Origin of the sequence: Arthrobacter sp. RT-1, from assembly GCF_003367205.1 — a bacterium.
In the GTDB taxonomy this organism is placed as follows: domain Bacteria; phylum Actinomycetota; class Actinomycetes; order Actinomycetales; family Micrococcaceae; genus Arthrobacter.
In genome coordinates, this window is record NZ_QRGQ01000016.1 from 1 (window position 1) to 56,744 (window position 56,744).

The 56,744-nt window shown below is 66.2% G+C and carries 57 protein-coding genes and 1 tRNA gene (1 of these 58 running past the window's edge); 46 read left to right on the forward strand and 12 right to left on the reverse strand.

Features of this window, described 5'->3' with window-relative positions:
* Positions 1-628: HNH endonuclease signature motif containing protein (locus tag DXK94_RS21700; protein ID WP_258868557.1), on the forward strand; the 628-nt coding region annotated here is incomplete at its 5' end.
* A gap of 102 nt (positions 629-730) precedes the next feature.
* Here the strand turns inward: DXK94_RS21700 and DXK94_RS14070 are convergent.
* The 4 genes from DXK94_RS14070 to DXK94_RS14085 form a co-directional block, all read right to left on the reverse strand.
* Positions 731-806: transfer RNA gene (locus DXK94_RS14070), tRNA-Arg, on the reverse strand.
* Between the two features lie 112 nt (positions 807-918).
* A complete protein-coding gene (locus tag DXK94_RS14075) occupies positions 919-2,463 on the reverse strand; it encodes a ferredoxin--NADP reductase (protein ID WP_115525456.1) in 1,545 nt (514 codons plus the stop codon).
* The gene (locus tag DXK94_RS14080; protein WP_115525457.1) at positions 2,460-3,332 is read right to left on the reverse strand and encodes an FAD:protein FMN transferase; all 873 of its coding nucleotides are present in this window, start codon (positions 3,330-3,332) and stop codon (positions 2,460-2,462) included. The genes DXK94_RS14075 and DXK94_RS14080 overlap by 4 nt, the downstream gene beginning before the upstream one ends.
* A gap of 3 nt (positions 3,333-3,335) precedes the next feature.
* Positions 3,336-3,812, reverse strand: a complete 477-nt coding sequence (locus DXK94_RS14085; protein ID WP_115525458.1) for an FMN-binding protein — start codon at positions 3,810-3,812, stop codon at positions 3,336-3,338.
* 172 nt (positions 3,813-3,984) lie between these two features.
* Here DXK94_RS14085 and argS point away from each other — a divergent pair, with 172 nt between their 5' ends.
* The 10 genes from argS to DXK94_RS14135 all read left to right on the forward strand — a co-directional run bounded on the left by argS (position 3,985) and on the right by DXK94_RS14135 (position 16,749).
* Positions 3,985-5,634, forward strand: a complete 1,650-nt coding sequence (argS, locus tag DXK94_RS14090) for an arginine--tRNA ligase (RefSeq protein WP_115525459.1) — start codon at positions 3,985-3,987, stop codon at positions 5,632-5,634.
* Positions 5,635-5,639: 5 nt separating this feature from the next.
* On the forward strand, positions 5,640-7,115 hold the full coding sequence (gene lysA / locus DXK94_RS14095) for a diaminopimelate decarboxylase (protein WP_115525460.1): 1,476 nt from the start codon (positions 5,640-5,642) through the stop codon (positions 7,113-7,115).
* On the forward strand, positions 7,116-8,432 hold the full coding sequence (locus DXK94_RS14100) for a homoserine dehydrogenase (RefSeq protein ID WP_115525461.1): 1,317 nt from the start codon (positions 7,116-7,118) through the stop codon (positions 8,430-8,432). It abuts the gene before it with no gap.
* Entirely contained in the window at positions 8,433-9,539 is a 1,107-nt protein-coding gene (gene thrC / locus DXK94_RS14105; protein ID WP_079597661.1) for a threonine synthase, read from the forward strand.
* A 2-nt stretch (positions 9,540-9,541) separates the two neighbouring features.
* Positions 9,542-10,516, forward strand: a complete 975-nt coding sequence (gene thrB / locus DXK94_RS14110; protein ID WP_115525462.1) for a homoserine kinase — start codon at positions 9,542-9,544, stop codon at positions 10,514-10,516.
* A 292-nt stretch (positions 10,517-10,808) separates the two neighbouring features.
* Positions 10,809-12,947 carry a transcription termination factor Rho gene (rho, locus tag DXK94_RS14115; RefSeq protein ID WP_115525463.1) on the forward strand — a complete coding sequence of 713 codons (2,139 nt, stop codon included), beginning with the start codon at positions 10,809-10,811 and terminating at the stop codon, positions 12,945-12,947.
* 261 nt (positions 12,948-13,208) lie between these two features.
* Positions 13,209-14,282 carry a peptide chain release factor 1 gene (gene prfA / locus DXK94_RS14120; protein ID WP_079597664.1) on the forward strand — a complete coding sequence of 358 codons (1,074 nt, stop codon included), beginning with the start codon at positions 13,209-13,211 and terminating at the stop codon, positions 14,280-14,282.
* 8 nt (positions 14,283-14,290) lie between these two features.
* Positions 14,291-15,163, forward strand: coding sequence for a peptide chain release factor N(5)-glutamine methyltransferase (gene prmC, locus DXK94_RS14125; protein ID WP_115525464.1), 873 nt, complete (start codon positions 14,291-14,293; stop codon positions 15,161-15,163).
* Between the two features lie 12 nt (positions 15,164-15,175).
* A complete protein-coding gene (locus DXK94_RS14130; RefSeq protein ID WP_115525465.1) occupies positions 15,176-15,991 on the forward strand; it encodes an L-threonylcarbamoyladenylate synthase in 816 nt (271 codons plus the stop codon).
* Positions 15,991-16,749, forward strand: a complete 759-nt coding sequence (locus tag DXK94_RS14135; RefSeq protein ID WP_115525466.1) for a WecB/TagA/CpsF family glycosyltransferase — start codon at positions 15,991-15,993, stop codon at positions 16,747-16,749. Before DXK94_RS14130 ends, DXK94_RS14135 begins: the two co-directional genes overlap by 1 nt.
* Positions 16,750-16,770: 21 nt before the next feature.
* On the opposite strand, the gene DXK94_RS14140 is transcribed toward DXK94_RS14135, so the two are convergent.
* Positions 16,771-17,667: a glycosyltransferase gene (locus DXK94_RS14140; RefSeq protein ID WP_079597668.1), complete on the reverse strand. Its 897-nt coding sequence runs from the start codon at positions 17,665-17,667 to the stop codon at positions 16,771-16,773.
* A 286-nt stretch (positions 17,668-17,953) separates the two neighbouring features.
* Between DXK94_RS14140 and DXK94_RS14145 the strand changes: the two genes are divergently transcribed.
* The 14 genes from DXK94_RS14145 to DXK94_RS14210 all read left to right on the forward strand — a co-directional run bounded on the left by DXK94_RS14145 (position 17,954) and on the right by DXK94_RS14210 (position 31,493).
* A complete protein-coding gene (locus tag DXK94_RS14145; RefSeq protein ID WP_115525467.1) occupies positions 17,954-19,066 on the forward strand; it encodes an MraY family glycosyltransferase in 1,113 nt (370 codons plus the stop codon).
* A 111-nt stretch (positions 19,067-19,177) separates the two neighbouring features.
* A complete protein-coding gene (locus tag DXK94_RS14150; protein ID WP_079597670.1) occupies positions 19,178-19,660 on the forward strand; it encodes a hypothetical protein in 483 nt (160 codons plus the stop codon).
* Positions 19,653-19,991, forward strand: coding sequence for an AtpZ/AtpI family protein (locus DXK94_RS14155; RefSeq protein ID WP_079597671.1), 339 nt, complete (start codon positions 19,653-19,655; stop codon positions 19,989-19,991). The genes DXK94_RS14150 and DXK94_RS14155 overlap by 8 nt, the downstream gene beginning before the upstream one ends.
* Before the next feature lie 81 nt (positions 19,992-20,072).
* On the forward strand, positions 20,073-20,873 hold the full coding sequence (atpB, locus tag DXK94_RS14160) for a F0F1 ATP synthase subunit A (RefSeq protein WP_050054629.1): 801 nt from the start codon (positions 20,073-20,075) through the stop codon (positions 20,871-20,873).
* A gap of 106 nt (positions 20,874-20,979) precedes the next feature.
* A complete protein-coding gene (atpE, locus tag DXK94_RS14165) occupies positions 20,980-21,183 on the forward strand; it encodes an ATP synthase F0 subunit C (protein ID WP_009356484.1) in 204 nt (67 codons plus the stop codon).
* Between the two features lie 51 nt (positions 21,184-21,234).
* A complete protein-coding gene (locus tag DXK94_RS14170; RefSeq protein ID WP_079597672.1) occupies positions 21,235-21,786 on the forward strand; it encodes a F0F1 ATP synthase subunit B in 552 nt (183 codons plus the stop codon).
* Complete coding sequence (locus tag DXK94_RS14175) at positions 21,786-22,613, forward strand: F0F1 ATP synthase subunit delta (protein ID WP_079597673.1); 828 nt, start codon at positions 21,786-21,788, stop codon at positions 22,611-22,613. The genes DXK94_RS14170 and DXK94_RS14175 overlap by 1 nt, the downstream gene beginning before the upstream one ends.
* 78 nt (positions 22,614-22,691) lie before the next feature.
* Complete coding sequence (atpA, locus tag DXK94_RS14180; RefSeq protein WP_079597674.1) at positions 22,692-24,329, forward strand: F0F1 ATP synthase subunit alpha; 1,638 nt, start codon at positions 22,692-22,694, stop codon at positions 24,327-24,329.
* 73 nt (positions 24,330-24,402) lie between these two features.
* Positions 24,403-25,293 carry a F0F1 ATP synthase subunit gamma gene (locus DXK94_RS14185; RefSeq protein ID WP_079597675.1) on the forward strand — a complete coding sequence of 297 codons (891 nt, stop codon included), beginning with the start codon at positions 24,403-24,405 and terminating at the stop codon, positions 25,291-25,293.
* An 80-nt stretch (positions 25,294-25,373) separates the two neighbouring features.
* Positions 25,374-26,828 carry a F0F1 ATP synthase subunit beta gene (gene atpD, locus DXK94_RS14190; RefSeq protein ID WP_079597676.1) on the forward strand — a complete coding sequence of 485 codons (1,455 nt, stop codon included), beginning with the start codon at positions 25,374-25,376 and terminating at the stop codon, positions 26,826-26,828.
* 1 nt (position 26,829) lies between these two features.
* Positions 26,830-27,114: a F0F1 ATP synthase subunit epsilon gene (locus DXK94_RS14195; RefSeq protein ID WP_079597677.1), complete on the forward strand. Its 285-nt coding sequence runs from the start codon at positions 26,830-26,832 to the stop codon at positions 27,112-27,114.
* Between the two features lie 10 nt (positions 27,115-27,124).
* A complete protein-coding gene (locus DXK94_RS14200; protein ID WP_079597678.1) occupies positions 27,125-27,556 on the forward strand; it encodes a DUF2550 domain-containing protein in 432 nt (143 codons plus the stop codon).
* 5 nt (positions 27,557-27,561) lie between these two features.
* Positions 27,562-28,872: an esterase family protein gene (locus tag DXK94_RS14205; protein ID WP_115525468.1), complete on the forward strand. Its 1,311-nt coding sequence runs from the start codon at positions 27,562-27,564 to the stop codon at positions 28,870-28,872.
* Positions 28,854-31,493, forward strand: a complete 2,640-nt coding sequence (locus tag DXK94_RS14210) for a bifunctional lysylphosphatidylglycerol flippase/synthetase MprF (RefSeq protein ID WP_181884839.1) — start codon at positions 28,854-28,856, stop codon at positions 31,491-31,493. The genes DXK94_RS14205 and DXK94_RS14210 overlap by 19 nt, the downstream gene beginning before the upstream one ends.
* A gap of 140 nt (positions 31,494-31,633) precedes the next feature.
* On the opposite strand, the gene DXK94_RS14215 is transcribed toward DXK94_RS14210, so the two are convergent.
* Complete coding sequence (locus DXK94_RS14215; RefSeq protein WP_011692441.1) at positions 31,634-31,837, reverse strand: cold-shock protein; 204 nt, start codon at positions 31,835-31,837, stop codon at positions 31,634-31,636.
* A gap of 298 nt (positions 31,838-32,135) precedes the next feature.
* Positions 32,136-32,831 (reverse strand): endonuclease NucS, encoded by a 696-nt coding sequence (nucS, locus tag DXK94_RS14220; protein ID WP_079597681.1) that lies wholly within the window; start codon positions 32,829-32,831, stop codon positions 32,136-32,138.
* Between the two features lie 105 nt (positions 32,832-32,936).
* Between nucS and DXK94_RS14225 the strand changes: the two genes are divergently transcribed.
* Both DXK94_RS14225 and DXK94_RS14230 read left to right on the forward strand, forming a co-directional pair.
* Positions 32,937-33,290 carry an ATP/GTP-binding protein gene (locus tag DXK94_RS14225; RefSeq protein WP_079597682.1) on the forward strand — a complete coding sequence of 118 codons (354 nt, stop codon included), beginning with the start codon at positions 32,937-32,939 and terminating at the stop codon, positions 33,288-33,290.
* A gap of 44 nt (positions 33,291-33,334) precedes the next feature.
* Positions 33,335-34,135 (forward strand): alpha/beta hydrolase, encoded by an 801-nt coding sequence (locus DXK94_RS14230; protein ID WP_115525470.1) that lies wholly within the window; start codon positions 33,335-33,337, stop codon positions 34,133-34,135.
* Between the two features lie 12 nt (positions 34,136-34,147).
* Here the strand turns inward: DXK94_RS14230 and DXK94_RS14235 are convergent, their stop codons facing one another.
* On the reverse strand, positions 34,148-35,467 hold the full coding sequence (locus DXK94_RS14235; RefSeq protein WP_079597684.1) for an AI-2E family transporter: 1,320 nt from the start codon (positions 35,465-35,467) through the stop codon (positions 34,148-34,150).
* Positions 35,468-35,658: 191 nt separating this feature from the next.
* Here DXK94_RS14235 and DXK94_RS14240 point away from each other — a divergent pair, with 191 nt between their 5' ends.
* The 9 genes from DXK94_RS14240 to DXK94_RS14280 all read left to right on the forward strand — a co-directional run bounded on the left by DXK94_RS14240 (position 35,659) and on the right by DXK94_RS14280 (position 45,306).
* On the forward strand, positions 35,659-37,362 hold the full coding sequence (locus DXK94_RS14240; RefSeq protein WP_181884840.1) for a hypothetical protein: 1,704 nt from the start codon (positions 35,659-35,661) through the stop codon (positions 37,360-37,362).
* 52 nt (positions 37,363-37,414) lie between these two features.
* The gene (locus DXK94_RS14245) at positions 37,415-38,410 is read left to right on the forward strand and encodes a tetratricopeptide repeat protein (RefSeq protein WP_115525472.1); all 996 of its coding nucleotides are present in this window, start codon (positions 37,415-37,417) and stop codon (positions 38,408-38,410) included.
* Positions 38,410-39,507 (forward strand): NADH:flavin oxidoreductase/NADH oxidase, encoded by a 1,098-nt coding sequence (locus tag DXK94_RS14250; protein ID WP_115525473.1) that lies wholly within the window; start codon positions 38,410-38,412, stop codon positions 39,505-39,507. Before DXK94_RS14245 ends, DXK94_RS14250 begins: the two co-directional genes overlap by 1 nt.
* A gap of 11 nt (positions 39,508-39,518) precedes the next feature.
* Positions 39,519-39,809, forward strand: a complete 291-nt coding sequence (locus DXK94_RS14255; RefSeq protein WP_258868558.1) for a DUF3253 domain-containing protein — start codon at positions 39,519-39,521, stop codon at positions 39,807-39,809.
* A 104-nt stretch (positions 39,810-39,913) separates the two neighbouring features.
* Positions 39,914-40,708, forward strand: a complete 795-nt coding sequence (locus DXK94_RS14260; protein ID WP_115525475.1) for an ABC transporter ATP-binding protein — start codon at positions 39,914-39,916, stop codon at positions 40,706-40,708.
* The gene (locus DXK94_RS14265; RefSeq protein WP_115525476.1) at positions 40,690-42,261 is read left to right on the forward strand and encodes a transporter; all 1,572 of its coding nucleotides are present in this window, start codon (positions 40,690-40,692) and stop codon (positions 42,259-42,261) included. Before DXK94_RS14260 ends, DXK94_RS14265 begins: the two co-directional genes overlap by 19 nt.
* 31 nt (positions 42,262-42,292) lie before the next feature.
* The gene (nagB, locus tag DXK94_RS14270) at positions 42,293-43,072 is read left to right on the forward strand and encodes a glucosamine-6-phosphate deaminase (protein ID WP_115525477.1); all 780 of its coding nucleotides are present in this window, start codon (positions 42,293-42,295) and stop codon (positions 43,070-43,072) included.
* Positions 43,073-43,180: 108 nt separating this feature from the next.
* Positions 43,181-43,522, forward strand: a complete 342-nt coding sequence (locus DXK94_RS14275; RefSeq protein ID WP_079597692.1) for a DUF3039 domain-containing protein — start codon at positions 43,181-43,183, stop codon at positions 43,520-43,522.
* Positions 43,522-45,306 (forward strand): DEAD/DEAH box helicase, encoded by a 1,785-nt coding sequence (locus tag DXK94_RS14280; RefSeq protein ID WP_079597693.1) that lies wholly within the window; start codon positions 43,522-43,524, stop codon positions 45,304-45,306. The genes DXK94_RS14275 and DXK94_RS14280 overlap by 1 nt, the downstream gene beginning before the upstream one ends.
* 88 nt (positions 45,307-45,394) lie before the next feature.
* Here the strand turns inward: DXK94_RS14280 and DXK94_RS14285 are convergent, their stop codons facing one another.
* On the reverse strand, positions 45,395-46,033 hold the full coding sequence (locus tag DXK94_RS14285) for an isochorismatase family protein (protein ID WP_079597694.1): 639 nt from the start codon (positions 46,031-46,033) through the stop codon (positions 45,395-45,397).
* Entirely contained in the window at positions 46,033-47,361 is a 1,329-nt protein-coding gene (locus DXK94_RS14290) for a nicotinate phosphoribosyltransferase (protein ID WP_079597754.1), read from the reverse strand. The genes DXK94_RS14285 and DXK94_RS14290 overlap by 1 nt, the downstream gene beginning before the upstream one ends.
* A 112-nt stretch (positions 47,362-47,473) precedes the next feature.
* Here DXK94_RS14290 and clpS point away from each other — a divergent pair, with 112 nt between their 5' ends.
* The 6 genes from clpS to rdgB all read left to right on the forward strand — a co-directional run bounded on the left by clpS (position 47,474) and on the right by rdgB (position 51,824).
* The gene (gene clpS / locus DXK94_RS14295; protein ID WP_079597695.1) at positions 47,474-47,857 is read left to right on the forward strand and encodes an ATP-dependent Clp protease adapter ClpS; all 384 of its coding nucleotides are present in this window, start codon (positions 47,474-47,476) and stop codon (positions 47,855-47,857) included.
* Complete coding sequence (locus DXK94_RS14300) at positions 47,850-48,416, forward strand: DUF2017 domain-containing protein (protein WP_079597696.1); 567 nt, start codon at positions 47,850-47,852, stop codon at positions 48,414-48,416. The genes clpS and DXK94_RS14300 overlap by 8 nt, the downstream gene beginning before the upstream one ends.
* Positions 48,417-48,539: 123 nt before the next feature.
* A complete protein-coding gene (murI, locus tag DXK94_RS14305) occupies positions 48,540-49,553 on the forward strand; it encodes a glutamate racemase (RefSeq protein ID WP_115525478.1) in 1,014 nt (337 codons plus the stop codon).
* On the forward strand, positions 49,550-50,347 hold the full coding sequence (locus DXK94_RS14310) for an MBL fold metallo-hydrolase (protein ID WP_079597698.1): 798 nt from the start codon (positions 49,550-49,552) through the stop codon (positions 50,345-50,347). The genes murI and DXK94_RS14310 overlap by 4 nt, the downstream gene beginning before the upstream one ends.
* A gap of 65 nt (positions 50,348-50,412) precedes the next feature.
* Positions 50,413-51,171: a ribonuclease PH gene (rph, locus tag DXK94_RS14315; RefSeq protein WP_115525479.1), complete on the forward strand. Its 759-nt coding sequence runs from the start codon at positions 50,413-50,415 to the stop codon at positions 51,169-51,171.
* Positions 51,168-51,824, forward strand: a complete 657-nt coding sequence (rdgB, locus tag DXK94_RS14320) for an RdgB/HAM1 family non-canonical purine NTP pyrophosphatase (protein ID WP_115525480.1) — start codon at positions 51,168-51,170, stop codon at positions 51,822-51,824. The genes rph and rdgB overlap by 4 nt, the downstream gene beginning before the upstream one ends.
* Positions 51,825-51,894: 70 nt before the next feature.
* Here rdgB and DXK94_RS14325 read toward each other — a convergent pair whose 3' ends face one another.
* On the reverse strand, positions 51,895-52,671 hold the full coding sequence (locus DXK94_RS14325) for a DedA family protein (RefSeq protein WP_079597756.1): 777 nt from the start codon (positions 52,669-52,671) through the stop codon (positions 51,895-51,897).
* A gap of 67 nt (positions 52,672-52,738) precedes the next feature.
* Here DXK94_RS14325 and DXK94_RS14330 point away from each other — a divergent pair, with 67 nt between their 5' ends.
* Both DXK94_RS14330 and DXK94_RS14335 read left to right on the forward strand, forming a co-directional pair.
* Positions 52,739-53,746 (forward strand): exonuclease domain-containing protein, encoded by a 1,008-nt coding sequence (locus DXK94_RS14330; RefSeq protein WP_115525481.1) that lies wholly within the window; start codon positions 52,739-52,741, stop codon positions 53,744-53,746.
* 99 nt (positions 53,747-53,845) lie between these two features.
* Entirely contained in the window at positions 53,846-54,322 is a 477-nt protein-coding gene (locus DXK94_RS14335; protein ID WP_115525482.1) for a DUF4395 domain-containing protein, read from the forward strand.
* Here the strand turns inward: DXK94_RS14335 and DXK94_RS14340 are convergent.
* A complete protein-coding gene (locus DXK94_RS14340) occupies positions 54,303-55,397 on the reverse strand; it encodes an ADP-ribosylglycohydrolase family protein (RefSeq protein WP_115525483.1) in 1,095 nt (364 codons plus the stop codon). The two genes, DXK94_RS14335 and DXK94_RS14340, sit on opposite strands and share 20 nt — an antisense overlap.
* 195 nt (positions 55,398-55,592) lie before the next feature.
* On the opposite strand from DXK94_RS14340, the gene DXK94_RS14345 reads away from it, so the two are divergent.
* Together DXK94_RS14345 and DXK94_RS14350 are read left to right on the forward strand one after the other, a co-directional pair.
* Complete coding sequence (locus tag DXK94_RS14345; protein ID WP_115525484.1) at positions 55,593-56,552, forward strand: aquaporin; 960 nt, start codon at positions 55,593-55,595, stop codon at positions 56,550-56,552.
* 56 nt (positions 56,553-56,608) lie between these two features.
* A protein-coding gene (locus tag DXK94_RS14350) for an exonuclease SbcCD subunit D (RefSeq protein ID WP_115525485.1) crosses the window boundary here: on the forward strand, positions 56,609-56,744 show its 5' portion. It continues 1,043 nt past the right edge of the window; 136 of the gene's 1,179 nt are visible here — the first part of the coding sequence; it begins with the start codon at positions 56,609-56,611; its stop codon lies off the right edge, out of view.

The following is a 56,744-nucleotide window of genomic DNA, read 5'->3' on the forward strand; positions in this document are numbered from 1 at the left end:
GGACGGAACGCCTTTGGAGATCGGCCGCACCAGCTACCGGCTCACGAAAGCCATGAAACAGGCACTCCGCCTCAGAGATGGCAGATGCACCTTCCCCGGCTGCAACAACCACACCCTGGACAACGAAGCAGACCACCTCACAGCATGGCAACACGGCGGAACCACCGGAATCAGCAACCTGGCACAGCTCTGCCCCAAGCACCACCGGCTCAAGCACAACAGCGCCTGGACCCCCACACCGGCCACCAAAAACGAGCCGCCCGGCTGGACCTCACCCACCGGCCGCACATATCACAGCGAACAACCCTACTGGCAACCACCCCAGTGGCCTGCGGGGTTGGCTGACAGTCAGTCCGAGCCTGCCGTGCTGCCCGGGGACCGTTTGTGCGAGTTGGTCGTGCTTGAGGATCTGGAGCTGCTTGAAGACCCGGGTTTGCCGGGTTGGCTTGAGCTGCCAGAGGATGTGCAGCCCCCAGGATGGTTTGATCTGCCTGAAGACTTGGCACTGCTTGATCTGCCGGACGACCGGGACGTGCCTGAAGACCCAGGGGTTCCGGACGTCTGGCTGCCACGGGACCCGGACCCCGACTGGCACCTCTCGTTGGCATTCGAGACGTGTGACGCCTAACGGGCAGAACTGAGCCCGAAGCCAGCTGGATAAGGCAATACGGTTGGGTTTAGCCAGGGGCAAAAGGAAAACACCCCGGTCAACAGACCGGGGTGCTTCACATGGTGCCCTCGATAGGATTCGAACCTACGACCTTCTGCTCCGGAGGCAGACGCTCTATCCCCTGAGCTACGAGGGCAATCCGGGGTTCCTGCCGTTGCTGGCGGGACGTCCTAGAGCTTAGCAGTAAGGTGGCCTGCAAGCGAAAATTGGCGCGTCCCCGCCGGGCCTGGAGCCATATCCGGGGGTAATTAGTAGCCGGAAAACGAGTCCACATGCACCCGCCGGGCCCCCGCTTTCCGCGCCGCACGGCGAAGCGACGCGACACTGGCGGGCGAACCGGAAACATAAACGTCCCGGGCGGCGATGTCCGGCACAAGCTGAGCCAACGTCTCCCCGTCCAGTCGTGCGCCATGTCCCGAAACGGCGGCCATTCCAGCCGGTGGCTCTGAACCGTCCGCGAGATGAACCAGGACCCGGACGCCGGAGGCCCTTAGTTCGTCCGCGTAGGCCACCTCGTCGGCGCTCCTGGCCAGAAGAAGCATTACAGCGTCGCGCTCCCGCAACTGGCCGGACGCCAGATGGGAGAGGAAGGGAGTGATGCCGATTCCGGCCGCGATGAGCAGGACAGGCTTGTTGGGGTCGCCGGGCAGGATGAAATCGCCGCCCACGGACGTGGCGGCCAGCTCGTCGCCAGGCTTCAGGGCGAGGAGCACTTTTTTTGCGGCGGACAGCGGCTCGGCGGTCCGCACACCAAACTTCACAAGGCGTTCCGTAGGCGAACCAGTCAGGCTAAACACCCGGCGTCGGCCTTTCCCGTCAGACTTCGCGTGCGGCAGGTCCAGCTCCATGTACTGGCCCGGAAGGAACCGCACGGCCCTGGCCGGCTCGAACGAGAACTCGGTGGTGCTGGGGGTCAGTTGGCGGCTGCCTGCAAACCGCAGCTTCACGCCCCCGCGCTGGCCCACCAGGAAAGCCAGGAGATTGCCCAGCAGCAGGGCTGCCTCGGGCGAGTTGGCGATAAAACCCAGGTTGTAGGGCACCGCAAACACCACCCCCACCACGGTTGCCAGCGCCAGTTGCTGCCACCGGCGCGGCGGCAATGTCAGGGGTTCCGTGAGCATGAAACCTACAAAGAAGAGCAGCGGCCGCTGGGCCAGCGCCTGGTAAATGCCCATGCCCGCCGTCATCCCCGCGCGGAGAAGCTCCACGGTGATGATGGATGTGGCAACAAGGGTAAACACCGAGGCCATCAGGAATTTCCGGGTCCGGTACAGGACCAGGAGCACGCCCGGAACCAGCAGCCACAGCATTGCCGGGGTGGCCGCCCACCACGTGGCAATGTTCAGTCCCGTAAGGCCGGCAACAAAGGCGCCGGCGGCTGCAGGATTGAAGATGTGCCGGCCGCGCCAGGCAAGCGCATATTTCGACGCCGACGCCAGCACACACGCCAGCGCCACACCGGCCACGTCCAGAGCCTGAAACGAGGGCCAGAACAGGAAATAGAGCAGCAGCCCGGTGATCAGCGAGGACTCCGAATGCGGACGCACCCGGAAAAGCGCCGCCAGTACACGGTTGGAGGCGTATGTCAGGCCAAGGCAGAGCACCAGGTGTGCCAGCATCTCGGGGATCCCGAACGTCAGCCAGCCGAGGACATCCAACAGCAGGCTGTAGGCGGCCAGGGCTGCGAGGACCAGCAGGATGAGCCGGTACATCGTGAACCGGCCAAGCATGGTGTCCAGGCGGCCTGCGACGGAGGGAGCCGGACCGGTCTTCGGCGTTTCAACAGGGCTCATGTGAACAGTGTCCCTTCAAATTCTTCCGAATAGGCGGCACTTCCATCGGAAAACACCGTCAGCCACGAGAACGGGAACGTCTCCTGGAGCTCTGACCCGGGTACGAAGAAGAGCGCCGTTGCCAGCGCGTCGGCCAGTACGGCAGTGTCCGCCATTGCCCAGGTCGCGACGGCGGTCCGGACGGGCTGTCCGGTCATCCCGTCCAGCACGTGGTGCAGTCCGTCGCCCCAGACGCGGCGGTTTGCCGCCGAAGCGCACAGCGAACGGCTTTCGAGTTGGACAATTCCGATCGCCTGCTCAGGGTTGTACGGGTGTTCCAAACCCACCTGCATCGCCCCCACGCCGTGCGCCAGAAGGTCCCCGCTTGCGTCGATGACATATGAGTCGACGCCGTCGGCCGCCAATTCAGCAGCGAGCAGGTCCACCAGCAAGCCCTTGCCGGCAGCGCCAATGTCCAGCACAACGGGAGCGTGGGCCGTGATGGCAGTTTCGGTCCAGTCCAGAACGGTGTCCCAGGCCGGCGCCGGCAAGGCGGTACCGGCAGGCCGAAGCGAATAGTCCGCGTCGTAGCCCAGGCGTTCCAGGCTGGCTCCGATCAGCGGCGTCATCGCACCACCGGACAGCCGGTACAGCGTCCGGTAGAGCTCTCCGAGCTGGTCCGCTTCCGCAGGGAAGTCATAGCGGCCAGGTTCCCGGGCCATCGCGGTCACTAAGGAATCGCTCCGGAAACGGGACCAGTCGGCGTCGAACTTTTCCACCCTGGCCAGGAGGCGTGCCCGCAGGAACGGTCCGAGCGGGAGCGGTGTTGAGATTTCCCAACGCGTGCCAATCCCGTCGAACACGAAGTCCTGCCAGTTCCCGCCCGGCACCGCCTACTGCGCCTCCGACTTGATCTGTTCCACTGCCTGGTTGAAGCCTCCGCTGGTAAGGGATGAACCGGCAACCTTGGAGACCTTGAGCTCGTCAATGCTCTTGCCCACCACCTGGGAGGCGATGCCGCCGGCAAACTCGCCCTGGAACTTGCGGGTGTTGGGGTTGGAGGGGTGCTGGGTGATCTGGACGTCCGTCACAGTGCCCGAAGCAAGAGTCAGCTGCACTCCCACCGTTTCGGTTCCGTTGGGGGAAACATAGTTCCCGTCGGCGCTGTAGGTTCCGTCCTTGTAGCTGGAGCCGCTGCCGGCCAGGGAAGACGCGGCCGCCGACGGCGTGGCCGCCGCGGTTTCCGACGTGGCGCCACCGGTGGACACGGGGACGCTTTCAGTAGCGGACGGCGCGCAGCCGGCCACGGTTCCGGCGAGGGACAGGCCGGCGATGCCGGCGTAAACACTCTTGCGGACTGACGGTCTCATAAAAAGGCTCTCATTTCGGTTAAGTGTTCGGGACGGTGCTTACGCTGGAGTCAACGCTGAAACCAGCGTATTGGTTCAACTTGTAGCTGGCTTGTGGATTCCCTGTGGAATGCCTAGGTCGCCGGACCAGTCCCAATTCTTTGCTGTCAGCGGCCCCCGGTAGTCTAGAGGGGTGACTCCCGAAGAACTCTCCCTCGCCATATCCGCCTGCCTGAAAGACGCCGTCGCCACCGGTGACATTGCCCTTTCAGCATCAGCTCTGCCTGATGAGGTACGCGTGGAGCGGCCCAAGAACCGGGACCACGGCGACTGGGCCACGAATATCGCGCTGCAGCTGGCCAAGCAGGCGGGCACCAACCCGCGCGAATTCGCAACCGTCCTGAGCACGCGCCTGAAGGCCATCGACGGCGTTGCCGGGGTGGAAATCGCCGGACCCGGCTTCCTCAACATCACCGTTGACGCCGCCGCCGCCGGTGCCCTCGCCCGGATGATCGTCGAAGCTGGCACCCAGTACGGAACCAACTCCGCGCTCGCCGGCCACACCGTGAACATGGAATTCGTCTCCGCGAACCCCACCGGGCCCCTCCACATCGGGCACACCCGCTGGGCCGCCCTTGGCGACTCCATTGCCCGCGTGCTGCGCGCCTCCGGTGCGGATGTCACGGCTGAGTACTACATCAACGACGCCGGCTCCCAGATGAACGTCTTCGCCAACTCCGTCTACTCCCGACTGCACGGCCGCCCGGTACCGGAGGGTGGCTACCCGGGCCAGTACATCGCGGACCTGGGCCACGAAGTCCTCACCGAGCACCCGGACATCCGCGAACTCACCGAAGTTGCCGCGCTCCCGGTGATCCGCTCCGCCGCCTACAAGGCACAGATGAAGGACATCAAGGCCACGCTTGCGGACTTCGGCGTCGAGTTCGACGTCTTCTTCTCCGAGCAGGAACTGCACGACGCCGGCGCGATTGAAAGTGCCGTTGCGCGCCTTCGCGAGCAGGGCCACGTGTTCGACGACGGCGGCGCCGTCTGGCTGCGGACCACGGACTTTGGGGACGACAAGGACCGCGTGATGATCCGCGCCAACGGCGAGCCCACCTATTTCGCCGCGGACGCTGCCTACTACCTGTCCAAAAAGGACCGCGGTTTCACCGAGAAGATCTACCTGCTCGGCGCCGACCACCACGGCTACATCAACCGGCTGAAGGCCATCGCCGCCTGTGCCGGGGACGATCCCGAGAAGAACATCGAAGTGCTGATCGGCCAGCTGGTGTCCGTCAACGGGGCCAAACTGTCCAAGCGCGCCGGAAACATCATTGAGCTCAAGGACCTGATCGACTGGCTGGGCAAGGACGCCGTCCGCTACTCCCTGGCCCGGTTCCCGGCCGACTCGCCGCTCACCCTTGATCCGGAGCTGCTCAAGAAGCACAGCAACGAGAACCCTGTGTTCTATGTGCAGTACGCCCATGCCCGTTCGCGCGGTGCAGCCCGCAACGCCGTGGCCGCCGGAGTGGACCGTTCTGCCTTCGACGCGTCCCAGCTGGACCACGCCACGGAGAACGAGCTGCTCTCCCACCTGGGCAGCTACCCCTCGATCGTCGCCAAGGCTGCGGAGCTGCGCGAACCGCACCGCGTGGCCCGCCACCTCGAAGTCATCGCCGGCGCCTACCACCGCTGGTATGACGCCTGCCGCATCGCGCCCATGGGCGATGAAGAGGTGACCGACGTCAACCGCACCCGGCTGTGGCTCAACGATGCCACCAGCCAGGTACTCGCCAATGGCCTCGACCTGCTTGGCGTTTCGGCGCCGGAACGGATGTGACGGCAATGTCTGTGCAGACCGGAAACACCGCATCCCCGCTGGCGCCGGAGTGGCTGGCAGTTCCTGCTGACCTGAATGCCCTGCAGGAGCCGATGTGGGCAGGAAGCGTGCAGCGCAACGGCCTCGGCGAACTCACTGTCGGCGGGCGGTCAGTGTCCGAGCTGAAGCAGCAGTTCGGCACGCCCCTGTTCGTCATGGACGAGGCCGACTTCCGCGCCCGGGCGCGCGCCTTCAAGGATTCCTTCGACGCTGCCTTCGCTGACATCTGCGGCGGCGTGGATGTCTACTACGCCGGAAAATCCTTCCTGTGCAGTGCCGTGGTGAAGTGGGTGGAGGAGGAAGGGCTCTGCCTGGACACCGCCTCCGGCGGCGAGCTGGCTGTTGCCGCCCGCGCCGGCATCGCGGGGGAGCGGGTGGCGCTGCACGGAAACAACAAGTCCGACGCCGAACTCAACCGTGCGCTCGACATGGGCCTGGGCCGGATCGTGGTGGACAGCCTGTCCGAGCTCGTCCGGGTGGGTGACATCGCCCAGTCCCGCGGTGAGCAGGCGAAGGTCATGCTGCGCCTCACCCCGGGCGTCCACGCCCACACCCACGAATTCATCGCCACCGCCCACGAGGACCAGAAATTCGGACTCTCCATGGCGGCCGACACCACCGAGCAGGCCGGCCTGTCGGCGGCCGAAGAAGCGGTGGCGGCGGCATCGGCGCATCCCGGCATCGACCTCCTGGGCCTGCACTGCCACATCGGCTCCCAGATCTTTGAACCGGACGGCTTTGCGCTGGCTGCGGAGAAGCTGCTCCGTTTCCTCGCTGCGATGCAGGAAAGGTACTCCATCGTGATGCCGGAGCTCGACCTCGGCGGCGGCTACGGGATCGCCTACACCCCGGTGGACACCCCCCGCCCTGCCGCTGACATCGCGACGGCGATGGCCGCCGTCGTGCGTTCAACCTGCGCTGAGCTGGGCATTGAGTCGCCGCGGATCTCCATTGAACCCGGACGTGCCATCGTGGGCAGCACCACCTTCACGCTGTATGAGGTGGGCACGCTGAAGACCGTGCGCGTCGACGCGCCGGCCGCTTCCGGCGGACGTGAGGACGGTAACAACGTTACGTATCCGCGCCGCTATGTTTCAGTGGACGGCGGGATGAGCGACAACGCCCGCCCGGTGCTCTACGACGCGGATTACTCGGCAATTCTGGCGTCCCGCACGTCAGCCGCGGCCCCGCAGCTGTCCCGCGTGGTGGGCAAACATTGCGAGAGCGGCGACATAGTTGTTAGAGATGTATATCTGCCCGAGGACGTGGCAGCCGGTGATCTGCTTGCTGTACCGGGGACCGGCGCCTACTGCTGGGCCCTCTCGAGCAACTACAACTATCTGGCCCGGCCGGGCGTTGTCGCGGTGCGCGACGGATCTGCCCGGCTGATTGTCCGCGGGGAAACCGAAGAAGATCTGCTGAACCGCGACATGGGAGTCTGAATGACAGAATTGCGAACCCTGAAAGTGGCCCTGCTGGGCTGTGGCAACGTTGGGGCCCAGGTTGCGCGGATTCTCATTGAGGACGCCGACGCCCTTGCCGCCCGCACCGGAGCCCGCCTCCAGCTCAGCGGCATCGCCGTGCGCAACGTGAATTCCAAGCGGGACGTTGAGCTGCCGCAGGACCTGTTCACCACCGACGCCGAGACCCTGGTCAAGGACGCGGATCTGGTGATCGAGCTGATGGGCGGCATCGAGCCTGCCCGCACGCTCATCCTTTCCGCGCTGAGCAACGGCGCCTGCGTGGTCACCGGCAACAAGGCCCTGCTGGCCCAGGACGGCCCCACCCTCTACGAGGAAGCCGACAAGGCCGGCGTGCAGCTCTCCTACGAAGCTGCCGTTGCCGGCGCCATCCCCATCCTGCGCCCCATCCGGGACAGCCTTTCCGGAGACCGGATCACCCGCGTGCTGGGCATCGTCAACGGAACCACCAACTTCATCCTGGACCAGATGGATTCCACCGGCGCCCAGTTCGCCGACGCCCTGGCGGAGGCCCAGCGCCTCGGCTACGCGGAAGCGGACCCCACGGCCGACGTCGAAGGCCACGACGCCGCGGCCAAGGCCGCCATCCTGGCCACGCTGTCCTTCCACACCCGGTTCGCCCTGGAAAACGTCCACTGCGAAGGCATCACCAAGGTCAGCGCCGCGGACATCGCCGCGGCCAAGGACGCCGGCTTCGTCATCAAGCTCCTGGCAATCGCCGAGAAGCTCACGGATGCCGACGGCAACGAGGGCGTGTCCGTCCGTGTCCACCCCACGCTCCTGCCCCGCGAACACCCGCTGGCCGCCGTCCGCGGCGCGTTCAACGCCGTCTTCATCGAGGCGGAGAATGCGGGCGAGCTGATGTTCTATGGCCAAGGTGCAGGCGGTACCCCCACCGCGTCCGCGGTGTTAGGCGACCTCGTCTCCGCGGCGCGGCGTCTGGTCCTCGGCGGACCGCAGCGCACCGAGACCACCACCGGGCATGTTCCGGCGCTGCCCATCGAAGCTGCCGTCACCAGCTACTACATCGGCCTGGATGTTGCCGACCAGCCCGGCGTCCTGGCCACGATCGCGCAGATCTTTGCCGAAAACGGCGTCTCCATCGAAATCATGCGGCAGACCATCCACCGCGACGCGGAGTCCAACGTGGAATCCGCGGAACTGCGGATCGTTACCCACCGCGCGTCAGAGGCTGCCCTCGCGGCCACCGTTGAGGCCGTGAAGGGCCTGGACGTCATCAATTCAGTTACATCCGTTCTGCGGGTAGAAGGAGTCTAAGTGGCTCACCAATGGCGCGGCGTTATCCGCGAATACGCTGACCGTTTGCCCGTGACGGAATCCACCCGGGTCATCACCCTGGGCGAGGGCGGCACCCCGCTGGTGCACGCGCAGAAGCTCTCCGAACTCACCGGTTCCGAGGTTTACCTCAAGGTGGAGGGCATGAACCCCACCGGCTCCTTCAAGGACCGCGGCATGACCATGGCCATGACGGCCGCCGTCGAGTCCGGTGCCAAGGCCGTTGTCTGCGCCTCCACCGGCAACACCTCCGCCTCCGCTGCTGCCTACGCCACCGCGGCGGGCCTGAAGTGCGCCGTCCTGGTGCCCGAAGGCAAGATCTCCATGGGCAAGCTCAGCCAGGCCATCGCGCACGGCGCCACGCTCCTGCAGGTCGACGGCAACTTCGACAACTGCCTCGACATCGCCCGGAAGCTGGGGGAGTCCTACCCGGTTTTCCTGGTGAACTCCGTCAACCCCGCCCGCATCCAGGGGCAGAAAACCGGCGCTTTCGAGATCGTGGACGCGCTGGGCGATGCTCCTGACATCCACGTGCTTCCGGTGGGCAACGCCGGCAACATCACCGCTTACTGGAAGGGCTACAAGGAGTACTCCGCGCCGTTCGAGTCCGCGACGGCCGGCACGCTTCCCGCGGTTTCCACCAAGACGCCCGCCATGTGGGGCTTCCAGGCAGCGGGTGCCGCGCCCTTTGTCGCAGGCCACCCCATCACCGAACCTGACACCATCGCCACGGCCATCCGTATCGGCAACCCCGCTTCCTGGGATGGCGCCATCGGCGCCCGCGACGAATCCGGCGGGCTGATCGACGCCGTCACCGACGAGGAAATCCTCAACGCACACCGCTGGCTGTCCTCCCGCGAAGGCGTCTTCGTGGAGCCCGGCTCTGCCGCCGGCGTCGCGGGCCTGCTCAAAAAGCACGCTGCAGGCGAGGTTCCCTCGGGCAAAACCATCGTCATCACCGTCACCGGCCACGGCCTCAAGGACCCCCAGTGGGCCCTGCGCACCGAGGATGGAAGCGACGTGCAGCCGGTCAAGGTTTCCAACGACGTTGTCACCGTTGCTGCTGAACTGGGACTGGAAGAAAAATAACCTTGGACACCACCTCGCAGGCCACCGTCGGACTGCAACTCATCGAGGCCGGCCAGCGGGTCACGGTCCGGGTTCCGGCCACCACGGCCAACCTTGGCCCCGGCTATGACAGCCTGGGGCTCGCCCTGGCCATGCACGACACCCTGACCGTGGAAAGCCTGGACACGGACGAGCTCCTGTTCGATCTCCGCGGCGAAGGTGCGGAGACTTTGCCGCGGGACGCCAGCCACCTGGTGATCCGGGCCATGGACGCCGCCTTTGAGCGCCTGGGATTCCGGCACGCCGGCCTCAAGGTGACGGCTGACAACGTCAACCCGCACGGACGGGGCCTGGGCTCGTCCGCCTCGGCAGTGGTGGCGGCCGTATCGGCCGCTAACGCGATGGTGCCGGCAGAACACCAGCGCGGACAGGAATGGATCCTGCAGCTCACCAGCGAGCTGGAAGGGCACCCGGACAACGTCGCACCGGCAATTTTCGGCGGACTGGCGCTGTCGTGGCAGGACAGTGACCAGTACAGCAGCACCAGCGCCACGGTCGCGGACCCGGTCATCCCCATCGTGGCTGTTCCGGATTTCGAGCTCTCCACCGAAGCGGCCCGTTCTCTGCTCCCGGCCTCGGTGGGACATCACGCCGCAGCCATGAACTCCGGGCGGGCGGCGCTGCTGATCCACGCGTTGACGCAGAAACCGGAATTCCTGCTTGCCGGCACCGAAGACTACCTGCACCAGAGCTACCGGGCGGAGGCGATGCAGCCGAGCGCAGCGCTGATCGCCGCCCTGCGCACGGCGGGGCACGCGGCAGTGGTTTCCGGCGCCGGACCCACCGTCCTGGTCCTGGCCAACGGCGAAGCGGAAGCCTCAGATGCACTGGGATTCATCGAGGCGTTCACCTCCGCCAACACGCCTGATGTGGCCTGGCGTGTTCTGAAGCTGGCAGTGGACGTTGAAGGTGCTAAGGTGGACTTGCACCGGCGGTAATTCCGCCTATCTGATCTGGTCCTGCATTCACTTGCTCTTTGATCTCCTACTGCGAATGTATTCCGGTGCCGCCTGCTTGGTCTGTCGCAGGAATCTGCAGCATCCAACTGCCCCTAAAGCGTCAGTCCGGCGTTCCGCCATGGGCGGAGCGGAAGGTGAATCAGTATCCGGCCCTGCTGGCCGATATCCAACCGGCAAGGCCGAAATCCGGCTGCAGATCTGAACTGCAGCCCAGATCAAATCATCGCGTCCAGCTCCCAGTCTGGACGCCGTCGAGGGGGAAGGATCCTTCGTGACCGAAACCACTGAGCTGTCGCCAGCTGTGGAACTATCAACTTCTGCTGCCGAATCACCGGCAGCACCCGCCAAGAGCAGCGGCCTGGCCGGCCTGAAGCTCGCCCAGCTGCAGGCTCTTGCCAGCCAGCTGGGGATTTCGGGCGGTTCGCGCATGCGCAAGGGAGACCTGGTTTCGGCCATTTCCGCCCATCGCGCCGGCACTCCCACCACCAAGGCTCCGGCCCGGAAGGCGGAAAAGGCTACCGAGAGCGTGGCTGCTCCGGCTGTCACCGCTCCTGCCGTTGCTGCACCCGAAACTGCGGAGGCTCCTGCTGAAGCAACCCGTGCACGTGGCCGTGGCCGCAGCCGCCGGGCTGTCAGCGACGGCGTTGTAGCTCCTGCCGCCGGCGAAGCCGCCGAGGCTCCGGCCGCCCCCACCCAGGTGGAACTTCCTGCCGTTGCCGAAGCCACGGAAACGGAAGGCGCCGCAGAGCGCCGCCAGCCGCGCACCCGCAACCGCCGCCGCAGCGAAGCAGCCGCCACAGTCCAAGAAGCACCTGTTGAGGCCCCGGCGGAACAGCCCGCACCGGAACAGGCTGTTACCGAACAGCGCTCCACGGAACAGCGCTCCGAAGCGCCTGCCGCTGACACGGTCGACGCCGGCCAGCGCACCGACCGCCGCGAAGGCCGCACCCGCGGTGGCCGGGACAGCGCAGCCCGCGACTCCGACGGCGGGCGTGACAACGCCGGCAGCCGTGAGGCAGGCCAGCGCGAAGGCAACCGCCGCGACGACACCCGCGACGGCGACGATACGGACGGCGGCAGCCGCCGGAACCGCCGCAACCGCCGCGACCGGAACGACCGCAATGACCGTTCGGGCGGGCAGGACCGGGACAACAGCTCCCGCAACGACCGCTTCCGCGACCGCAACGACCGCCGTCGCGGCCGTGCGCAGGGACCCGACGTCGACGACGTCGAGGTCACCGAAGACGACGTCCTGCTGCCGGTTGCCGGCATCCTGGACGTGCTGGAGAACTACGCCTTCATCCGCACCTCCGGCTACCTCCCGGGCCCGAACGACGTCTACGTCTCCCTGGCCCAGGTCAAGAAGTACAACCTGCGCAAGGGTGACGCCGTCGTAGGTGCCATCCGTGCCCCCCGCGACGGCGAAGACCGCAGCCAGCAGTCCAACCGCCAGAAATTCAACGCGCTGGTCCGCGTCACCTCGGTCAACGGCAAGACCGCCGAAGACCTCAAGGACCGCGTCGAATTCGCCAAGCTGGTTCCGCTCTACCCGTCCGAGCGCCTGCGCCTCGAGACCGATCCCAAAAAGATCGGCCCCCGCGTCATCGACCTCGTGGCTCCCATCGGCAAGGGCCAGCGCGGCCTGATCGTCTCCCCGCCCAAGGCCGGTAAGACACTCATCCTGCAGTCCATCGCGAACGCCATCACCACCAACAATCCTGAGGTCCACCTCATGATGGTTCTGGTTGACGAACGCCCCGAAGAAGTCACGGACATGCAGCGCACCGTCAAGGGTGAGGTCATTGCCTCCACCTTCGACCGGCCCGCCGATGACCACACCACCGTGGCCGAACTTTCCATCGAACGCGCCAAGCGCCTCGTGGAAATGGGCATGGACGTGGTGGTCCTGCTGGATTCCATGACCCGCCTGGGCCGCGCTTACAACCTGGCAGCACCGGCCTCCGGCCGCATCCTGTCCGGTGGTGTGGACTCCGCAGCCCTCTACCCGCCCAAGCGCTTCTTCGGTGCAGCCCGCAACATCGAAAACGGCGGCTCGCTCACCATCCTGGCAACGGCCCTCGTGGAGACCGGTTCGAAGATGGACGAGGTCATCTTCGAAGAGTTCAAGGGCACCGGCAACATGGAACTGCGCCTGTCCCGCCAGCTGGCAGACAAGCGCATATTCCCCGCTGTGGACGTCAACGCGTCCGGCACCCGCCGCGAGGAGAACCTGCTCTCGGCCGAGGAAGTCAAGATCATGTGGAAGCTGCGCCGCGTCCTCTCCGGACTCGAGACCCAGCAGAGCCTTGAACTGCTGACCAACAAGATCCGGGAAACCCAGAGCAACGTCGAGTTCCTCATGCAGGTTCAGAAGACGACGCTTGGTGCGAAGTCGGATAACGACAAGTAGCTGAGTTCAAGGGCGGGGTGCGGATGCCTCGCGTGGTTCGCCGCGCGGGGTTTTCCGCCCCCGCCTTCGTCGTTCGGTTTTGCCGCCCCCGCCCCTACGCTGGGCGGCTTCCGATCTTCGATCGTTTGCCGCCCAGCTCCGGCAGGCCCGATGCCACTCCCGGGGCGGCAAAACCGAACGCCTCTCAGTAGGGTCACCTTCCCGGTTCCCCACCTTGGTCGCCGCATTACTAGACTTGTACAAGTCGAAAGAGGTTTATAGATGTTTGAGTCCGTACAGGGCCTGCTTGATGAGCATGATTCCATCCAGGCGCAGCTGGGGGATCCTGCTGTTTATGCTGACCAGCGGCTTGCCCGGAAGCTGGGGCGGCGGTCGGCTCAGCTCAATGGCATTGTTGAGGCCTACCACAAGTGGGAAGCGCTGCGCGATGACCTCGCTGCCGCCAAGGAGATGGCTGACGAGGATCCCGAGTTCGCTGCCGAGGTTCCTGAACTTGAAGCTTCGCTGGAGGCCGCTGCCGCCAAGCTCCGGCGCCTGCTGATTCCGCGTGACCCTGACGATGCCCGCAACGTGATCCTTGAGGTCAAGGGCGGTGAAGGCGGCGATGAGGCCGCGCTGTTCGCCGGTGACCTCCTGCGCATGTACACCCGCTACGCGGAATCACGTGGCTGGAAGACCGAAATCATCTCCGCCACCGAGTCCGATCTCGGCGGTTACAAGGACGTCCAGGTGGCCGTCAAGGGCAGCTCGAACGACCCCGCCGAGGGCGTCTACGCGCGGCTCAAGTTCGAGGGCGGCGTGCACCGTGTGCAGCGCGTTCCTGTCACGGAGTCGCAGGGACGCATCCACACGTCCGCGGCCGGTGTGCTGGTCCTGCCGGAGGTGGATGAGCCCGAAGAGCTCGAAATCAACCAGAACGACCTGAAAATCGACGTCTACCGGTCGTCCGGTCCGGGCGGTCAGTCCGTGAACACCACCGACTCCGCCGTCCGCATCACCCACCTGCCCACGGGCATCGTGGTGGCCATGCAGAACGAAAAGTCGCAGCTGCAGAACCGTGAAGCCGGCATGCGCGTCCTGCGGGCCCGCATCCTCGCGCACCAGCAGGAGCAGATCGACGCCGAGAACTCGGCCCAGCGGAAGTCCCAGATCCGCACCATGGACCGCTCCGAGCGCATCCGCACCTACAACTACCCGGAAAACCGCATCGCGGACCACCGCACGGGCTACAAGGCGTACAACCTGGACCAGGTCATGAACGGTGACCTGGAGCCCGTCATCCAGTCCGCCATCGAGATGGACGAACAGGCACGCCTGGACGCCATCGGCGACTAGCCCGACGGATGACCATCGGGCCATGCCAGTCCCTCGCTGCCGCGATCAGTGAGGCCACTGCCATCCTTCGGGACGCCGGCGTGCCCAGTCCGCGCGTTGACGCCGAGCTCCTCGCCGACCATCTCCTGAAGGTCGGCCTGGGGCGGCTGCGCGCCATGATGCTGGGTGATTCCCCGGCTCCCGAGGGGTACGCCGACCTGGTGGCGGAGCGTGCCGGCCGGATACCCCTGCAGCACATCACCGGAGTGGCGCATTTCCGCTACCTGGAGCTGGCGGTAGGGCCGGGCGTGTTCATTCCCCGGCCCGAGACGGAATCGGTGGTCCAGCTGGTCATCGACCATGTCAAGGGCATCCCGTCACCCCGGATCGTCGATCTGGGAACCGGGTCTGGCGCAATCGCCGGCTCCATCGCGCATGAAGTGCCCGGTGCCGAGGTGCACGCCGTCGAATTCAGCCCCTTCGCCCACGCCTGGGCGGCGAAAAACCTCGCCCCCTTGGGCGTCAATCTCGTGCTGGGGGACCTGCGCAACGCACTGCCGGAGCTCAACGGAACGTTCGACGTCGTGGTTTCAAACCCGCCGTACATCCCTGCCGAGGCCATCCCCAACGAGCCCGAAGTTGCGCTTCATGATCCGCCGGAGGCTCTGTACGGCGGGGGAGCGGACGGAATGGAACTTCCGACGGCGGCAGCGGCCTCCGCTGCCCGGCTGCTGCGCCCGGGAGGCTACTTCGTCATGGAACATGCGGAGGTCCAGGCCGGCTGGATCGCGGCCATGATGGGCCGCGCAGGGAAGTGGAGCAGGATTACGACGCACCTGGACCTCAACGGCAAGGAGCGCGCCACCAGCGCCGTGCTCGCGGATCCAGACCTTACGGAATGAAAGAATAGGCCAGTGACCACAACCTATAACTGCAGTACGGACGATCAGCGCGCCCTGGGACTGGAGCACGCCCAGCGTGCCATCAGCGAGAAAAAGTGCGTGGTGTTCCCGACGGATACGGTCTACGGGATCGCTGCCGACGCGTTTTCGCCGCAGGCTGTCACCATGCTCCTGGTATCCAAGGGGCGCAGCCGCACCATGCCGCCGCCGGTGCTGATCCCGCGCATCAACGCCCTGGACGGACTGGCCACGGACGTCCCGGCGGACGCCCGGAAGCTTGCCGAAGCGTTCTGGCCAGGCGGCCTGACCCTGATCCTGCATGCCCAGCCGTCACTGGACTGGGACCTCGGTGAAACCAAGGGAACGGTTGCGCTGCGGATGCCCGCCGACGATATCGCCCAGGAGCTGTTGACCCTCACCGGGCCGCTGGCTGTGTCCTCCGCCAACCGTACGGGGCAGGCTCCTGCGCAGACCGCCGCAGCCGCCCGGGAGCAGTTGGCCGACTCCGTGGAGGTCTACCTTGAGGGCGGCTTCCGGCCGGCCGAAGGCGAAGCCGCAGTGCCTTCAACGATTGTGGACGCCACCGGGCCCCGGCTGCGGGTGGTGCGCAACGGCGCCGTAAGCCTCGACCAGCTGCGCGAGCATGTTCCCGGTGTGCTGGGGCTCGGCGAGATTCCCATGGCCGAGGAGGAACCGGCGGAGGAAGAACCGGTAGTTGCGGAACCGGCGTCCGTACCCGCCCCGGAAGCGTCCGGCGCCTCAGGGTCATCCGTAGTGGAGCCGGCGACGCCCGACTCCGGCACGCCGGCCCGGAATCCGCAGCCTTGATGATTTTGGAGCGCCAGCAGATTCCCGTACTGGAGGTCGACGCCACCCCGCTGCGGGTGCCCGAGCTGGTGGAGGAACTCAGCCGCTACATCCAGGACGGATCCACCCGGACCGTCCTTGGCCACAACCTGCACAGCGTCACCCTCACGCTGTCCGACGACGGCTTCCGGAACCTGTACGAGCGCAGCGACGTGGTGCTCCTTGACGGCGCCCCCGTGCTTTGGCTGTGGGGGAGGACCGGGAACGCCGAAGGCCCCGTCATGGATTACCGGCTGGGTTCGACGGACTGGCTTCCGGCACTGGACCAGGTGCGGGGCCTGGAGCGGATCGCCGTGGTGGGCGCCGGCGCGGAAGCCAACGCAGGAGCGGTCAGCAGGCTGCAGGCAATAGTCCCCGGCGCCCGCGTCAGTGGTTTCCCGGGCGCAGGCTGGGACACGGAGCTGGAGGAAGCAGCAGTTGCATGGCTTCACCGCGAGCAGCCGCAGCTGGTCCTCCTGGGCCTGGGTATGCCGCTGCAGGAGGAAGTCCTCCAGCGCAGGCTCCGTTCGTTGCCGCCCGCCGTCTACTGTGCCGTGGGCGGCGCCATCGAGCAGTTGGCAGGAATCCAGAAACTCGCCCCCCGCTGGCTGGGCCGGCTTGGGCTGGAGTGGGCCTGGCGGCTGCTCCTGCATCCCAAGCGGGTGGCGTACCGCGTGTTCGGCGAGCCGTGGGTCCTGCTGTGGCTCCTTGCCGCCCGGCGGCTGAAGCGCCGGGCGTGACGCCGGAACTGTAGTCCGGAGCTAGAACTTCTGGTCCTCCAGCGGCGCAAAGCCCTTGCCCCGAAGGCCCTTGCTGAACGATGCGGCCCAGCCAAGGAACCCGGCAAGGTCGCGGCGCTGGAGGAAGTAGCCCAGGTAGCCGCCGACGTCGGCCACGAGCGAGCGGACCCGGAAATAACGGCGGATCAGGTAGCCGCGGTTCCGGTAGTAGTAGTACCGCTTGAAGGCGGATTCCGGAACAATGACGTGCCAGCGGGCACCGAAGACATGCTGCGTCTCTGAAAATGCATGCGGGTGGGTGATGGCCGTGGTGGTCACCGTTCCGAACCGGATCCCGGCCTTGCGCAGCCGGATGGTGAAGTCCACTTCGTCACCGCGGATGAAGAGGCGCATGTCGGGCAGCCCCACCTTGAAGAAGACATCGGAGCGGATCAGGGCGCCGTTGAAGAAGTGCCCGTCATTCGGCAGGAAGCCACGTTTCTCCACCTCTGCACGGTCGTGGGTGACCTTGCCGTCCAGGCGGAAGAAAAAGGACAGCCGGTCCGGATGGCCAGGCGCTGTCACCAGCGGGACCACTGCCTCAAGGTCGCGTGCCTCGGCCTCGCGCAGCAGTGTGGCGAGGCATTCGGGATCAGCCGGCTCGGCGTCGTCGTCCATCATCCAGATCCAACGGGCGCCGCTTGCCACTGCCTTCAGTGCGGCGAGGGCGAATCCACCCGCCCCGCCGAGGTTGGCTTCGGAGCGGACGTAGTCAACATTGGCGTGTCCTGCGGCGACATCCCTGGCCGGGACGGTACCGCTGTCCACCAGGCAGATTGTGTCCACCGCGGCGGTCTGGGCGTTGATGGAATCCAGCAGCACGGCCAGTTCCCTGGGCCGGTCGAAGGTCACGGCGGCGACTGCAATGCGGGGTGTCATGGGGGTCCTTTCAGCATGGCTGTCAGGGATTTCCCCGCTCGTAATGCGCCCGTGTGGCGCGAAGCCATGAAGCCGGTGGCGCTAGTATCTTTGACTAGAGTCCACTGTAATACAGCCCTGTAAGGCACCGCGTCCACGTAAAAACGCACTGCCTGCTGCGCGCTCGGCGACGGAGAAGTTTCATTTATCGAAGAACAGATTCCCGGCCCGTGAGCCCACCCACCACCAGGCAAAGGCCAACGCCGGTGCCCTGCTTCACCACCACACCTGAAATGACCAGCACCCCATGATCATGTACATGCTCATGGGCCTGACGGCCGCCGTCGTGTCCTACGCCGCCACCTGGGCCGCCCGCGTGGTGGGCCACCGGCTCGAGCTGCACCTGCCCATCCGCAGCCGCGACATGCACTCCACTCCTGTTTCCCGGCTCGGCGGCGTGGCCATCTTCCTCGGCATCATGACGGCGCTGATCGTGGCAAGCCAGTCCTTCTTCGTCAAGGACATCTACCGCAACAACTTCTCGCCGTGGGGCGTCCTCGCGGGAGCGGCCGTGATCGTCCTGGTCGGCGTGGCGGATGACCTGCTGGACATCCGGTGGTGGGTCAAGCTCATCGGCCAAAGCGCAGCTGCCCTGACCGTAGCGGTCTGGGGAGTCCAGATGACCATCGTGCCCTGGGTGCCGGAGCCCATCTACCTGGAAAACGAAACAATCCGCGTAGTGCTGACAGCCGGGCTGATCGTCACCACCATGAACGCGTTCAACTTCATCGACGGTCTGGACGGCTTGGCCGCCGGAGTGGCCATCATCGGCGGCACCGCTTTCTTCTTCACGGCCTACTGGGTCCACCGGAACGCAGTACTGCTGGACTACTCGGACCTTGCCACCCTCATCACGGCGGTCCTCGTGGGAAGCTGCCTGGGCTTCCTGCCCCACAACTGGTTTCCCTCGAAGATCTTTATGGGGGACTCCGGCGCCATGCTGATAGGGCTGCTGATGGCATCCGCCGGTGTTGTCTCCACCGGCCAGATCACCTCCGGGCTCTACGACCGGGTCAACGGTATCTCCACCGTGATTCCCATCCTGCTGCCGTTTGCCGTGCTCTTCCTGCCGCTGCTGGACCTGGGCCTTGCGGTGGTGCGCAGGACTGCCCGCGGCCGGTCGCCGTGGTCCGCGGACCGGGGCCACCTGCACCACAAGCTCCTGGACATCGGCTACTCGCACCGGACCGCCGTCATCCTGATGTATCTCTGGACCGGCGTCCTGTCCTTCGGCGGCCTCGCGTTCGCCATCTTTCCCTGGCAGATTGTCCTCTCGGTGGACCTGTTCGCCACGCTGGTCATGGGACTTGTCACCGCCTGGCCCTACCTTGCCCGCAGGGGCGAAGAATCGCAGGCGTAATGCCGTGCGGAAACATTTCTATCTCGTGTAGAATTTGAGGGCAGCCCAAGCTGCCCCTCACACACCTGCCAATTGGCTGACTGCCTGTTGGTGCCGACGATTGGGATCGACATGACCTCCAACGCCGAGTCCGGACCTGCGTCCGGCCACGGACACGTTGGTGCTTCCGGTCCCACGCGGTCCCTCTGGCTGCATCTGTTGAAACTCAGTTCCGCGGCCTCCGCTGCGGGCCTGGCGCTGTGCGCAGTTCCTGCGGCGCTGCTGGATGGAGCGGGGGGTGCCCTTTCAAGTTCCGCAGGCGGCCTGCTGGTGATGCTGTTCTTCGGAATCAGCCTCCTGGTGGGCCACTTCGTGGGGCGGAGCAATCCGTCCGGGGCCATCGGAGTATTCGTGGCCACCTACTTCATCAAGGTTGTGGGCTTCGCCGCCGTCCTGTTCGTCGTCGGCGCACCCCAATGGCTGCACGCCCGCTGGTTCGTGGCCGGGGCCGTCACCGCCGTCGTCTTATGGCAGGCCGCAGAAATCTTTGGTTTCAGCAAAGCCCGCCTCCAGATCTACAACGATCCAGAACCCAAGGAAACTCCTGATGCGTGATCCGAAGAAGCCCGGTAAGGCCCCCAGCGGCAGCCGCGCATCCGGCAGCTCCGCGCCAGGTGTATCCGGGGACAACTCCGACGGCGGATACAACGCCGGAATGGCTGTCTTCAGCTACATCATTGGCGGGATCATCGTCTGGAGTTTGATAGGGTGGGGACTGGATTATCTGTGGGGAACGCGCTGGATTGTGCTCGCAGGCGCTCTGCTTGGAGCCGTCGGAGGTTTTTACCTTTCCCACATGCATGGCCTCACCAGTTCTCGCAAAAATACTGGCGAGCGTCCTGCTGCCAGCGGGCCGTCCAAGGACGGCGACAGTAATGCCAAATAATTTCACAGGGGGAACAGCAAGCCGTCAGGCTGCCGGTCCCCGCCCAACGCCCAATGATGGACACTGCAGAGAGGAAACGCGTTGATCGCGCTTGCGCTCCCGGCCCAAGATTCAGGAGAGTTCGCTCCTCCTGGAATTAACGAAATGCATTTGCCGGCAATCCTGCCGTGGGGTGCCGCAGAAGGATTCTCCAAGCAGATGCTGCTGGTCCTCCTCTCTGTCGTCATTATCGGCGCTTTCTTCGTGCTCGCCGCACGTAAGCAGCAGCTGGTTCCCGGCAAGCTCCAGTTCGCCGGCGAGGCCGCCTACGGCTTCGTCCGCAACGGAATCGCCAAGGACATCATCGGCGGCAGGGACTTCATCAAGTACGTCCCGCTGCTGTTCAGCCTGTTCTTCTTCATCCTGGTGAACAACATCTACGGTGCCATCCCGCTCATCCAGCTCCCCACGTTCTCGCACGTTGGCGGCGCCTATGTGCTGGCAGGCATCGTCTACGTCACCTGGATCGCCATCGGCATCAAGAAGAACGGACTGCGCTACTTCAAGCTGGCCACCGTACCGTCCGGTGTTCCCTGGTTCATCCTTCCGATCGTGATCCCGATCGAGATCATCTCCAACTTCCTGGTCCGGCCCGTGACGCACAGCCTCCGTCTGTTCGCCACCATGCTCGCAGGACACCTCATCGTGATGATCGCCGGCTCCGGCATCGAGTACCTCGTGATGCAGGAGAACATCCTGCTCAAGGGAACGTCGGTCCTGGTTCTCGCAGGCGCCATCGCCATGTACATGCTTGAAGCCCTGATCATGGTCCTGCAGGCCTACGTCTTTACCCTGCTGACTGCGATCTACATCGAAGGCGCGCTTCACGCCGACAGCCACTAGGCACCGCCCCGCGGCGGACGCCGCCAGGCACACACAGACTTCCCCTCACGGGGAAAGAGCAACCCAAACAACCTGCCACATGGATGGCATCTTGAAAGGAAGAAAAATGGAAGGCAATCTCAACCTCGTAGGTTACGGTCTGTCCGCAATCGGCGGTGGTATCGGTGTTGGCCTCGTATTCGCTGCCTACATCAACGGCGTCGCACGCCAGCCGGAAGCACAGCGCGTGCTGCAGCCGATCGCATTCCTCGGCCTTGCACTGACCGAAGCCCTCGCCATCCTCGGCCTGGTCTTCGCCTTCGTTCTCTAGTCCTAGAGCGAAGCGAACTTTCAGAACCGAGTAGAAAAGGACGGGTGAAATATGAATCAGCTGATCATCTCAGCCGCCACTGAGGGCGAAGTCAACCCCCTGGTTCCCAACGTCTGGGAAATGGGCGTTGTCCTCGTGGGCTTTGCCATCCTCATGTTCATCGTGGTCAAGTTCGTTGTCCCGATGTTCGAAAAGACCTTCGCCGAGCGTGCCGAGGCCATCGAAGGCGGCATTGCAAAGGCTGAAAAGGCCCAGGCTGAGGCGTCTGCTGCACTCGAAGAGTACAAGCAGCAGCTGACCGACGCCCGCACCGAAGCCAACCGCATCCGTGAGGAAGCCCGCGCCGAAGGTGCCCAGATCCTTGCGGATCTCAAGGAGAAGGCAGCTGCAGAGTCTGCCCGCATCACTGCGCAGGCCCACGCACAGATCGAATCCGAGCGCCAGGCGGCCGTTGTGTCCCTGCGTTCAGAGGTGGGCACCCTGGCCACCACCCTCGCCGGACGCATCGTGGGCGAATCGCTCAACGACGATGACCGTGCAGCGCGGGTTGTGGACCGCTTCCTGGCAGATCTGGAGACCCAGAACGCAGGTGCAGCTAAGTAATGGCAGGCGTATCGAGCGAATCGCTGGCAACAGCCCTGGCTGCGTTGGAAGCAAAGCTTCCGACGGCGTCGCTGCAGCTGGCAAAGGAACTCTTCGGAATTCTGGGAATGGTGGACAGCTCGGCTGGCTTGCGCCGCGCCCTGACTGACCCGTCCCGCTCCGGCGACGAGAAGTCGGCGCTGGTCAGGCAGCTGGTTGGCGGAAAAGTCTCCGCTGATGCTGCAGAGATCGCGGGCGGACTGGCCAGTTCACGCTGGGCATCGGCGCGGGATATCGGCGATGCACTCGAGACTCTTGCCGCAACGGTGGTCATTTCCGTTGCTGAAAACAAGTCGGCCGTTTCTGCCTCCGGAATCACTGGCCTGGAAGAGCTGGAGAATGACCTGTTCTCCTTCAACCAGGCTGTTGCCTCCAGCCACGAGGTCCAACGTGCTCTGTCCGAGCCACAGGCCAGCGGAGCCGCCAAGGCTACGCTCGCCGAGAAGCTGGTGCCCGGCGTCAGTGAGGAAGCAAAAGTCCTCATTACACAGGCCGTCACCCAGCCCCGCGGCATCAAGCCCACCCGGCTCGTGCAACGGTTCGCCGAACTGGCAGCCAAGCGGCAGCAGCGCTGGATTGCAACGGTCAGCGTGACCCGTCCCCTGACGCAGACGCAGCTTGCACGCCTCCAGGCGGGCTTGAATGCCATGTACGGACGGGAACTGAAGGTCAACATCAACGTTGACCCGGCACTCATTGGCGGCATCCGCGTCCAGATTGGTGATGAAGTGCTCGACGCTTCGGTCCTCACCAGGCTGGGCCAATTGCAGCGCCAGCTGGCCGGCTAGCCGGACAAGCACAACCCAACTGATAGAAACCCCGGTCACCTTAACGGTGATCACAAAACAGGAGAGCAGGGACTGCAGATGGCCGAATTGACCATCAACGCCGACGACGTCCGTAATGCGCTGAACGAGTTCGCGGCGTCCTACGAACCCGGAAACGCAGAACGCGTAGAGGTCGGCCGCGTAACCACCGCTAGTGACGGCATCGCCCGTGTTGAGGGCCTTCCCTCGGTCATGGCGAACGAGCTGCTGCGCTTCGAGGACGGCACCCTGGGCCTGGCCCAGAACCTCGACGTCCGCGAAATCGGCGTTATCATCCTCGGTGACTTCACCGGCATCGAAGAAGGCCAGGAAGTCCACCGCACCGGACAGGTTCTGTCCGTTCCCGTGGGCGACGCCTTCCTTGGCCGCGTTGTCGACCCGCTGGGCGTGCCCATCGATGACCTCGGCGACATCAAGGCCGAGACCACCCGTGCCCTGGAGCTCCAGGCGCCCGGCGTGACCCAGCGCAAGTCGGTGCACGAGCCGATGCAGACCGGACTCAAGGCAATCGACGCCATGATCCCGATCGGCCGCGGCCAGCGCCAGCTGATCATTGGTGACCGTCAGACCGGCAAGTCCGCCATCGCGATCGACACCATCATCAACCAGAAGGCCAACTGGGCTTCCGGCGATGTGACCAAGCAGGTCCGCTGCATCTACGTGGCAATCGGGCAGAAGGCGTCCACCATCGCCGCCATCCGCCAGACCCTCGAGGACAACGGCGCACTGGAGTACACCACCATCGTGGCGTCTCCCGCTTCGGACCCCGCAGGCTTCAAGTACCTGGCACCGTACGCCGGTTCGGCCATCGGCCAGCACTGGATGTACGGCGGCAAGCACGTCCTCATCGTGTTCGATGACCTGTCCAAGCAGGCCGAGGCTTACCGTGCAGTGTCGCTGCTGCTGCGCCGCCCGCCGGGACGCGAAGCCTACCCGGGCGACGTCTTCTACTTGCACTCCCGCCTCCTGGAGCGTTGTGCAAAGCTGTCCGACGAACTGGGTGCCGGTTCCATGACGGGCCTGCCGCTGATCGAGACCAAGGCGAACGACGTTTCCGCCTACATCCCGACCAACGTCATCTCCATCACCGATGGCCAGATCTTCCTCCAGTCCGACCTCTTCAACGCCAACCAGCGCCCCGCTGTTGACGTGGGTGTCTCGGTGTCCCGCGTGGGCGGTGCCGCACAGGTGAAGTCCATGAAGAAGGTCTCCGGTACGTTGAAGCTGGACCTGGCCCAGTACCGCGACATGCAGGCATTCGCCATGTTCGCCTCGGATCTGGACGCCGCATCCCGCCAGCAGCTGACGCGTGGCGCCCGCCTGATGGAACTGCTCAAGCAGGGCCAGTACTCACCGTTCCCGGTTGAGAACCAGGTTGTTTCCATCTGGGCCGGCACCAACGGTTACCTGGACGACGTTCCGGTTGAGGACATCAGCCGCTTTGAGGGCGAGTTCCTGGACCACCTGAGCCGCAAGTCCTCGATCCTCACCACGCTGGCGCAGACCAACGTGCTGGATGACGACACCGCAGCAGCTCTGAAGTCGGCAATCATCGACTTCAAGAAGGGCTTCTTCGGCGAAGGCGACAACCACCTGGTAGGCGCTGGCCACGAGGAACATGACGCCATCTCCGAGGGCGACGTTGACCAGGAAAAAATCGTCAAGCAGAAGCGCTAATTCCACTGACCGGGTCAGCCGGGCCGCAAGGGCCCGGCTGACCCGGTCTACGGAATGTTAGGAAAGGATAAGTATGGGAGCCCAGATCCGGGTCTACCGCCAGAAGATCAGCTCGACCACGTCGATGCGCAAGATCTTCAAGGCGATGGAACTGATCGCTACCTCGCGCATCGGCAAGGCCCGTGCGCGCGTAGCAGCTTCACTGCCTTACGCGAACGCGATCACGCGCGCCGTTTCTGCTGTCGCCAGCCAAAGCGAAATCGACCACCCGCTGACCACTGAGCCGGAGCAAATCCGCCGCGCCGCCGTCCTGGTAATCACCTCGGACCGTGGCCTGGCTGGTTCCTACTCCGCGAGCGTGCTCAAGCAGGTGGAGGGTCTCAATGAGCTGCTCCACGCTGAAGGCAAGGAAGTCAAGACGTACCTCGTCGGACGCAAGGCGCAGGCCTACTTCGAATTCCGGAACCGTGAATACGCACGGGTCTGGACCGGAGGCACCGACGCACCCGAGTTCACAACCGCGCGCGAGGTCGGCGAAGCACTGCTGGCCGATTTCGCTACCGATTACGAAGAGGGCGGCGTGGACGAGATCCACGTGGTGTACACCCGCTTTAAGTCCATGGTTACCCAGGAGCCCACGGTCATCCGCCTGCTTCCGCTGGAAGTAGTGGAAGAACAGGCAGCTTCTGAATCGGACCTGTTGCCGCTGTACGAGTTCGAGCCGGAAACCGAGAGGGTTCTTGACGCTCTGCTGCCGCGCTACATCGAATCACGCATTTTCGCGGCCATGCTGCAGGCAGCGGCTTCCGAGCTCGCTGCACGCCAGCGTGCCATGAAGTCCGCAGGCGACAACGCCACGGACCTCATCAAGAAGTACACGCGTCTGCGCAACACGGCCCGCCAGGCTGAAATTACGCAGGAGCTTTCCGAAATTGTCGCCGGCGCCGACGCCCTCGCGTCCTAGCCTGCACCACCTTCGGATCCGCTGGACCTGCACCACAGATAAACTTAACCCCACGCCATCTACTGAGTGAAGTGAGAGAGATGACTGCCACTGCTACCGAACACGTAGCCGCAACGTCCGGTGCCACCGGCCGCATTGCGCGCGTAATCGGCCCGGTTGTCGACGTCGAATTCCCGGCTGACGCAATCCCGTCCATCTACAACGCACTCACCACCGAGATTACTCTCAACGGTGAGACCAAGACCATCACGTTCGAGACCTCCCAGCACCTGGGCGACAACCTCGTTCGCGCCATCTCCCTGCAGGCGACTGACGGACTTGTCCGCGGTACGTCCGTGGTGGACAGCGGTGCCCCGATCTCCGTCCCCGTAGGCGACGGCGTCAAGGGCCACATCTTCAACGTCCTGGGCCAGCCCCTGGATGTTGCCGAATCGGAACTGCAGATCAGCGAACGCTGGCCCATCCACCGCAAGGCTCCGAGCTTCGCGTCCCTCGAAGGCTCCACCGAGATGCTGGAAACCGGCATCAAGGTCATCGACCTCCTCACCCCGTACATCAAGGGTGGAAAGATCGGCCTGTTCGGCGGCGCCGGCGTGGGCAAGACCGTTCTGATCCAGGAAATGATCACGCGTGTGGCCCGCAACTTCGGTGGTACCTCGGTATTCGCCGGTGTTGGCGAGCGTACCCGTGAAGGTAACGACCTCTGGGTTGAAATGGAAGAGGCAGGCGTCCTCAAGGACACCGCCCTTGTGTTCGGCCAGATGGACGAGCCGCCGGGAACGCGCCTGCGCGTCGCCCTGTCCGCACTGACCATGGCGGAATACTTCCGCGATGTGCAGAACCAGGACGTGCTGCTCTTCATCGACAACATCTTCCGCTTCACGCAGGCAGGTTCCGAGGTTTCCACCCTCCTCGGCCGCATGCCTTCGGCCGTGGGCTACCAGCCCAACCTGGCAGACGAAATGGGCCTCCTCCAGGAGCGCATCACGTCCACCAAGGGCCACTCCATCACCTCGATGCAGGCCATCTACGTTCCCGCAGATGACTACACCGACCCGGCGCCGGCAACCACCTTCGCACACCTCGACGCGACCACGGAACTTTCCCGTGAAATCGCCTCCCGTGGTCTGTACCCGGCCGTTGACCCGCTGACGTCCACCTCCCGAATCCTGGACCCCCAGTACATCGGCAAGGACCACTACAACACGGCTGTCCGCGTGAAGCAGATCCTGCAGAAGAACAAGGAACTCCAGGACATCATCGCCATCCTCGGCGTTGACGAACTCTCCGAAGAGGACAAGATCGTCGTGTCGCGTGCACGCCGCATCCAGCAGTTCCTCTCGCAGAACACCTACACCGCCAAGCAGTTCACCGGCGTTGAAGGCTCCACGGTTTCCATCAAGGACACCGTTGAAGGCTTCTCGGCCATCTGCGACGGCGAACTCGACCACATCGCGGAGCAGGCGTTCTTCAACGTCGGCGGCCTCGATGACGTTGAGCGCCAGTGGGCCAAGATCCAGGAACAGACCAAGTAATATGGCTGAGCTTGAGGTTGAGATTGTCGCAGCGGACCACTTCGTGTGGTCCGGAGCGGCCAAGATGGTCAAGGCCCGCACCAGCGATGGTGAAATCGGAATCCTGCCCGGCCACTCGCCCCTGCTGGCGATCCTGGCCGAAGGTGAACTGGCCATCCAGCCGGTTTCCGGGGACCGTATTGCCGTAGATGTTGACGGCGGATTCTTCTCCGTCGACAACGACCGCGTGGTTATTGTTGCTGACAACGCCCACCTGGGCGGCTCGGCTACCGCTGGGATCCGCTAGCACCACCTTGATGGACGCTCCGAGTCTTCCGTTCATCGCCATGGCAATCGCTTTCGGATTGCTGATCTTTGCACTGTGCCTTCTGGGGGTGCGCCGCTTCAACCTGCGGCGTGCCCTCGGCACGGTGGACGCCTCCATCTGCATGGCTGGAAACAGCTGGCGGATGGGGGTTTGTCGTTATCAGGACAACGACCTCGAGTGGTTCAGGCTGCTCTCGTTGAGCGTCCGGCCCAAGCACAAGTTCAAGCGGCATTCCCTTGAACTCCTTGGCCGGCGCAAACCCACGGAGGCTGAGGCCGTCAAGGTCCAGCCCGACGTCGTGATTGTCGAACTCCGCTACGAAGGCCAGGACTTCCGGCTCGCCATGAAGTTCGACGCCTATACGGGACTGTCCTCCTGGCTGGAGGCCGGCCCGGTCATCGGCGTGGGGACCTGGCGCTAACCGGCGTGGACTGGCTTTTTGACGTCCGGCTCACCGACGGCCCGCTCTATTGGGCAATCCTGGTCCTCGGCCTGGCGGGCGCCGCCTACCTTGTGCTGCCTCCTCCGCACAGCGCGGGCAGGAGCTGGATCCTTCGGCTCATCACCGCCGCCGCTGCCGCTTTCGCCCTGGTGGTCACGGTGCACTGGGCACTCATCAACGTCTTCTCCGTCTTCCCGGAAAACATTCCTGACGCTGTCCTGCTGTGGGTGGTCCCCGCCGTTGGTGCCGTGCTCCTGGTGCTGATGCGCCTGCCGCGGAGCAGTTGGCGGCGCCGGGGGACCGGGATCGCCGCGGCGCTGCTGGTGGTCGCCCTGTCGTCAGTCCAGATCAACGCCTACTTCGGGCTTAACCGGACCATCAGCGACCTGCTGGGTACCGCTTTGTCCCGTATCCCCACGCTGGAGCCGGCCCTTATGCGCCAGGCCGGGGGGTCCGACGGCGTCCCCCTCCAGGGCTGGAGCCCGCAGGGCGCGTTGCCGGCAGGGGGAGTCCTTCGCAAGTCAGCGATCCCGGGCACCGCCTCGGGGATGAACACCCGCGAAGCCTACATCTACCTGCCCCCCGCCTATTTCGCCCCCAACCGCCCAGCGCTTCCCGTGCTGGTCCTCATTGCCGGGCAGCCCGGTGGCCCTGCAGACTGGCTGACCGGCGGTTCGCTCCAGGGCCACATGGATTCTTTTGCCGCCTCCCATGGCGGGCTGGCGCCCGTGGTGGTGGTCCCGGACCCGAACGGCTCCCAGTCCGCCAACACGATGTGCATGGACAGCCGGATAGCCCGCGCGGACACATACCTGTCCCAGGATGTGACCCGGTGGATCAGCGATACCCTCACCGCCGACAGCAACCACAGCCGCTGGGCTGTTGGCGGATTCTCCTTCGGCGGCACCTGCGCGGTGCAGATGGCCACGAGGCATCCCGACCTGTTTCCCGCTGCGCTGGCCTTCTCGGCAGAGGCCGAACCCGCCATCGCCAAGGAACGGCAGAAGACCATCGAAGGATCCTTCCCCGGGGATCCGGAAGCGTTCAACCGGCAGACCCCGCTGGGCATCATGAAGCAGCAACGGTTTGACGGCAGCCTCCTGTACCTGACTGCCGGGCAGGATGACCCGGAGTTCGTTGCCTACCTGCGCACTTTGGCGGTTGCGGCGAAGGACGCGGGCTTCGATGTCCGCGCCTACGAAGTGGAGCACACGGGCCATTCGTGGGACACGTCGTCGCGGCGTTTCGCGGATGCGCTGCAGCTCCTGGCCGACAGATGGGGGCTGCAGAAGTGACCGCCGAGAGGCAGGTCCGGACCGCTGCCCTTGCATGGGACACCGTGGGGCGCCCGGCGCTGTTCCGTGCACTGGGCTCATTGAAGTCGGTGCCCTTCTCGCTGACGGTTCTTGCCCTGTTCCTGGGAGCCGGGGCGGTCACCGGCAGCTACCTGGCCGGACCGCCTGAACACTTGCTGGAGCTGGCCGGGGTCAGTGGCCCGGGGCTCCGTTCCGGCCACTGGTGGTCACTGTTCACCAGCCTCTTTTTCGCCACCAACCCCCTGGCGTACCTGGCAGCCTCCTTCATGATCATCGTTCTGCTGGGGCTTGCTGAGCGGAAATTGGGATGGCGTGCCGCCGCGGTGCTGTTCTTTGGCGGACAGTTCGCAGCCGTCACGCTGTTCCTGCTGATTACCCAGCTGGCCGCATATGCCGGCGACGGGTGGCTGGACCGGATGGCGGACGACATCCTCATCGGACCCTACGGGCCGGTCCTTGCTGCCGGCATGGCCGGGAGCGCGCGGCTGCCGGTGCTGTGGCAACGGCGGCTCCGGACAGCGGTGGTGTCCATTTCGCTCCTGCTGGTCCTGTACGTGGGGCATGCCGAAACCGTCATCGGTCTCCTGGGGGCACTCCTTGGCCTGCTGGTCGGGTGGTGGATCCAGGGTGACCAGGGCCAGCTGCACCGGCACCGCTCCACAGGCCGCGAAACCCGGAACCTGCTCGCCCTTACTGTGGCCGTTTTCGCTGTGGGCCCCATCCTCACGGGGATTGCGCGGGCGCCCACCGGACCCTTGGCGCTGCTGCGGGACGTGGTCCTCAATCCAATGCCTACGCTGGGGCAGTTGGCATTCAACTGCGGGGCAACCGTCGAAGCCTCGTGCCTGGAAGCGGGACGGGCCGGGTTCGCTGGTCCCTTTGGCCTGGCGTTGGCCGTGGTTCCGGTGGTCCTGTTGCTGATTTGTGCCGACGGGATGCGCCGCGGCCGGAGGCTCGCGCTGAACATAGCCATCGCCATCCAGCTGGCCGTGACAGCGCTGGCGGCCGTGTACCTGGCGCTGTTCGCGCTGGTTCCGTCACGCCCGCAGGGCCCCCAGGCGGCACCCATGGGGTCGGCCTTCGCCCATGTGCTTCCGCTCGTCGTCGTGCCCCTGCTGCTGGCTGTGGTCCTCTGGCTCAACCGGCGGCAGTTCAGGGTGCAGACGATGCCAACTGCCCGGCGGACGCTGGCTGTGGTGGTTGGCGGTTGCTGGGCCCTGCTGGCGGGCGGCTACGCCGCAGCCTGGTTCTGGTCGGACGGCCTGGCACGCGACGGCGGGCTGCTGGGCCTCTTCGCGGAACTGGCCCGGCAGTATGTCCCGGTTCCGATTCCGCAGCACTACCACCGCGTGTTTGCTGACCGGAACAGCGTGGAAGCTGTCCTCTTTGCCTACTCCGGGCCCGTTTTCTGGGTGGTCGCGCTTGCTGCAGTGTGGTGGGCGCTCATCGGCGGGCACTACGGCCACGATTCCGGCCGGCAGGACCGGTCGCGGGCCCGGGAACTGCTGCACCAGGGCGGTGGCCCGCTGTCATGGATGGCGCTGTGGGAACCCAATACGTATTGGTTCAGCCCCGACGGACAGGGAGCCGTGGCCTACCAGCAGCACGGCAGCGTGGCGCTGACCCTGGGCGGCGCCTTCGGGCCCCGGCAGGCGCAGCAGGCAGCCACCGAGGGATTCCTGGCGCACTGCCGCAGCCACGCGCTCATTCCCGCGCTGTACTCCTGTGACGATTCCGTGTGGCCTGCGCTGCGGGAACGCGGCTTCGCCAGGGTGGCCGTGGCGCAGGAAACCCGGCTGGCCATCCGCGAACTCGAGTTCAAGGGGAAGGAATGGCAAAACGTCCGGACGGCGCTGAACCGGGCGGCGAAGCTCGGCGTCGAGGCGGTCTGGGGCCCCTATCATGCACTGCCGGCGTCGCTGCGCTCCCGCCTGAATGAGGTGTCGGAGGAATGGGCGGCCAACAAATCCGTTCCTGAAATGGGATTCACCCTTGGCGGGGTGGACGAACTCGACGACGAGGAAGTGCTGTGCTGCCTCGCGGTGGACGGCAACGGAACGGTCCACGGGGTGACCAGCTGGCTTCCGGTGTACGACGGCGGGCGGCTGGTCAGCAGGACGCTTGACGTGATGCGTCGCGGTGCCGAAGGGTTTCCTGGCGTTATGGAGTTCCTGATTGCCTCCGCGGTGCTCGAGCTGCGCGACTCCGTGGAGGTCATCTCACTGTCCGGCTCTCCGCTTGCCAGCCGCCCCCAGGAGGCCCAGGAGTCCCGTGCCAAGGAGCCTGCCCACGCCAAGGACAACATCCAAGCCGACGGCCAGTCGCATCCACCGGCCGGTGAGGAAAGCGATACGGCAGGGGATGGTGCGCAGAACCTGGTCCGCATCCTGGACCTGGTGGGGCATGCCCTGGAACCGGTGTACGGCTTCCGTTCCCTGGCGGCCTTCAAATCGCGGTTCAAGCCTGAATACCGGGCGCTGTACCTCTACTACCAGGACCCGCTGCACCTTCCCGCAATCGGCCGGGCCCTGACCCGGGCGTACCTGCCGGGGCTTTCCCTGCCGCAGGGCGCCCGCCTGGTGCGCAAATTGGTCAAGTAGGGCAATTCCAAAGCGTGGGAAAAGGCCGGCAAGCCGGTGATGGCACACCCCGCAACGGGGCTTAACAACAAATGTCCCCGGCAGAATTGCCGGGGATCATTTGTTTCGCTGAGAGCCGCGGACGGCTCAAAGGCGGGGGACTAGACCAGCGTTACGCCGGTAGCCTGGGGGCCCTTGGCGCCCTGGCCGATCTCGAACTGAACGCGCTGGTTCTCGTCGAGGGTCTTGAAGCCACCGGTCTGGATTTCCGAGTAGTGAACGAAGACATCACCGTCGGAGTCATCCGGGGTAATGAAGCCGAAGCCCTTTTCAGCGTTGAACCACTTGACGGTTCCCTGTGCCATTTATTTCTCCTCATTGTGGAACTTTTTAAGATCGGCACACCTCGTGCCGGCCTTGGTCACTCCGCGAGAAGAATCCTGAATTACCCGCCCGAATTACGGACCGGTGTTGCAGGAGCTTCGCGCTCGCAACATGTCTTGCGAGCATGAAAAACACCTACACAAAGACTGAGACAAGAATTTCATGCCCGTTCCCGCAGGTCAACGGTTTGGACGTCGAAAGAAACAAAATTTAGGTAAAGACCGGGTTAAATGCCTCGTCAGGGGCGAATTCGGTAAAAGGCCCGAGGGATAGGTACTTCTAGAAGAGCCGGGATTCGCTGTCGTCAACGCCGCGCATCGCATCATAATCCAGGGTGACGCAGTCAATCCCGCGGTCGTTGGCCAGCACCTTGGCCTGCGGCTTGATTTGCTGGGCTGCAAAGATCCCGCGGACGGGGGCCAGGAGCGGATCGCGGTTCAGAAGCTCGAGGTAGCGGGTCAGCTGCTCCACGCCGTCAATGTCGCCACGGCGCTTGAGTTCGATGGCCACGGTGGCTCCGTCAGCGTCGCGTGCCAGGATGTCCACCGGACCGATGGCGGTGAAGTACTCGCGGCGGATCAGCGAGTACCCGGTGCCCAGTGTTTCGATCTGTTCAGCCAGGAGCCGCTGGAGGTCTGCCTCCACGCCGTCCTTGATCAGTCCGGGATCAACCCCCAGATCGTGCGATGAGTCGCTGAGCTTTTCGTGGATGTTGATGATCAGCCGGTCATCGGTCTTGGCTGACTGGACGGTCCACTGCTCAACGACGCCCAGTTCGAGGTCCACGTCTTCCGGCGAGGAAACCCGGAGGGTAGCCGGCGGACTCATCCAGTTGAGCGGCTTGTAGGAGCCGCCGTCCGAATGGACGAGCACAGAACCGTCCGCCTTCACCAGCAGGAGCCTGGTGGCGAGGGGGAGGTGGGCTTTGAGCCGGCCAACATAATCAACGGAGCATCGGGCTATGACAAGTCGCACGCCGTACAGACTACCGTCTGCCGCTGCCCGGGCTGATCCCGACGACGGCGCTGCCGGCAATCGGGGACGCGCGGCGACGGCGGGTGGCTGGGGCAGAATGGATGCATGCCGCGTTCCAACCGTCCCCGCCGTCCTGTCTCCGGCAAGGGTGCCGCTTCCGGCCGGATCGGTGGCAGGAAGGGCGGCGGCGAGGTGCCTGAACTTGACCTGGAACGGGCGCGGGCAGGCATCGCCCGGCGGGAGAGCGCGCCGGACGGTGAGTGGATGGTCCGCACCATGACCGCCAAAAACGCCGAGAAGACCTACATCTGCCCGGAATGCTCCACCGCGGTGCTGCCCGGCGTCGCGCATTTGGTGGTCTGGAAGGACGACCATCTCTTCGGGGCGGCAGCCGGCCTGGCGGAGCGGCGCCACTGGCACACCAACTGCTGGATGTCGCGCAGTTACCGCTACCGCTAAGTACCGCGAGCGGCCGGACCCCTGCTCTCGCTAAGCTGGCATGCATGACTTTTGATCCGGCGTCGTACGAATTCAGCTCCTCCGGCACCCCTGTTCCCATCCGGGCCTCCACGGTCCTGCCCGCGCGGCGCGAAAACGTGCAGCTGCAGACGGACGACGGACATACCCTGATTGGGGAACTGGCGCTGCCCGAATCAGGGCCGGTCCAAGCCACGCTGATCACCCTTCATCCGCTGCCCACCCACGGCGGATTCATGGACTCACATGTCTACCGCAAGGCCTCCTACCGTTTGCCGGCCCTGGCAGGCATTGCTGTGCTGCGGTTCAATACCCGCGGGACCGCCTCTCCGCATGGGACAAGCACCGGCACCTTCGAGGAGGGCATCGGCGAAAAGTACGACGTCGAGGCCGCCGTCCGCTTCGCCGTCGGGCGGGGCCTGCCCAACAGGTGGCTGGTGGGCTGGTCCTTCGGCACGGAACTGGCCCTGATGTATGGGGCAGTGGAACCGGTTGCGTCGCAGGTGGAAGGCGCGGTCCTCCTGTCACCGCCGCTGCACCGCGCCACGGACAAGCACCTGCAGCAGTGGGCTGAATCGGGCAAGCCCCTCACGGTCCTGGTGCCGGAGCACGATGACTTCCTGCAGCCGGCCGAGGCGGCGGAGCGGTTCAGCCTGGTGCCCCAGGCGCGCGTGGTGGGCGTGGCAGGAGCCAAGCACCTGTGGGTGGGGGAGAAGTACGCTTCCCGGGTCCTGAACGAGATCGTCGACGAGGTCACCGAGGCAGGCTCCGGCGCTGCCGGGCTGCCGCAGGAGTGGGACGGGCCCGCCGCCACCGCGTCGGCCTAGGCGGACCAGCCGCTAGTGCTGGTCCTGCCTGACGATGTAGATCTCCCGGATCAGCAGCAGGACGGCGGCTGCCGTGGGGATGGCGATCAGGGCGCCCAGGACGCCCAGGAGGCTGCCGCCGGCGATGACGGAAATGACGGCAACGGCACCGGGCACTGCCACGGCCTTCTGCATGATGCGCGGCGAGATGAAGTAGGCCTCGAACTGCAGGTACGCGAAGTAGCAGATGCCGTAGATTGCGGCGGTCTGCCAGCCCTCCGTCAGCGAGACGAGCAGCACCACAATGCCTGCGATCATGCCGCCCACCAGGGGGATGAACGCGAGCAGGGCAACCACGAACGCGAGCAGCAGGGCGAACGGGATGCCCACGATGGACATCACGATGAAGGCGAACGTGGCGTTGAGCAGTGCCACGCAGGCCTGTCCAATCACGTAGTTGCCCACTGAACGGGTGATTTCCTCGGACAGGGCCTCCACCCGGTTGCGGCGGGAGCGCGGGGCCAGCCGGTATCCCCATTTCTTCATGGCAGGCAGCGCGGCCAGGAAATACAGGCTCAGGACCAGCACAATCAGGGTGCCGAACAGGCCGTTGGCAACTGTGGATCCAAAGCCCACCACGCCGCCGAAGATCCCGCCCACCGCGGCGGGGTCGTTGACGAACTTGTCCAGCTCTTCGGACACGCGGTCCCGCACCCCGAACTGGTCATCAAGGCTGCGGAAAAACTCGGAGTCGATGAAGTCCCGGATCCAGACCGGTGCCTGCTCCACGATTTCCGTCACCTGCTCCACGATGGTGGGGATCAGGGTGGCGAAAAAACCGACGACGGCGCTGATCAGCACGGTGACCGAGACCAGGATGCCGGCCGGGCGGGGGATTTTGCGGTTCTCCAGCCAGCCCACCACCGGTTCCAGGCCGAGGGCGATGAACAGCGCCGCCACGATCCACAGCAGCAGCTGCGTGGTGTTGGAGCCGATCCAGTACACGAGCAGGGCAAGCCCCACGCCCACCGTTCCCATGAACCCGAGGTACAGGGGGTGCTGCGGCGACATCCGGGGGCCCGGGCGGCCGAACTGCGGCCGCACCTCGCTGTCAAGGTCAGCTTCATCCTCGCCGGCCTGGTGCTCCTGGACGTACTCAGGCGGCATTTCGAACCGGAGCCTCGGCTGCGCACCCGGCAGCGGCTGGCGAAGCCGCCGGGCCACCAGGCCAAGGGCGGACGCCGCGGAGCCTTTCCGGCGCACAGCTTCGGGTCCCGGGGGGACGGCAGCCGGAGGCTCCTGGCTTCGAGGATTCCCGTCTGCCGCGGAGGACTCGTCCGTCTTGTCAGTCACTGGTTTTTCGGGCCTGTTCCGTGCGTGGCACCGCGTCGGCGGGCCGGTGTGATGATCATCGCAAACACTATCAGCCGCCTTGTCAATAGCCGCGGAGGAGCCGCCGCCCGGGCCTGCTGCGGGCGGCTCACGGGCCGTCCATCCGGGGCCGTGGTAACAAAACGGTTACTATTGAAGGTAAACCCCCGCTGATGATAGGTGTTCCCTTGCGTTTAAAGACTGCAGTCGCACTCGTGCTGCTCGGCCTCCTGACACTTTTGGCCGGCATCGGCCAGAGAACCATCTGGGCCCCCTCCGAGACCTTCACGGCGTCCGCGCCGGCCGATGCCGCGGAGGCGCCGCTGACCGTCATTGACCAGAATCTGCGCACCCTTCACGGCGGCACCGTCAAGATCACCATCGAAGGTGACGGGAACTTCATGCTCGCCGCCGGCCGTCCCGATGACGTGGACGCGTGGGTGGGCCAGGCAGCCCACAACACCATCAGCGGCGTTTCCGAGGACGGCAAGTCGCTGCAGGTGGAGCATGCCGACGGCGAAGCCACGGCACCCAACCCGGCCGGCTCGGATCTCTGGGTTTCCACCGAGAACGCCAGCGGCGAACTGGAGTACTCCTGGACCCCTCCGGCTGACGGCGACTGGACCCTCCTGCTCGCGTCCGACGGCACCAAGGCTGCTCCCGCCTCCGTGTCCATGACGTTCCCGAACGACACCTCCACTCCCTGGGCCATCCCGCTGATCGTCCTGGGCTCCCTGCTGATCCTCGGCGGCATTGCGCTGGCGCTGCTCTCGGCCCGCAAGCCCAACGGTGAAGGCGGAGGCGACGGCGCGGGCAGCGGCTTCGCCCAGCGTGCCCGTGCCAAGAGCGAGGCCCGGACGGCGTCGCGCGCCAGCATGGTGGCCGCCGGTATCACCGCAGCTGTCCTGGCGGGTACCGGTACTGCCGCGAACGCCGCGACACCCGCCCCCGAGCCCTCCGGCTCCTCATCGTCCGCCGCGCAGGAAGAGGCTGCGTCCCCGGTCCTGCTGGACGCCCAGTTCCGGCGCATCCTGGAACAGGTTTCCAGCGCTGCCGACGCCGGCGATGCGGCCAAGGATGCTGCACAGCTCAGCGAGCGCGTGGCCGGCACGGAACTGGAGGTCCGCACCCAGAACTACAAGATCCGCTCGCAGGTGGGTTCCTACGAGGCCCGGATGCCGGTACGGTCCACCAAGCTGCTCACCACGGTTGTCACCAGTGACCGCGACTGGCCCCGCTCGGTGCTGGCCGTCACGCAGGGCGACGGCAATGTGGTCCCGCAGCTGCTGACCCTGGTCCAGCAGTCCCCCCGCGAGAACTACAAGCTGATGGAAACCAGTCCGCTCCAGCCCGGCACCACCTTCCCCACGATCAGCCGCACGGGAACCGACACCCTGGCAGCCGGGGACAAGACGGGGCTCCTGTACAGCGGCGAAGAAGCCCTTTCGGGGCTGGCAGACCGCCTGACCACCCCAGACTCGGCCTTCAAGGACAAGCTGGTGGAAGGCGAGTCCTCGCCGTACATCGCTGACACGCTGTCCTACCAGGCTGAAGTGGTCAAGGCCGGCGAGAACGGCAACTTCTCCTTCACCCACAAGGTGGCTCCGGAAAGCACGGTTGTCTTCCGGACCGAAGACGGCGGCGCGCTGGTCCTGGGCCGGATCAACTTCAGCTTCGAAGGGACGCCCAAGGCGGCCGGCGACAAACTGACCATCGGGGACGACGCCGCAGCCCTTGCCGGCGGCAAGGAAACCACCACCGGAATGGTGCTCAGCTTCGCCGAATCCATGGCGGTGTATGTTCCGCCGGCAGGATCGACCGATCCCATGAAGCTCGTCGCGGCAACCCGCGGCCTGGTGGGGGCCAGCTTCAAGTAACCCGACTACCGCAGTACTTCCGGCAGCGGCCGGAGTGGCTAAAGTGGAAAGCATGAGTTCGCCAGCTTCCCGCCCTGTCCCTCCAGCCGCTGCCAGCCTGCTTAACCTGCGTGGCGCCGTCGACCTTTCCACCTTGAAACAGCGCCCTGCAGCGCCGGCCGCAACCGGAGTACCTGCCGGGACAGGCGCGCCGGCCGGGAACGGGCCGGAGGGGGCGCAGGCCGGCGGGCCCGAGCTGAGGGTCGACGTCACCGAAGCCAACTTCCAGCAGCTCGTGGAACTGTCCGCGCAGGTGCCCGTGGTCTTTGCACTGTGGGCCCCGTACTCGCCGGAATCCACCGGCATGCTGGAAACCCTGGACCGCGTGGTGGCAAGCTACGGCGGCCGGCTGGTCCTCGGGGCCGCAGACATCGACGCCTTCCCGCAACTGGCCCAGGCGTTCCAGGTGCAGGCCGTTCCCACCGCCGTCGCGGTCCTGAAGGGACAGCCTGTGCCGCTCTTCCAGGGCAGTGCGGACGAGCAGCAGGTGCGCAGCCTCTTCGACGAACTGTTGAAGGTGGCTGCCGCAAACGGCGTGACCGGCAGCCTGAACGCAGGTGCCGCGGGGGAACCGGAGCCCGCACCGCTGCCGCCCCTGCACCAGGCCGCCTTCGATGCCATCGAGGCCGGCGACTACGAGGCTGCCGCCGGTTTTTACCGGCAGGCGCTGAACGAGATGCCGTCGGACCATGACGCCAAGGCCGGGCTTGCCCAGGTTGAGCTCATGGCGAGGCTGCAGCCCCTGTCCGCCCAGGACAGTGAGGCGCTCCGTACGCTGGCCGCCGACGAGCCGGACAACGTGGAGGCCCAGCTGGGCGTTGCCGACCTGGACGTGGCAGGCGGGCACGTGGAGGACGCGCTGAACCGCCTGGTGGCGTTCATCGGGAGGAACTTCGGCCCTGAACGCGAGACTGCGCGGGTCCGGCTCCTGGAACTCTTCGACGTGGTGGGGGCATCGGACGAACGCGTCGGCAAGGCGCGGCAGGCCCTCGCGAGGGTCCTCTTCTAGTGCCGGCGCTTTTCGAGCCGCTGAAGCTGCGCTCACTCGAGCTTCAGCACCGCGGCTGGGTGTCGCCCATGTGCCAGTACAGCTGCGACCCCGACGCCGCCCCCGGCGTGCCCAACGACTGGCACCTGATGCACCTGGGTTCCTTTGCCGCCGGCGGTGCGGCGCTGATCCTCGCCGAGGCGTCCGCCGTGAGTCCCGAAGGCCGCATCAGCCCACGCGACGCCGGCCTGTACAACGACGCCCAGGCGGAAGCGTGGCAGCGAATCACCACGTTCGTGCACCGGCACGGAGCGGCAGGCGCCAAAATCGGAGCCCAGCTGGCGCATGCCGGCCGTAAGGCATCCACGTGGTGGCCCTTCTCCGGCAAGCACGGCAGCGTCCCCGTATCCGACGGCGGCTGGACCACTCTGGGGCCGTCGCCGCTGGCGTTTGAGGGGTATGCCGCTCCCGCCGCCATGATGGCGGAACAGATCCAGGAAGTGATCTCCGATTTTGCCGCGGCGGCCGTGCGCGCCGTTGAGGCGGGCTTTGACACGGTGGAGATCCACGGTGCCCATGGTTACCTGCTGCACCAGTTCCAAAGCCCGCTGGCCAACCTGCGGGACGATGAATGGGGCGGTGACGAAACCGGCCGCAACCGCCTGATGCTGGCCGTCGTCGATGCCGTGCGGGCGGTCATCCCGGACTCGATGCCGCTGCTGCTGAGGATCTCCGCTACCGACTGGGCAGAGGGCGGCATCGACCTGCCGGCATCGGTCCGCCTTGCCCGCGAAGCCGCCGCCCGGGGCGTGGACCTGATCGACGTTTCCAGCGGGGGAGCGGTGGCCCACCAAAGCATCACACCCCGGCCGGGGTACCAGACCGGGTTCTCCGCCGCCATCCGGGAGGAAGCGGGTATTCCCACCGGAACGGTTGGCCTGTTGACGTCGGCAGGCCAGGCCGAGCACGCCATCGCCACGGGCCAGGCCGATGCGGTCCTCATCGCACGGGCAGCGCTCCGGGACCCGCACTGGTGGCTGCGTGCGGCCTTCGAGCTGGGCCATGACATTCCGTGGGCCCCGCAGTACGAGCGGGCCCTGCCGAGGCGCACGTTCTAGTTGGTGCGTGGATGATGACGGACCGGCAGCCCGACGGGGCACAAGCCCCTGGCGACCCGGCAGGGCAGAAACTCGAAGCCGCGATCCTGGAGCTCCTGGCGGCCAGGGCGGCGTCGTCCACCATCTGCCCGTCGGACGCAGCACGTGCCGTGGGCGACGAAAACTGGCGCGACCTCATGGAGCCTGCCCGGCGGGCCGCGCGCCGGCTGGTTGACGCAGGCGAGGTGCAGATCACCCAGGGCGGCTCGGTGGTTGATCCCTCCACCGCCAAAGGCCCCATCCGTATCCGGAAAGTGCGGTAGCAGCGCGCGCTTCGGAGGCATCAGCAACGGATCCCTTCGTACGCCTTTTTTGCTACTCCTGCGGGAGGACCCCCGGACCGGATGGTGAGGGCTAGTCTGGCTTCATGAGCGCTCCGATACCTGACCCGGCACCGCAACCAGGGCCCGTGGCGGCCCTGTCCATCCGGGGCCTTGCCAAACGGTTTGGCGAAAAAATCGCGGTGGACGGCATCAGCCTGGATGTTCCGGCCGGCTCCTTCTTCGGCATCGTGGGACCAAACGGTGCCGGCAAGACCACCACGCTGTCCATGGCCACCGGGCTCCTGCGTCCTGACTTCGGCACGGCAGTGGTGCACGGCGTGGACGTCTGGACCCGGCCACTGGAAGCCAAGAAGCTCATGGGCATCCTGCCCGACGGCGTCAGGCTGTTCGACCGGCTGACGGGCGAGCAGCTGATTACCTACGCCGGCCTCCTGCGGGGCATGCAGAAGGACGTCGTGGCATCCCGGGTGGGCGAGCTGCTGGCCGCCATGGACCTGTCGCAGGACGCCGGAACGCTGGTGGTGGACTATTCAGCCGGCATGACCAAAAAAATCGCTCTCGCCTCCGCCTTGATCCACGCGCCGCGCCTGCTGGTCCTCGACGAACCTTTCGAAGCCGTGGATCCGGTGTCCGCGGCCAACATCCGCTCCATCCTGGACAGCTACGTGGCGTCCGGCGGCACCGTGATCGTGTCCAGCCACGTGATGGACCTGGTCCAGCGGATGTGCGACCACGTGGCCGTGGTGGCGGGCGGCCGGCTGCTGGCTGCCGGCACCGTGGATGAAGTCCGCGGCGGTGCATCCCTCGAAGACCGGTTCGTCCAGCTGGTGGGCGGCCGCAGCCACACGGAAGGGCTGGAATGGTTGCGCACCTTCTGAGGCTGAAGCTGACCCTGCTGCGCAACGGCCTCCGGCGCAGCCCGTGGCAGCTGGTAGGCATGGCTTTTGCGGGACTCTATGCGCTGGGCATTATCGCAACGCTGGTGGTGGCCCTGGTCCTGCTGCGAACGGCCGACCCCGAACTCGCACAGACCGCCGTGGTCCTCGGCGGGTCAGCCGCTGTCCTTGGCTGGGGAATCATCCCGGTGGTGGCTTCCGCCACCGACATGACCCTGGACCCGGCCCGCTTCACCACCTTCGCCATACCCATGAAGCAGATGCTGGCGGGGCTTGCCCTGGGCGGACTGATCGGCATTCCGGGCCTGGCCACGGCACTGGTGGCCCTGTCCACGGTGGTGACCTGGTTCCGGGGTGTACTGCCCGCCCTCGCCGCCTTGCTGGGAGCTGCGCTGGGAGTCCTCACCTGCGTTGTGCTCGCCAAGGTGGTGACCACGGCCACCGCCAGCCTTGCCGCCTCCCGGCGCTTCAAGGACGTCAGTGCCATCGCGTTTATGGTGCCGCTGGTCCTGATGGGGCCGATCGTGGCGGGAGTGGGCCAGGGAATCTCGGCGTCCACAGGGTTCCTGCCGGAATTCGCACAGACATTGTCCTGGACTCCGCTGGGCGCGCCGTGGTCCCTCGCCGGTGATGTCCATGCCGGCCAGTTTGGGCCGGCGGCGCTGAAGCTCCTGGTCTCCGTTGCCGCGCTCGCTGCCCTGACATGGTGCTGGAAGCTCCTGCTGGAACGTGCCCTCGTCACGCCGCCCTCTGCCGGCAGCGGCAAGCGCAAGGGCGGCAAACTGGGGCTCCTGGGACTCCTGCCGGCGGTACCGGCCGGCGCGGTGATGGCACGGTCGCTGACCTACTGGTTCCGCGACCCGCGCTACTCCGGGTCCCTCGTGGTCATCCCGCTGCTGCCCGTGGTGCTGGGATTCCAGGGGGCCCAGACGGGTGACTTCTCCAGCCTTGCTGTCCTTGCCCCCCTGTCCGCCTTCATCCTTGCCTGGTCCATCTCTGCCGACGTCTCCTATGACAACACCGCCTTCGCCCTGCACGTGGCAACGGGCGTCCGGGGAGTGGCGGACCGGCTGGGCCGCGCACTTGCCTGCCTGGCGTTCGCCCTCCCCGTGGTGCTCGTGTTCGCCGTGGGCCATTCGGCATTCACCGGTGACTGGTCCGGGCTGCCGGGCCAGCTCGGGCTGAGCCTGGGGATCCTCTTTACGGGCCTGGGGCTGGCCTCCGTCGTGTCGGCGCGCTATACCGTGGCCGTTCCGCTGCCAGGGGACAGCCCCTTCAAGAAGCCGCCCGGCAACGTGGGGCAGACACTGGCTGTGCAGTTCGGCGGAATGCTGGTCCTGCTGGTCCTGGTGTTGCCCGAGGCCGCACTGCTGATCGCACAGCTGGTGACGGGAAACAGCGTCTTCGGCTGGATCAACCTCGCGGTGGGAAGCGTCCTGGGCCTTGTCCTGTTTGTGGTGGGCGTGCGGCTGGGCGGAAAATGGCTTGACGCGCGCGGCCCGGAGCTTTTGGCCCAGGTGGCCGTCAACCGCTGACGTAAACCGTCACGGCAGGGGAGGAAACAGCATGGAAATCGTCATCCTGGGCAGCAGCAAGCAGATTGGAAAGCTGGCGGCGGACGCCATCGAGGACCTGGTCCGGCATAAGACCAACGCCGTGCTGGGCCTCGCCACGGGTTCCTCGCCGCTGCCGGTCTACGACGAGCTGGCCGACCGGCACGAGGGCGGCCTGGACTTCAGCCAGGCCTCCGCGTTCACCCTCGACGAATACGTGGGCCTGCCCGCCGGTCACCCCGAGTCCTACCGGGAGGTGATCCGGCGCGAATTCACCAACCGGGTCAACATCGCTCCGGAGAACGTCCACGGACCTGACGGGACGGCGCAGGACATCCCCGCCGCGTGCCAGGCCTATGAGGAAGCCATCGCGGCCGCCGGCGGCGTTGACCTGCAGCTCCTGGGCGTGGGTACCGACGGCCACCTCGCCTTCAACGAGCCCGGGTCCTCCTTTGCCTCCCGCACCCGGATCAAGAGCCTGATCGAGCAGACACGCCGTGACAACGCCCGGTTCTTCAACAGCCTGGCCGAGGTCCCGCACCATGTCCTCACGCAGGGGCTGGGAACCATCATGGAGGCGCGGCATGTGATCCTGCTCGCCACCGGCGCGCAGAAGGCCCAGGCCGTGCGCGACTTCGTGGAGGGCCCTGTCTCGGCCATTTGCCCGGCCTCGGTGCTGCAGTTCCATCCCCACGCCACCGTCCTGCTGGACGAAGCGGCGGCCTCGGCGCTGAAGCTTGCCGATTTTTACCGGCACACCTATGACAACAAGCCCGCCTGGCAAGGCCTGTAGCGCCCCAAATTCCTGACTGGAGCAGGGCTGCAACGCACGACGGCGGGAGGTTCGGGACGGCGCCACGGCGGCGCCGCCGTCGAACGCCTGTTCCCCGGAACGGCTAAGATGGTAGGCATGACTAGCATGACGGACCCTCTCGAAAACGACCCGATGCGCGAGCTTTCCGGGGCTGGAACGTCCACAGCCACCATCGAGCGCGAGGAACTGCGCCAGGAGGTGGAGCCGGGCGACCGGGAGCGCTTTGCGCATTATGTGCGCAAGGAAAAGATCATGGAGTCCGCGCTGACCGGTGAACCCGTCATCGCCCTGTGCGGCAAGGTCTGGACGCCGGGCCGGGATCCGAAGAAGTTCCCGGTGTGCCCGATGTGCAAAGAGGTCTACGACGGCCTCCGCCCGGGCAATGACGGCGGCAAGGGTCCCGGAGGGGACTCAGGCAACAACAAATAGTGACGGAAACACTCTTTGGCGGCCCCACCCTGCCTCCGGCTTATCCGGAACGTGCAGCCTGGGGAACCGCCCCGAAACTCCGTGCCTGGCAGCAGGAAGCACTCGACCTCTACCTGCGGAACAACCCCCGGGATTTCCTGGCGGTAGCCACCCCCGGCGCCGGTAAGACCACCTTCGCACTGCGGGTGGCGTCCACGCTCATCGAGTCCGGCGCCGTCAACAGGGTGACCATCGTGGCGCCCACGGACCACCTCAAGAGGCAGTGGGCGGACGCGGCGGCCCGGGTGGGCATCGCCATCGACCCCAACTTCAAGAACTCCGACGGCCAGCACGGCCGCGGCTTCATCGGGGTTGCCGTTACGTACGCCCAGGTGGCCAGCAAGCCCCTGCTGCACCGGGCCAAGACCGAAGCTGCACGCACCCTGGTGATCCTGGACGAGATCCACCACGGCGGTGAGGCACTGTCCTGGGGCGACGGCCTGCGCGAGGCCTTCGACCCTGCGGTGCGCCGGCTGTCCCTGACGGGTACCCCGTTCCGTTCGGACACCTCGCCCATCCCCTTCGTGGAATACGCCGAGGACCGGGATGGCATCCGCCGCTCAAAGGCTGACTACACGTACGGCTACGGGAACGCGCTGCGGGACCACGTGGTCCGGCCCGTGATGTTCATGGCCTACTCCGGACAGATGCGCTGGCGCACCAGCGCCGGCGAGGAGATGGCAGCGTCGCTGGGCGAGGCCGCGGTGACCAAGGACATCACCTCCCACGCGTGGCGGACGGCATTGAACCCTGCCGGCGAGTGGATTCCGGCCGTCCTGGCCGGGGCCGACAAGCGCCTCAGTGAGGTGCGCCGCACCGTTCCCGACGCCGGTGGCCTGGTCATTGCCACGGACCACGAGGATGCGCGTGCCTACGCAGGGCAGCTGAAGAAGATCACGGGCCAGTCGCCCACGGTGATCCTCTCCGATGACGCCAAGGCCTCGAGCAAGATCGAGGAGTTCTCGGCGGGGGAAACACGCTGGATGGTGGCCGTCCGCATGGTGTCCGAAGGCGTGGACGTCCCGCGGCTGTCCGTCGGGGTCTATGCCACCTCGACGTCCACGCCGCTGTTCTTCGCCCAGGCCGTGGGCCGCTTCGTGCGTGCCCGCAAAAGGGGCGAGACGGCGTCGGTCTTCCTGCCGTCCGTCCCGCAGCTGATGGCGCTGGCCAACTCCATGGAAGCGGAGCGGGACCATGCCCTGGACCGCCCCGAGAAGGAGGACGGCGACGGCCTGTTCAACCCGGAAGACTCGCTGATGGCGGAGGCCAACCGCGAGGACAAGGCCTCCGACAGCCTCACCAAGGGCAAGTTCGAGGCCCTGGACTCGCAGGCGTCGTTTGACCGGGTGCTTTTCGACGGCGGCGAGTTCGGCACCGGCGGCGAGGTGGGGTCCGACGACGAGATGGACTTCCTGGGTATCCCCGGCCTGCTCGATGCAGAGCAGGTGGGCACGCTCCTGCGCCAGCGGCAGCACGAGCAGCTGAACCGGAAGAACCGGAAGGCGCCCGCCGCGGCCGCGGAAAGCCAGGCCCCGGCTGTCCCCGATCACCGGATGCTGATGGACCTGCGGAACGAGCTGGCCAAGAACGTGGCAGCCTGGTCCGCCCGGACCGGTACGCCGCACGGCGTGGTCCATACCAAACTGCGCACCGTGTGCGGCGGTCCGCCCGTGGCGCAGGCCAACGAGGAGCAGCTGCAGTCGCGTTTGCGGAAGCTCCAGGACTGGTTCATCGGCCGGAAATAGCGGTGATGCAATAGCGGTGGCCCGGGTGCTGAGCACCCGGGCCACCGCTATGTCCTGCTTATTGCACTTGGCTGTCGGGAGGCCGGCGTCAGGCGACGTCCACGCCGCCAAGCTCCATCTCCGCCACGGCCTCCTCGAGGTCCCCGGCTATTCCCGCAGTCAGGGAACGGATCACGGTGACTGCATAGCCGGCCTGGACGGCGTCGAGGGACGTGGCCATCACGCAGTAGTCGGTGGCGATGCCCACCACCACAACGTCCTCCACGTCATGGCTCTGCAGCCAGTCGTCCAGGCCGATGGCGTCCTCGTCGGGAGCGAACCTGTCCACATCGTCGCCGCCGGGCAGGGCGCCGGGCTGGCGCTCTCCGGTGGGCACGGCGTCCTCGGGAGCCAGGAGCCCCTCGAAGCCGGAATACGCTGCGGCATACTGGCCCTTTTGAAAGTACGCCTGGATGTATTCCGTATCCAGATCCGGATGGAGCTCGGCGCCGCGGGTGCCGGCCACGCAGTGCGGCGGCCAGCTGTCCTTGAAATCAGGGTTCTCCGAGAAGTGGTCGCCGGGATCGATGTGCCAGTCCTGGGTGGCCACGATGTGGTCGAACTCGTTGTGGTGGGCGTCCACATAGTCGCTGATGGCGCCGGCTACCGCTGCACCGCCCTCGACGGCGAGCGAGCCTCCCTCGCAGAAATCGTTCTGGACATCGACGATGATCAGCGCACGCGACATCAGTTCTCCTCGTAGATGGTGGGGATGGCAGCCTCGCCGCGCTGCAGGCGGTTAACCACCGGCGGCAGTTCGGCCATCGAATCAGCGTGGCGCCGGCGCGCACGGAGTACGCCTTCGTGTCCGGTCCATCCCGGCAGCAGCTCGCCGTTTTTCATGAACTGCTGCAGCAGCGACCGGTCATTGCCGTCATCCTCCGGGCGGCGGCCGACGCCCACGATCTCGGCGGTGGCAATGCCCCGTTCGTCCAGCTTGCGCAGCGCGTACTTGCGCCCGCCCACGCTGGCCTTGTTCTTGGCGGCCTTGGCGACGGAGACGAAGTCCCCGTCATCGTCGGTGCGGCTGACCAGCTTGTAGACCATGCTCGCGGTGGGCGCGCCGGAACCGGTCACCAGGGACGTGCCCACACCGTAGGAATCCACCGGGGCGGACTGCAGGGCGGCGATCGCATATTCATCGAGGTCGGAGGTGACCACGATCTTGGTGTTCTCGTTGCCGAGGTCGTCCAGGAGCCGGCGCACCCACTGGGCCTGGTCCACCAGGTCGCCGGAATCCAGCCGTACGGCGCCCAGCCGGGAACCTGCCAGGTCCACGGCCGTACGGACGGCCGTTTCGACGTCGTACGTGTCCACCAGGAGGGACGTGCCCTCGCCGAGCGCGGCAAGCTGTGCCTCGAAGGCGTCCCGTTCGGTGTCGTGCAGGAGGGTGAAGGAGTGGGCTGCGGTGCCTACAGTCTTGATGCCGTAGCGGATACCGGCTTCCAGGTTGGAGGTGCTGTCGAATCCGGCGATGACGGCGGCGCGCGCGGCGGACGCAGCCGCTTCCTCATGGGTGCGCCGGGAACCCATCTCGATGCACGGCCGGCCGTGCGCTGCGCTGACCATGCGGGAGGCGGCGGAAGCGATGGCGCTGTCGTGATTAAGGACGGACAGGAGATAGGTCTCCAGCATGCAGGCCTCGGCGAACGTTGCCTCGACGATCAGGATGGGGGAGTTGGGAAAGTACGCTTCGCCCTCGGCGTAGCCCCAGATGTCGCCGGAGAAACGGTAGGACGCCAGGTACTCCAGTGTCTGGCGGTTCACCACGTTGGTGCGCTCCAGGAACTCCAGCTCGGCCTCACCGAAGCGGAAGTTGGCGATGCCTTCCAGGAGCCGGCCCGTCCCGGCCACGATGCCGTAGCGCCGGCCGTCGGGGAGCCGGCGGGCGAACGCCTCAAATACCGATTTGCGGTGCGCGGCGCCCGAATGGAGTGATGCCTGCAGCATGGTCAGCTCGTAGTGGTCAGTGTAAAAGGACGTGCGGGGATGGTCCCAGCCGGCAGAGGTACTCACGAAATTCACTCTAGTCCCCACCGGCTCCCACGTCTCGCTTCGCTTCGCCGCGGGGCCCTCGCCGTCGTGGGCCCACCCGGCGTGTGCCCATCCTCCCCCTTAGAATGGACAGATGACCTTAAGCGTTGCGCTCGGCCCTGATACGCAGGAGGGCACCCGGACCGGAACAGCGGAATCCACAGATTCCCTGACCGCACCGGACATCCCCTGGAACCTGGTGATCTGGAACGATCCCGTCAACCTCATGAGCTACGTCAGCTACGTGTTCCAAAGCTACTTCGGCTACTCCGAGAGCAAAGCGAACAAGCTCATGATGGAGGTCCACAAGAAGGGCCGTTCGATCGTGACCCACGGCAGCAAGGAACAGGTGGAACGGCACGCCGTAGCCATGCACGGCTTCGGGCTGTGGGCCACCGTGGAAAAAGCCAGCGGCGGTCCCGGCGGCAACTCAGGGAAGTCCGGCGGACCGGGCCAGGGCAAGGGGAAACGTGGCTAAGGCATTCAAGAACGGGCTGAAAGGCATCACGGGGTACCTCGAACCGGCTGAGCGGGAGCTGCTGCGGAGCCTGATCGATGACGTCATTTCCATGCTGCAGCCGGAGGACCGTACCGGCCAGGATCCCCTGGCTGCGCTCATTGGCCTGGACATGGACGTGGCTGAGCCGTCCGACCGTGCGGTCAAGCGCCTCCTGCCCAACGTTGTGAAGGACGACGGCGCCGCGTCCCTTGAGTTCCGCCAGCTCACCGAGCGGTCCCTGCGCGAGACGAAGATCGGGGCCCTGCGGGCCGCCGCGCTGGATCTGGACAAAGAGGAGATCGTGCTGACGCCCGAGGGGGCCAAGCACTGGTCAATGGCGCTGAACGACGTCCGGCTGGTGCTGGCCGAACGCCTGGACATCCGGGATGAGGAGGACGCCGAGCACGTCCACCTGATGCAGGACTGGTCCCAGGCCGAGGACGTGGAAAGCTACCTGGCCCTGGTCTATAACTTCGCCACCTGGCTGCAGGAATCGCTGGTCCAGGCCATGCTGCAGTCGCTTGAAAGCCGCCGTTGAGGGGTGCCCGCCACCGTCCTTGCCGGCCCTGTGACAAATTAGACATGAGTCGCGGGCCACAAGATGATGGCTGACGCTTCAGCGAGCACCTATCCTCGAATAATCATGACAACAGCCTCGAGCATGGACCCGTCAGCGGCAGCTGAACAGGCCTCCGCAGCCGGCGGCCTCCCGGCCGCCGCCCTGGAAGCACGCCCCATCGGCGTCTTCGATTCCGGTGTAGGGGGCCTTACCGTGGCCCGCTCCATCATCGACCAGCTCCCCAACGAGTCCATCCTCTATGTGGGGGACACCGCCCACGGGCCCTATGGCCCCCTGCCCATCGCCGAAGTCCGGGCGAATGCCCTGGGCGTGATGGACGAACTGGTGGACTCCGGCGTCAAGCTGCTGACCATCGCCTGCAACTCGGCGTCGGCCGCTGTGCTCCGTGACGCCCGCGAACGGTACACGGCCAAGTACGGCATCCCGGTCATCGAAGTCATCCAGCCTGCCGTCCGCCGGGCCGTGGCGGCCACCCGCACGGGACGCGTGGGCGTGATCGGGACGTCCGCGACCATCGGCTCACGCGCCTACGAGGACACGTTCGCAGCCGCTCCGGACCTCGCCATCACGTCCGTTGCCTGCCCCGAGTTCGTCAGCTATGTGGAAGCGGGCATCACCACCGGGCCCGCCCTGCTGGCCGTCGCGGAGGAATACCTGGCGCCGCTAAAGACCGCCGAAGTGGACACCGTGGTGCTGGGCTGCACACACTACCCACTGCTGACCGGCGTCATCTCCTACGTCATGGGCGCCGACGTCACCCTGGTGTCCAGCGCCGAGGAAACCGCAAAGGACGTGTACCGGGCCCTGGCCACCCATGACCTGCAACGGACGGCCGGGACGCCGCCCGAACACCACTTCGTGGCCACCGGCGACGCCGCCCAGTTCGAGGCCCTGGCCAGGCGGTTCCTGGGCCCCGAGGTGCTGTCCGTCCGCCACGTCGACCATGTGGCAGCGCAGTACCCCACCGGAAGCCTGGCGCGGATCACCCCGGAAATGATTGCCGCCGCGCAGGCCGCCCGGAACCGCCCCCGGATCTCCAACTTCGTGGACACCGGCTTCGCGGATGCCGGCCGCTCCGGAGGTTCCGCCCTGTGAAGCTGACCATCGTAGGCTGCACCGGTTCGTTTCCCGGCCCCGGCTCGCCGGCGTCGTGCTACCTGCTGACCGCCACCGACGGCGAACGGACCTGGAAGGTTGTCATGGACCTGGGCAGCGGTGCGCTCGGTGCCATCCAGCGCTACACGGACCTTGAGGACATCGACGCGATCTTCCTGACCCACCTCCACCCGGACCACTGCATGGACCTTTGCGGCCTGCACGTAGCGGTCCGGTGGAAGCCGGGCGGCTGGGGCCGCGACCGGATCCCCGTTTGGGGGCCGGCGGCCACGGCGGACCGGATGGCCACCGCGTACGGCCTGGACCTCGACCCGGGGATGCACGAGGAATTCGACTTCACCAACTGGGCCGAGCGGCAGCCCGTGACCGTGGGACCGTTCACCGTCACGCCGTTCGCGGTCAACCACCCCATCGAGGAGTGCTACGCACTCCGCGTCGAGGTGGTGGAGCCGGACAAAGACGGCAACCAAATCTCCCGCGTCCTGACCTATTCCGGCGACACGGACTCCTGCGCCGGACTCGAGGAAGCGGCCAAGGACGCCGACCTTTTCCTTTGCGAGGCTGCCTTCGAGGAAGGCCGGGATGACGGCATCAAGGACGTCCACCTGACGGGCAAGCGCGCCGGGGAGGCCGCCGCCGCGGCAGGCGCCAGACGCCTCCTGCTGACCCACATTCCCGTGTGGACGTCCCAGACCACCGTGATGGCCGAGGCGCGGCCGGTGTTTGGCGGGGACGTTGCGGTGGCCGTTGCCGGAGTGCATTACACCATCTAGGTTGTCCGGCGGGGTCCGGGCTCCCGGCAGCGGCCGGCGCCACCTGCAGTGGATAAGCTAAAGGCATGACTTCTGAAGCAACTGCAGTGCCCATCGTGCGCGCCGACGGCCGCGCCCCGGACCAGCTCCGGCCCATCAGTATCACCCGCGGATGGTCCAACCAGGCTGAGGGATCGGCACTGATCGAATTCGGCAACACCAGGGTCCTGTGCACCGCCTCGCTGACCGCCGGCGTCCCCCGCTGGCTGAAGGGGGAGGGCCGGGGGTGGGTCACCGCCGAGTACGCCATGCTGCCGCGCGCAACGAACACCCGCTCCGACCGCGAATCCGTGAAGGGTAAGATCGGCGGCCGTACCCACGAAATTTCCCGGCTCATCGGCCGGTCCCTGCGCTCCATCATCGACACCAAGGCCCTGGGCGAGAACACCATTGTGCTTGACTGCGACGTCCTCCAGGCCGACGGCGGAACCCGCACGGCCGCCATCACCGGCGCGTATGTGGCGCTGGCCGACGCCATCCGCTTCGCCCGCGACAACAAGCTGATCGCAAGGAACGCACAGCCCCTCATCGACACCATTGCCGCGGTATCGGTGGGAATCATCGACGGCGTCCCCATGCTGGACCTGCCCTACGTCGAGGATGTCCGCGCCGAAACCGACATGAACGTGGTGGTCACCGGCTCAGGAAAGTTCGTGGAGGTCCAGGGAACCGCCGAGGGTGCGCCCTTCGACCGGGCCGAGCTGGACCAGCTCCTTGACCTGGCACTGCTGGGCACCACCCAGCTCGCGGCCATCCAGCGCGAAACCCTGACCGACACGCTGTGAGCGCCGCAGGCGCCGCCCCGCGGCTGGTCCTCGCCACGCACAACAAGGGCAAACTCCGGGAGCTGCGTGAGCTGCTGCGGGGGCAGGTTCCGGGGCTCGACGTCGACACGCAGGTGGTGGACGCTGCGGCGGCTGGTGCCCCCGACGTCGTCGAAACAGGCGTGACGTTCGCGGAGAATTCACTGCTGAAGGCCCGCGCCGTCGCGCAGGCCACGGGACTCGTTGCGATCGCCGACGACTCGGGCCTCGCCGTGGACGTGATGGGCGGAGCGCCCGGCATCTTTTCCGCCCGCTGGTCCGGCAGCCACGGCGACGACGCGGCCAACCTGGCGCTCCTGCTCAACCAGCTGTCCGATGTTCCGGACCAGCACCGCGGCGCGGCGTTCGTGTGCGCGGCAGCCCTTGCCGTGCCCGCGGTGGACGGTTCGCCCGGGCGCGAGGTGGTGGAGTACGGGCAGCTGGAGGGCGTCTTGCTCCGCGAGCCCCGCGGCGCGGGAGGATTCGGCTACGATCCCGTCCTGCAGCCCGCCGGCGAGCACCGCAGCTGCGCCGAACTTTCCGCCGAGGAAAAGAACGCCATCAGCCACCGAGGCAAGGCGTTCCGCGCGCTCCTGCCGTCCATTGTGGAAGCGCTGGAGGCAACAAAGGCCTGACATTCCGGCCGCCCGGTGAACGAAAAAGGTGTGCTCCCCGGCCGGGGAGCACACCTTTTTTATCCAGTCACTACGGAAGGCGGGGCGTCTTCTGCTCGTCCTCCGGAGCGTGTTCCTCGATGAATTCGTCCACCGGGTCGGTGCCGTACGCCGCGGCCTGGCGCTTCGCGGACAGGCCGCGGAGGACCTCCACGCCGATGGGCAGGACCGACACCAGCACGATGACGATGAAGATGATGTCGAGGTTGTCGCGGACCCACGGGATGCGGTCGCCCAGGAGGTAGCCGAGCAGGGTAACGCCGCCGCCCCACAGCACCGCGCCGATGACGTTGTACAGGAAGAACTTCTTCCGGTTCATCTGCGCCACGCCCACGATCACCGGGACAAAGGTACGGATGATGGGGACGAACCGGGCAAGGATCAGCGCCTTGCCGCCGTGCTTTTCGAAGAAGGCGTGCGCGTTCTCCACGTTCTCACGCTTGAACAGGCGGGAGTTGGGCTTGTTGAAGATGGCGGGGCCGGCCTTGGAGCCGATCAGGTACCCCGTCTGGTTGCCGATGATGGCGGAAATCACAATCAGCAGCGCGAACAGCCACACGTTGAACTTGATGGTGTCCGTTGCAACGAGCAGGCCAGCGGTGAACAGCATGGAGTCGCCCGGCAGGAAGAACCCCACCAGCAGGCCGGTTTCCGCGAAGACGATTCCGCACACAAGGAGGACCACCCACGGTGCGAGGGCAGGATCGGCCAGGAAGATCTGGGGGTTCAGCCAGTCGGGCAGGAAGGAGGCCAGCTGCGGCTGGACCGGTCCTGCCCCGCCCAGCATGGACACAGCGAGGTCGTTCATCACAGGAAAGTTCACCCCTCAAGGGTACTTGACAGGTTTGGCCGGCTTCCGGCGGTAAGGTTGGGCCGTGGGTTTGGACTTTACTGCGATCGACTTTGAGACGGCGAACGGCTTCCGGGGCTCGCCCTGCTCGGTGGGACTCACCAAGGTCCGGGGCGGACGGATCGTGGAGGAAGCCTCGTGGCTGATGCGGCCCCCGCGGAACCACGACCATTTCGACTACCACAACGTCCGGATCCACGGCATCAGCGCCGCCGACGTCGCCGGGCAGCCCCGCTTCGGCGAACTCTTCGCCGAGATCGGTGCCTTTATCGGTGATGACGTGCTGGCCGCCCACAATGCGGCGTTCGACCTCGGCGTGATCCGCTCAGCCCTGGAGGTGTCGGGGCTTCCCGGGCCGGCCTACGACTATGTCTGCACCGTGATGCTGTCCCGGCGGTGCTATTCGCTGGTGTCCAACTCCCTGCCGTTTGCCGCCGAGGAAGCCGGTGTGCCCCTGGTCAAGCACCACGACGCCGCGGAGGACGCCCGCGCCTGCGCCGGCATCCTGATCGACATCGCCCGGCGCAACGGTGCCAACAGCCTCGCCGAGCTCTACCTCTCGCTCGGCCTGGTGATGCCCCGGCAACAGGCGTTCGACCCGGCCGTCGACGCGCTGTCCAAAGCCAGCCTCGCCGCCGTCGCCGGCTCCTCTGCCAATGGCGCGGCGCTGGTCCGGCCGTTCCAGTCCGGCTGGCCGGAGGAAGGGATCAATCCTGACCCGAATCCGGAGGCCGAGCCCGGCCATCCGCTGTTCGGGCAGACCGTGGTTTTTACGGGCCAGCTCTCCATCGGACGCCCGGAAGCCAAGGTGCGATCGGCCGAGGTGGGCGCCCGCACGGAAAGCCGGGTGACCGGCCGCACCACTGTCCTGGTGGTGGGTGACGGTTTTGTGGCTTCAGATCTCCGCTCGGGCCGGTTGACGGGCAAGGCGCGCCGCGTGCTGGAGCTCCATGAACGCGGACAGTCGATCGAGGTGCTGTCCGAGGGTGAATTCCTGCAGATGGTGGGCAGCTTTGCGGGAGCCACCGCGTAGGGCTGCCTGGTGCCTGGCTGCCCCGCCAGCCAGGCACGGCCGGGTTCACGGGGCGCAATAAACCTTCCCTGCCCTTCCGCCCGCTCCTACCCTTGCACCATGTCCCTGTTTGCGTTCCCCAATCCCGTCAATGAGTACGCCGCCCGCGTCACGGCCGGCCTGGTTGTCCTCTTGGCGCTGCTCACCGCGGCGGCCGGCTCGGTGTGGGGGCTGCTGGCCATCGCCGCGGGTTTCTGGCTGCGCCTGCTGTTCGGTCCGCGGATTTCGCCCCTGGCTCTTCTGTCCGTGAAAGTCATCACGCCCAGGCTGGGGAAGGTGAAGCTGGTCCCCGGCCCGCCCAAGCGGTTTGCCCAGGGAATCGGTGCCTTCGTGTCAACCGCGTCCTTGCTGCTCTACGCTGCCGGAGCCGTACCGGCTGCATGGACGGTGCTGGGCATCCTGGTCGTCGCGGCCTCCCTGGAAGCGTTCCTGGGCTTCTGCCTGGGGTGCGCGATCTTCGGGCTCCTGCAGCGCCGCGGCCTTATTCCGGCGGAGGTCTGCGAGGCCTGCAACGACATCAACCTTCGCCGGTTGTGACCTTCACCAGCTGGTCAGCCATGCCACGGATGACCTCCGGAGCTTCCAATGCTTCCAGCCACTCGCCGGGCAGGCAGTCCTCGCCGTAGTAGGCCCCCAAAATATTGCCGGCCACCGATCCGGTGGAGTCGCTGTCGCCGCTGTGGTTGACAGCCAGGGCCACCGCGGCACGGAAGTGACGGACAGGCAGGGGGTCCCCGCCGCCGGCGGCCGGGTCAGGGATGGTGGCCAGGACCGCATAGAGTCCGACGGCGAGCGCTTCCTCGGCCACCCACCCTTCGCCCAGGGTGCTGACAACTTCTTCCGGCGCCACAAGGCCCTTGTCCGCCAGGCGGAGGGCTGCCGCAAGGCGTTCCGGCAGCTCCGGCGCCACATCGGTGAGGGTGGCGGCGTGGGCGGCCACGCCGGCGGCCGCCTCCTGCAGGCTTTCGCCGGTGACCAGGCGGTGGATGAGGAGGCTGAAGATTCCGGCGCTTTGGCGGGCGGACGGGTGGCCGTGCGTCAGTGAGGCGGCGTCGGCACTCAACTTGTAGACGGCGTCGGCCGTGATGTGCGGGACCAGTCCGAACGGGGCAGAACGCATCACCGTGCCGCAGCCCTTGGAGTCGGGATTGACGGGGCGCACGGAGGTTCCCATTTCTCCTGTTGCCAGTCCGGAGATGCAGGCCTTCCCGGGGTGGCGCCGCTGGTGGAGAACCGTGTTTCCGTCGATCCAGCGTGGCTGCGGGGCGGGTGCAGCCGGACCAGCGTCCTCACCCTGCGTGGCGAGCCAGCGCAGGTAAGCCAGCCACAGGCAGGCGTTGACGTCCGCGCCGACGCCCGAGTTGGCCCACTCGAGGGCTTCTACGAGCCCGTCCACGGTGTACAGGGTCATCTGGGTATCGTCGGAGAAATGGGCGCCGTCGGGAAGCTCCGCAAAACCGGTGAGGCCCTGCGCCCCGAAGCGGCGCCGGATCTCATCGATCGCGTCGAACTCCACCGCGTACCCCAAAGAATCCCCCAGCGCGCCACCCAGCAGGCAGCCGTTGATGCGGGACTTCAGGGTGGGCGCGGAAGCGCGGGTCTCGATGCTCATGCAGTAAATTTACCGTGGCGGGGGACAGGCGCCGTCAGCCCTGCCAGCAAGACGTACCGTTCCAATAAACACGCCAGATAGAAGCACACCCCAGTGGAAGCACAGCCCAGCAAACGCACAGTCTGGGCTGGAATAATGCTTGGGTTGCCCGGCGGCAGCACCCCGTACGCCACACACCAACCTGAAGGTTCCCCCATGAGCACGCCCGATCCAGCCCCACACGACAACCTGCCGGCAGGCAGTCCGGACGCTGCACCGCCCGGGCTCCTGCCCAGGCTTGCTGCCGAGGGCTTCGGCAGCCTCTTCGTTGCGGTTGCCGGGCTCGGGGTGCCCCTCTTCAGCATCCCGCAGTCCAGCCCGCTGCCCGCGGCGCTCGCCGCAGGCCTTGCGGTGACGGCTGCGATGCTCGCCGTCGGCCACGTTTCCGGTGGCCACTTCAACCCGGCCATTACGCTGGGCCACCTCCTGGCCGGCCGGATCAGGGCCGGCGCAGCCGCTGCCTATGCCGCAGCACAGCTGGCGGGTGCCGCCGTGGGCGCCCTGGCCCTGCACGCGGTACTGCGCACGCTTCCCGGCATCGCCGACAGCCGGACGGCTTTTGATACGGTCACCGCCGGTTTTGGCGAGCACTCCATCATTTCTGCGCCACTGGCAGCGGTGCTGCTCCTTGAGGTCCTGGGCGCTGCCATCATCGTGGCCGTCTTCCTGGGTGCGGCCGCCCGCGACCGCATCAGCGGTGCCGCTGCCCCGGTTGCCGTTGGCCTGACCTTCGCTGCCCTGCTGCAGCTGGGCCAGGCGGTGGGCAACCTGCCGTTCAATCCGGCGCGGGCTGCTGCCTCCGCCATCTTCAGTTCCGGCTGGGCGCTGGAACAGCTGTGGGTTTTCCTGGCGGCGCCGGTGGTGGGAGCTGCCATTGCAGGCCTCCTGTTCCGCAGTTTCCTGGTTGCAGCGTCCGCTGGCGCTGGCGCTGCAGCGACGACGACGGGAGTCCCCGCCGGGGAGGCCGACGACGAACACCAGGAAGTGCCCGGGGCCAGCGCGGCGGATGGAACGGCCAGCGCACCGGCGGAGGGTGAGCAGGCGGACAAAGCCCAATCACGCGGTGCGCAGGCAGACAGCGAGGCGCAGGAGTTTTTCGAGGGCAAGCGGGCGTGATGCCGGCAACTGCGCCGGTTACGCACACTGTCAGTGGCAGCCGATAGCTTAGGAATATGCGGTTACTTCATACATCGGACTGGCACCTGGGCCGTTCCTTCCACGGCGTGGGCATGCTGGACGCCCAGCGCGCCTTCATCGACCAGCTCGTGGCTGCTGTGTCCCGGCACCACGTTGATGTCGTCCTGATTG

Bases quoted from the DNA above. Each gene is read 5' to 3' on its own strand.
- DXK94_RS14075 (WP_115525456.1), bottom strand. From the start codon at position 2,463: ATGAGCCCTGTTGAAACGCCGAAGACCGGTCCGGCTCCCTCCGTCGCA.
- DXK94_RS14085 (WP_115525458.1), bottom strand. From the start codon at position 3,812: ATGAGACCGTCAGTCCGCAAGAGTGTTTACGCCGGCATCGCCGGCCTG.
- lysA (WP_115525460.1), top strand. From the start codon at position 5,640: ATGTCTGTGCAGACCGGAAACACCGCATCCCCGCTGGCGCCGGAGTGG.
- DXK94_RS14100 (WP_115525461.1), top strand. From the start codon at position 7,116: ATGACAGAATTGCGAACCCTGAAAGTGGCCCTGCTGGGCTGTGGCAAC.
- prfA (WP_079597664.1), top strand. From the start codon at position 13,209: ATGTTTGAGTCCGTACAGGGCCTGCTTGATGAGCATGATTCCATCCAG.
- prmC (WP_115525464.1), top strand. From the start codon at position 14,291: ATGACCATCGGGCCATGCCAGTCCCTCGCTGCCGCGATCAGTGAGGCC.
- DXK94_RS14135 (WP_115525466.1), top strand. From the start codon at position 15,991: ATGATTTTGGAGCGCCAGCAGATTCCCGTACTGGAGGTCGACGCCACC.
- DXK94_RS14140 (WP_079597668.1), bottom strand. From the start codon at position 17,667: ATGACACCCCGCATTGCAGTCGCCGCCGTGACCTTCGACCGGCCCAGG.
- DXK94_RS14145 (WP_115525467.1), top strand. From the start codon at position 17,954: ATGATCATGTACATGCTCATGGGCCTGACGGCCGCCGTCGTGTCCTAC.
- DXK94_RS14150 (WP_079597670.1), top strand. From the start codon at position 19,178: ATGACCTCCAACGCCGAGTCCGGACCTGCGTCCGGCCACGGACACGTT.
- DXK94_RS14155 (WP_079597671.1), top strand. From the start codon at position 19,653: ATGCGTGATCCGAAGAAGCCCGGTAAGGCCCCCAGCGGCAGCCGCGCA.
- atpE (WP_009356484.1), top strand. From the start codon at position 20,980: ATGGAAGGCAATCTCAACCTCGTAGGTTACGGTCTGTCCGCAATCGGC.
- DXK94_RS14170 (WP_079597672.1), top strand. From the start codon at position 21,235: ATGAATCAGCTGATCATCTCAGCCGCCACTGAGGGCGAAGTCAACCCC.
- DXK94_RS14175 (WP_079597673.1), top strand. From the start codon at position 21,786: ATGGCAGGCGTATCGAGCGAATCGCTGGCAACAGCCCTGGCTGCGTTG.
- atpA (WP_079597674.1), top strand. From the start codon at position 22,692: ATGGCCGAATTGACCATCAACGCCGACGACGTCCGTAATGCGCTGAAC.
- DXK94_RS14185 (WP_079597675.1), top strand. From the start codon at position 24,403: ATGGGAGCCCAGATCCGGGTCTACCGCCAGAAGATCAGCTCGACCACG.
- atpD (WP_079597676.1), top strand. From the start codon at position 25,374: ATGACTGCCACTGCTACCGAACACGTAGCCGCAACGTCCGGTGCCACC.
- DXK94_RS14195 (WP_079597677.1), top strand. From the start codon at position 26,830: ATGGCTGAGCTTGAGGTTGAGATTGTCGCAGCGGACCACTTCGTGTGG.
- DXK94_RS14200 (WP_079597678.1), top strand. From the start codon at position 27,125: ATGGACGCTCCGAGTCTTCCGTTCATCGCCATGGCAATCGCTTTCGGA.
- DXK94_RS14210 (WP_181884839.1), top strand. From the start codon at position 28,854: ATGGGGGCTGCAGAAGTGACCGCCGAGAGGCAGGTCCGGACCGCTGCC.
- DXK94_RS14215 (WP_011692441.1), bottom strand. From the start codon at position 31,837: ATGGCACAGGGAACCGTCAAGTGGTTCAACGCTGAAAAGGGCTTCGGC.
- DXK94_RS14225 (WP_079597682.1), top strand. From the start codon at position 32,937: ATGCCGCGTTCCAACCGTCCCCGCCGTCCTGTCTCCGGCAAGGGTGCC.
- DXK94_RS14230 (WP_115525470.1), top strand. From the start codon at position 33,335: ATGACTTTTGATCCGGCGTCGTACGAATTCAGCTCCTCCGGCACCCCT.
- DXK94_RS14240 (WP_181884840.1), top strand. From the start codon at position 35,659: ATGATAGGTGTTCCCTTGCGTTTAAAGACTGCAGTCGCACTCGTGCTG.
- DXK94_RS14245 (WP_115525472.1), top strand. From the start codon at position 37,415: ATGAGTTCGCCAGCTTCCCGCCCTGTCCCTCCAGCCGCTGCCAGCCTG.
- DXK94_RS14255 (WP_258868558.1), top strand. From the start codon at position 39,519: ATGATGACGGACCGGCAGCCCGACGGGGCACAAGCCCCTGGCGACCCG.
- DXK94_RS14260 (WP_115525475.1), top strand. From the start codon at position 39,914: ATGAGCGCTCCGATACCTGACCCGGCACCGCAACCAGGGCCCGTGGCG.
- DXK94_RS14265 (WP_115525476.1), top strand. From the start codon at position 40,690: ATGGTTGCGCACCTTCTGAGGCTGAAGCTGACCCTGCTGCGCAACGGC.
- nagB (WP_115525477.1), top strand. From the start codon at position 42,293: ATGGAAATCGTCATCCTGGGCAGCAGCAAGCAGATTGGAAAGCTGGCG.
- DXK94_RS14275 (WP_079597692.1), top strand. From the start codon at position 43,181: ATGGTAGGCATGACTAGCATGACGGACCCTCTCGAAAACGACCCGATG.
- DXK94_RS14285 (WP_079597694.1), bottom strand. From the start codon at position 46,033: ATGTCGCGTGCGCTGATCATCGTCGATGTCCAGAACGATTTCTGCGAG.
- clpS (WP_079597695.1), top strand. From the start codon at position 47,474: ATGACCTTAAGCGTTGCGCTCGGCCCTGATACGCAGGAGGGCACCCGG.
- murI (WP_115525478.1), top strand. From the start codon at position 48,540: ATGGACCCGTCAGCGGCAGCTGAACAGGCCTCCGCAGCCGGCGGCCTC.
- rph (WP_115525479.1), top strand. From the start codon at position 50,413: ATGACTTCTGAAGCAACTGCAGTGCCCATCGTGCGCGCCGACGGCCGC.
- DXK94_RS14325 (WP_079597756.1), bottom strand. From the start codon at position 52,671: ATGAACGACCTCGCTGTGTCCATGCTGGGCGGGGCAGGACCGGTCCAG.
- DXK94_RS14335 (WP_115525482.1), top strand. From the start codon at position 53,846: ATGTCCCTGTTTGCGTTCCCCAATCCCGTCAATGAGTACGCCGCCCGC.
- DXK94_RS14340 (WP_115525483.1), bottom strand. From the start codon at position 55,397: ATGAGCATCGAGACCCGCGCTTCCGCGCCCACCCTGAAGTCCCGCATC.
- DXK94_RS14345 (WP_115525484.1), top strand. From the start codon at position 55,593: ATGAGCACGCCCGATCCAGCCCCACACGACAACCTGCCGGCAGGCAGT.